This window comes from Bacillus sp. MAG717A (genome assembly GCF_036884855.1).
In the GTDB taxonomy this organism is placed as follows: domain Bacteria; phylum Bacillota; class Bacilli; order Bacillales; family Bacillaceae; genus Bacillus; species Bacillus safensis.
This window is the reverse complement of sequence record NZ_CP145733.1, coordinates 3,045,183-3,099,136: the sequence shown is the minus strand read 5'-3', so window position 1 is coordinate 3,099,136 and position 53,954 is coordinate 3,045,183. Positions and strand designations below refer to the sequence as shown.

61 protein-coding genes and 1 pseudogene (1 of these 62 only partly in view) are annotated in these 53,954 nt (G+C 41.4%); 5 read left to right on the top strand and 57 right to left on the bottom strand.

Features of this window, described 5'->3' with window-relative positions; genetic code table 11:
- Both V6Z54_RS16110 and V6Z54_RS16105 read right to left on the bottom strand, forming a co-directional pair.
- Positions 1-243, bottom strand: a 243-nt coding sequence (locus tag V6Z54_RS16110; protein ID WP_338527490.1) for a DUF1798 family protein, incomplete at its 3' end; no start/stop codon positions are given.
- A gap of 49 nt (positions 244-292) precedes the next feature.
- Complete coding sequence (locus tag V6Z54_RS16105) at positions 293-526, bottom strand: DUF5446 family protein (RefSeq protein WP_338527489.1); 234 nt, start codon at positions 524-526, stop codon at positions 293-295.
- A 197-nt stretch (positions 527-723) separates the two neighbouring features.
- Between V6Z54_RS16105 and sspM the strand changes: the two genes are divergently transcribed.
- Entirely contained in the window at positions 724-828 is a 105-nt protein-coding gene (gene sspM, locus V6Z54_RS16100; RefSeq protein ID WP_039179471.1) for an acid-soluble spore protein SspM, read from the top strand.
- Between the two features lie 23 nt (positions 829-851).
- Here the strand turns inward: sspM and V6Z54_RS16095 are convergent, their stop codons facing one another.
- Entirely contained in the window at positions 852-1,808 is a 957-nt protein-coding gene (locus V6Z54_RS16095) for a DUF2515 domain-containing protein (RefSeq protein WP_269103365.1), read from the bottom strand.
- Between the two features lie 46 nt (positions 1,809-1,854).
- Here V6Z54_RS16095 and recU point away from each other — a divergent pair, with 46 nt between their 5' ends.
- Positions 1,855-2,490 (top strand): Holliday junction resolvase RecU, encoded by a 636-nt coding sequence (gene recU, locus V6Z54_RS16090; protein ID WP_269103422.1) that lies wholly within the window; start codon positions 1,855-1,857, stop codon positions 2,488-2,490.
- Between the two features lie 19 nt (positions 2,491-2,509).
- Positions 2,510-5,224, top strand: a complete 2,715-nt coding sequence (locus V6Z54_RS16085) for a PBP1A family penicillin-binding protein (RefSeq protein WP_269103364.1) — start codon at positions 2,510-2,512, stop codon at positions 5,222-5,224.
- Positions 5,225-5,464: 240 nt separating this feature from the next.
- Here the strand turns inward: V6Z54_RS16085 and V6Z54_RS16080 are convergent, their stop codons facing one another.
- The 17 genes from V6Z54_RS16080 to V6Z54_RS16000 form a co-directional block, all read right to left on the bottom strand.
- Complete coding sequence (locus V6Z54_RS16080; protein WP_269103362.1) at positions 5,465-5,974, bottom strand: YpoC family protein; 510 nt, start codon at positions 5,972-5,974, stop codon at positions 5,465-5,467.
- On the bottom strand, positions 5,971-6,633 hold the full coding sequence (gene nth / locus V6Z54_RS16075; RefSeq protein ID WP_024422776.1) for an endonuclease III: 663 nt from the start codon (positions 6,631-6,633) through the stop codon (positions 5,971-5,973). The genes V6Z54_RS16080 and nth overlap by 4 nt, the downstream gene beginning before the upstream one ends.
- 17 nt (positions 6,634-6,650) lie before the next feature.
- Positions 6,651-7,355, bottom strand: a complete 705-nt coding sequence (locus V6Z54_RS16070; protein ID WP_041085852.1) for a DnaD domain-containing protein — start codon at positions 7,353-7,355, stop codon at positions 6,651-6,653.
- A gap of 99 nt (positions 7,356-7,454) precedes the next feature.
- Positions 7,455-8,747, bottom strand: coding sequence for an asparagine--tRNA ligase (gene asnS, locus V6Z54_RS16065; protein ID WP_338527488.1), 1,293 nt, complete (start codon positions 8,745-8,747; stop codon positions 7,455-7,457).
- Positions 8,748-8,862: 115 nt separating this feature from the next.
- On the bottom strand, positions 8,863-9,348 hold the full coding sequence (gene tseB, locus V6Z54_RS16060) for a cell wall elongation/penicillin-binding protein regulator TseB (RefSeq protein WP_041085855.1): 486 nt from the start codon (positions 9,346-9,348) through the stop codon (positions 8,863-8,865).
- A 12-nt stretch (positions 9,349-9,360) separates the two neighbouring features.
- Positions 9,361-9,531 (bottom strand): YpmA family protein, encoded by a 171-nt coding sequence (locus V6Z54_RS16055; RefSeq protein WP_065214698.1) that lies wholly within the window; start codon positions 9,529-9,531, stop codon positions 9,361-9,363.
- 132 nt (positions 9,532-9,663) lie between these two features.
- The gene (gene dinG, locus V6Z54_RS16050; RefSeq protein WP_338527487.1) at positions 9,664-12,456 is read right to left on the bottom strand and encodes an ATP-dependent DNA helicase DinG; all 2,793 of its coding nucleotides are present in this window, start codon (positions 12,454-12,456) and stop codon (positions 9,664-9,666) included.
- A 114-nt stretch (positions 12,457-12,570) separates the two neighbouring features.
- Positions 12,571-12,954, bottom strand: a complete 384-nt coding sequence (gene panD, locus V6Z54_RS16045) for an aspartate 1-decarboxylase (protein WP_024422780.1) — start codon at positions 12,952-12,954, stop codon at positions 12,571-12,573.
- Complete coding sequence (gene panC / locus V6Z54_RS16040; protein WP_041085858.1) at positions 12,947-13,813, bottom strand: pantoate--beta-alanine ligase; 867 nt, start codon at positions 13,811-13,813, stop codon at positions 12,947-12,949. The genes panD and panC overlap by 8 nt, the downstream gene beginning before the upstream one ends.
- Positions 13,810-14,649, bottom strand: a complete 840-nt coding sequence (panB, locus tag V6Z54_RS16035; RefSeq protein ID WP_338527486.1) for a 3-methyl-2-oxobutanoate hydroxymethyltransferase — start codon at positions 14,647-14,649, stop codon at positions 13,810-13,812. The genes panC and panB overlap by 4 nt, the downstream gene beginning before the upstream one ends.
- Before the next feature lie 197 nt (positions 14,650-14,846).
- Positions 14,847-15,830, bottom strand: coding sequence for a biotin--[acetyl-CoA-carboxylase] ligase (locus V6Z54_RS16030; protein WP_338527485.1), 984 nt, complete (start codon positions 15,828-15,830; stop codon positions 14,847-14,849).
- Positions 15,803-17,005, bottom strand: a complete 1,203-nt coding sequence (locus V6Z54_RS16025) for a CCA tRNA nucleotidyltransferase (protein WP_073979680.1) — start codon at positions 17,003-17,005, stop codon at positions 15,803-15,805. The genes V6Z54_RS16030 and V6Z54_RS16025 overlap by 28 nt, the downstream gene beginning before the upstream one ends.
- Positions 16,998-18,143: an N-acetyl-alpha-D-glucosaminyl L-malate synthase BshA gene (gene bshA, locus V6Z54_RS16020; protein ID WP_058837946.1), complete on the bottom strand. Its 1,146-nt coding sequence runs from the start codon at positions 18,141-18,143 to the stop codon at positions 16,998-17,000. Before bshA ends, V6Z54_RS16025 begins: the two co-directional genes overlap by 8 nt.
- Positions 18,140-18,850 (bottom strand): bacillithiol biosynthesis deacetylase BshB1, encoded by a 711-nt coding sequence (gene bshB1 / locus V6Z54_RS16015; protein WP_041085865.1) that lies wholly within the window; start codon positions 18,848-18,850, stop codon positions 18,140-18,142. The genes bshA and bshB1 overlap by 4 nt, the downstream gene beginning before the upstream one ends.
- Positions 18,837-19,256 carry a methylglyoxal synthase gene (gene mgsA, locus V6Z54_RS16010; RefSeq protein WP_034280445.1) on the bottom strand — a complete coding sequence of 140 codons (420 nt, stop codon included), beginning with the start codon at positions 19,254-19,256 and terminating at the stop codon, positions 18,837-18,839. The genes bshB1 and mgsA overlap by 14 nt, the downstream gene beginning before the upstream one ends.
- A 17-nt stretch (positions 19,257-19,273) precedes the next feature.
- Complete coding sequence (dapB, locus tag V6Z54_RS16005) at positions 19,274-20,077, bottom strand: 4-hydroxy-tetrahydrodipicolinate reductase (RefSeq protein WP_338527484.1); 804 nt, start codon at positions 20,075-20,077, stop codon at positions 19,274-19,276.
- Positions 20,078-20,082: 5 nt separating this feature from the next.
- Positions 20,083-20,418 carry a nucleotide pyrophosphohydrolase gene (locus V6Z54_RS16000; RefSeq protein ID WP_024422788.1) on the bottom strand — a complete coding sequence of 112 codons (336 nt, stop codon included), beginning with the start codon at positions 20,416-20,418 and terminating at the stop codon, positions 20,083-20,085.
- Between the two features lie 137 nt (positions 20,419-20,555).
- On the opposite strand from V6Z54_RS16000, the gene V6Z54_RS15995 reads away from it, so the two are divergent.
- Entirely contained in the window at positions 20,556-21,428 is an 873-nt protein-coding gene (locus tag V6Z54_RS15995) for a YitT family protein (RefSeq protein ID WP_024422789.1), read from the top strand.
- Between the two features lie 29 nt (positions 21,429-21,457).
- Here V6Z54_RS15995 and ypjB read toward each other — a convergent pair whose 3' ends face one another.
- The 36 genes and pseudogenes from ypjB to V6Z54_RS15815 form a co-directional block, all read right to left on the bottom strand.
- Positions 21,458-22,261 carry a sporulation protein YpjB gene (ypjB, locus tag V6Z54_RS15990; protein WP_034280441.1) on the bottom strand — a complete coding sequence of 268 codons (804 nt, stop codon included), beginning with the start codon at positions 22,259-22,261 and terminating at the stop codon, positions 21,458-21,460.
- A 65-nt stretch (positions 22,262-22,326) separates the two neighbouring features.
- The gene (locus V6Z54_RS15985) at positions 22,327-22,920 is read right to left on the bottom strand and encodes a DUF1405 domain-containing protein (protein ID WP_041085871.1); all 594 of its coding nucleotides are present in this window, start codon (positions 22,918-22,920) and stop codon (positions 22,327-22,329) included.
- 100 nt (positions 22,921-23,020) lie between these two features.
- On the bottom strand, positions 23,021-23,788 hold the full coding sequence (locus V6Z54_RS15980) for a menaquinol-cytochrome c reductase cytochrome b/c subunit (protein WP_039179522.1): 768 nt from the start codon (positions 23,786-23,788) through the stop codon (positions 23,021-23,023).
- 41 nt (positions 23,789-23,829) lie between these two features.
- Positions 23,830-24,504, bottom strand: a complete 675-nt coding sequence (gene qcrB / locus V6Z54_RS15975) for a menaquinol-cytochrome c reductase cytochrome b subunit (RefSeq protein ID WP_003215804.1) — start codon at positions 24,502-24,504, stop codon at positions 23,830-23,832.
- Positions 24,505-24,506: 2 nt separating this feature from the next.
- Complete coding sequence (locus V6Z54_RS15970) at positions 24,507-25,013, bottom strand: ubiquinol-cytochrome c reductase iron-sulfur subunit (RefSeq protein WP_007500911.1); 507 nt, start codon at positions 25,011-25,013, stop codon at positions 24,507-24,509.
- 144 nt (positions 25,014-25,157) lie between these two features.
- A complete protein-coding gene (locus V6Z54_RS15965; protein WP_041085875.1) occupies positions 25,158-25,604 on the bottom strand; it encodes a YpiF family protein in 447 nt (148 codons plus the stop codon).
- Positions 25,605-25,665: 61 nt separating this feature from the next.
- The gene (locus V6Z54_RS15960) at positions 25,666-26,205 is read right to left on the bottom strand and encodes a ReoY family proteolytic degradation factor (RefSeq protein ID WP_008344562.1); all 540 of its coding nucleotides are present in this window, start codon (positions 26,203-26,205) and stop codon (positions 25,666-25,668) included.
- 75 nt (positions 26,206-26,280) lie between these two features.
- Positions 26,281-27,552, bottom strand: coding sequence for a tetratricopeptide repeat protein (locus V6Z54_RS15955; protein WP_041085878.1), 1,272 nt, complete (start codon positions 27,550-27,552; stop codon positions 26,281-26,283).
- Positions 27,553-27,832: 280 nt separating this feature from the next.
- Positions 27,833-29,119 (bottom strand): 3-phosphoshikimate 1-carboxyvinyltransferase, encoded by a 1,287-nt coding sequence (aroA, locus tag V6Z54_RS15950; protein ID WP_338527483.1) that lies wholly within the window; start codon positions 29,117-29,119, stop codon positions 27,833-27,835.
- Between the two features lie 10 nt (positions 29,120-29,129).
- Entirely contained in the window at positions 29,130-30,245 is a 1,116-nt protein-coding gene (locus V6Z54_RS15945) for a prephenate dehydrogenase (RefSeq protein ID WP_041085882.1), read from the bottom strand.
- Between the two features lie 115 nt (positions 30,246-30,360).
- Positions 30,361-31,458 (bottom strand): histidinol-phosphate transaminase, encoded by a 1,098-nt coding sequence (hisC, locus tag V6Z54_RS15940; protein ID WP_338527482.1) that lies wholly within the window; start codon positions 31,456-31,458, stop codon positions 30,361-30,363.
- A gap of 11 nt (positions 31,459-31,469) precedes the next feature.
- The gene (trpA, locus tag V6Z54_RS15935; RefSeq protein ID WP_075611565.1) at positions 31,470-32,273 is read right to left on the bottom strand and encodes a tryptophan synthase subunit alpha; all 804 of its coding nucleotides are present in this window, start codon (positions 32,271-32,273) and stop codon (positions 31,470-31,472) included.
- Positions 32,266-33,468 carry a tryptophan synthase subunit beta gene (gene trpB, locus V6Z54_RS15930; protein WP_269103351.1) on the bottom strand — a complete coding sequence of 401 codons (1,203 nt, stop codon included), beginning with the start codon at positions 33,466-33,468 and terminating at the stop codon, positions 32,266-32,268. Before trpB ends, trpA begins: the two co-directional genes overlap by 8 nt.
- Positions 33,449-34,117: a phosphoribosylanthranilate isomerase gene (locus V6Z54_RS15925; RefSeq protein WP_075611567.1), complete on the bottom strand. Its 669-nt coding sequence runs from the start codon at positions 34,115-34,117 to the stop codon at positions 33,449-33,451. The genes trpB and V6Z54_RS15925 overlap by 20 nt, the downstream gene beginning before the upstream one ends.
- Complete coding sequence (gene trpC, locus V6Z54_RS15920; RefSeq protein WP_269103349.1) at positions 34,114-34,866, bottom strand: indole-3-glycerol phosphate synthase TrpC; 753 nt, start codon at positions 34,864-34,866, stop codon at positions 34,114-34,116. The genes V6Z54_RS15925 and trpC overlap by 4 nt, the downstream gene beginning before the upstream one ends.
- Complete coding sequence (gene trpD / locus V6Z54_RS15915) at positions 34,859-35,881, bottom strand: anthranilate phosphoribosyltransferase (protein ID WP_059377969.1); 1,023 nt, start codon at positions 35,879-35,881, stop codon at positions 34,859-34,861. Before trpD ends, trpC begins: the two co-directional genes overlap by 8 nt.
- A pseudogene (gene trpE / locus V6Z54_RS15910) lies at positions 35,853-37,399 on the bottom strand (anthranilate synthase component I). The gene trpD and the pseudogene trpE overlap by 29 nt, the downstream one beginning before the upstream one ends.
- Positions 37,400-37,630: 231 nt before the next feature.
- Positions 37,631-38,014: a chorismate mutase gene (aroH, locus tag V6Z54_RS15905; RefSeq protein ID WP_024422804.1), complete on the bottom strand. Its 384-nt coding sequence runs from the start codon at positions 38,012-38,014 to the stop codon at positions 37,631-37,633.
- Positions 38,011-39,102 (bottom strand): 3-dehydroquinate synthase, encoded by a 1,092-nt coding sequence (gene aroB, locus V6Z54_RS15900; RefSeq protein WP_269103348.1) that lies wholly within the window; start codon positions 39,100-39,102, stop codon positions 38,011-38,013. Before aroB ends, aroH begins: the two co-directional genes overlap by 4 nt.
- Positions 39,102-40,274, bottom strand: a complete 1,173-nt coding sequence (aroC, locus tag V6Z54_RS15895; protein WP_269103347.1) for a chorismate synthase — start codon at positions 40,272-40,274, stop codon at positions 39,102-39,104. The genes aroB and aroC overlap by 1 nt, the downstream gene beginning before the upstream one ends.
- Before the next feature lie 73 nt (positions 40,275-40,347).
- Positions 40,348-41,127 (bottom strand): protein-glutamate O-methyltransferase CheR, encoded by a 780-nt coding sequence (locus V6Z54_RS15890; protein ID WP_041085901.1) that lies wholly within the window; start codon positions 41,125-41,127, stop codon positions 40,348-40,350.
- A 145-nt stretch (positions 41,128-41,272) separates the two neighbouring features.
- Positions 41,273-41,719, bottom strand: a complete 447-nt coding sequence (gene ndk / locus V6Z54_RS15885) for a nucleoside-diphosphate kinase (protein WP_024422808.1) — start codon at positions 41,717-41,719, stop codon at positions 41,273-41,275.
- A 129-nt stretch (positions 41,720-41,848) separates the two neighbouring features.
- The gene (gene hepT, locus V6Z54_RS15880) at positions 41,849-42,811 is read right to left on the bottom strand and encodes a heptaprenyl diphosphate synthase component II (protein ID WP_041085904.1); all 963 of its coding nucleotides are present in this window, start codon (positions 42,809-42,811) and stop codon (positions 41,849-41,851) included.
- Positions 42,812-42,835: 24 nt separating this feature from the next.
- Positions 42,836-43,540 carry a demethylmenaquinone methyltransferase gene (locus V6Z54_RS15875; RefSeq protein ID WP_041085906.1) on the bottom strand — a complete coding sequence of 235 codons (705 nt, stop codon included), beginning with the start codon at positions 43,538-43,540 and terminating at the stop codon, positions 42,836-42,838.
- A gap of 3 nt (positions 43,541-43,543) precedes the next feature.
- On the bottom strand, positions 43,544-44,311 hold the full coding sequence (locus V6Z54_RS15870; RefSeq protein ID WP_269103344.1) for a heptaprenyl diphosphate synthase component 1: 768 nt from the start codon (positions 44,309-44,311) through the stop codon (positions 43,544-43,546).
- 115 nt (positions 44,312-44,426) lie between these two features.
- A complete protein-coding gene (gene mtrB, locus V6Z54_RS15865) occupies positions 44,427-44,657 on the bottom strand; it encodes a trp RNA-binding attenuation protein MtrB (protein ID WP_008344541.1) in 231 nt (76 codons plus the stop codon).
- A gap of 24 nt (positions 44,658-44,681) precedes the next feature.
- A complete protein-coding gene (gene folE / locus V6Z54_RS15860) occupies positions 44,682-45,251 on the bottom strand; it encodes a GTP cyclohydrolase I FolE (protein WP_003215789.1) in 570 nt (189 codons plus the stop codon).
- Between the two features lie 190 nt (positions 45,252-45,441).
- Positions 45,442-45,720 (bottom strand): non-specific DNA-binding protein Hbs, encoded by a 279-nt coding sequence (hbs, locus tag V6Z54_RS15855; protein ID WP_003215863.1) that lies wholly within the window; start codon positions 45,718-45,720, stop codon positions 45,442-45,444.
- Positions 45,721-46,096: 376 nt separating this feature from the next.
- Positions 46,097-47,575 carry a stage IV sporulation protein A gene (gene spoIVA / locus V6Z54_RS15850; protein ID WP_008344534.1) on the bottom strand — a complete coding sequence of 493 codons (1,479 nt, stop codon included), beginning with the start codon at positions 47,573-47,575 and terminating at the stop codon, positions 46,097-46,099.
- A 204-nt stretch (positions 47,576-47,779) separates the two neighbouring features.
- Positions 47,780-48,505 carry a hypothetical protein gene (locus V6Z54_RS15845; protein ID WP_338527481.1) on the bottom strand — a complete coding sequence of 242 codons (726 nt, stop codon included), beginning with the start codon at positions 48,503-48,505 and terminating at the stop codon, positions 47,780-47,782.
- A gap of 18 nt (positions 48,506-48,523) precedes the next feature.
- On the bottom strand, positions 48,524-48,727 hold the full coding sequence (locus V6Z54_RS15840) for a DUF2768 domain-containing protein (protein ID WP_041085913.1): 204 nt from the start codon (positions 48,725-48,727) through the stop codon (positions 48,524-48,526).
- A gap of 266 nt (positions 48,728-48,993) precedes the next feature.
- Positions 48,994-50,031, bottom strand: coding sequence for an NAD(P)H-dependent glycerol-3-phosphate dehydrogenase (locus V6Z54_RS15835; RefSeq protein ID WP_041085916.1), 1,038 nt, complete (start codon positions 50,029-50,031; stop codon positions 48,994-48,996).
- Between the two features lie 14 nt (positions 50,032-50,045).
- Positions 50,046-51,356: a ribosome biogenesis GTPase Der gene (der, locus tag V6Z54_RS15830; protein ID WP_041085918.1), complete on the bottom strand. Its 1,311-nt coding sequence runs from the start codon at positions 51,354-51,356 to the stop codon at positions 50,046-50,048.
- 159 nt (positions 51,357-51,515) lie between these two features.
- The gene (locus V6Z54_RS15825; protein WP_008344527.1) at positions 51,516-51,710 is read right to left on the bottom strand and encodes a hypothetical protein; all 195 of its coding nucleotides are present in this window, start codon (positions 51,708-51,710) and stop codon (positions 51,516-51,518) included.
- A gap of 6 nt (positions 51,711-51,716) precedes the next feature.
- Positions 51,717-52,601, bottom strand: coding sequence for a YIEGIA family protein (locus tag V6Z54_RS15820; protein ID WP_073979669.1), 885 nt, complete (start codon positions 52,599-52,601; stop codon positions 51,717-51,719).
- A complete protein-coding gene (locus V6Z54_RS15815) occupies positions 52,598-53,140 on the bottom strand; it encodes a hypothetical protein (protein ID WP_041085921.1) in 543 nt (180 codons plus the stop codon). The genes V6Z54_RS15820 and V6Z54_RS15815 overlap by 4 nt, the downstream gene beginning before the upstream one ends.
- Positions 53,141-53,319: 179 nt before the next feature.
- Between V6Z54_RS15815 and V6Z54_RS15810 the strand changes: the two genes are divergently transcribed.
- Positions 53,320-53,451, top strand: a complete 132-nt coding sequence (locus tag V6Z54_RS15810) for a YpzI family protein (protein ID WP_064497540.1) — start codon at positions 53,320-53,322, stop codon at positions 53,449-53,451.
- A gap of 16 nt (positions 53,452-53,467) precedes the next feature.
- On the opposite strand, the gene fni is transcribed toward V6Z54_RS15810, so the two are convergent.
- On the bottom strand, positions 53,468-53,954 hold the final stretch of the coding sequence (gene fni / locus V6Z54_RS15805; protein WP_269103340.1) for a type 2 isopentenyl-diphosphate Delta-isomerase. It continues 569 nt past the right edge of the window; only the last 487 of its 1,056 coding nucleotides appear in the window; the start codon falls outside the window, past its right edge; the stop codon is at positions 53,468-53,470.

Sequence of the window (53,954 nt, the reverse complement as noted above, 5' to 3'; positions counted from 1 at the left end):
TTCAAGCTGTTCTTGGTGTAAATATCTAGGTTTGACCTGTTGAACAAAGGAGATAGCTGCGGTGAGCCACTCTTCCATTTTCTGATCAAATGTATCGACGGCTGGCTGAATATCCGTATAAAAATCATACGATGGGTACTCCTCTTCAGCCTTTCCCTTTTGGTACTGCTCATACGCTTTTTCGATCCATATTCTCAAGTTTTGTGTATGTTCAAGTAATGTTTGATTATCCAAAGTGTTCACCTCTATGAACCATCCTATCAAACGTTTACCTATTGCTCAAATAGAAAAGCTATCCGGCGTGATATGCCGGTCTTGCCGCCAGTTTATACTCGGCTGCATGAAGCTTCACTTCACAGTCCTTTACTTCTGATTCAAGCCGGTCAATTATTTGTTCTTGCTCTTCTATTGCTGCACGTTTTGTCTGATTCACAGCAAGAGACAGCTCTGCTTCCACCGCATCAATTTTTCGCTCGATTTCCTCTAACAACTGCAAAATGGATTCTTTTGATACAAATTCGCTCATCATCAGATTCCTCCTTTATCGTCTCTCGTTACATTCTCTTTTCTTTCTCACCCTCCTTCACACATGACAAAACTAGAAGCAAATCGCCAATCTAAGTGTAGATAAGCGCTATTTCTTCCTTTTCGACAGATGCTTGTCCTTCTTTGTATGATTGCGTCCGATTGTGTAAATTCTAAGGACAAAAGGAGGTAGATTTCATGAAAAAGAAGCCAGCACCAAAAGAGCAAAATCCAAAAGGGAAAGAAAACAGTACAGATCAACTTGATAAAAAGCTCGGCGGTCCTAATCGTCCATCTACGTAAAAAAAGCAGGCACCCCCTGCTTTTTATTTATGCAAAAAATAGTGCTCTAATGAGAAAAGAAAACGAAGCTGTCTTTTTTTATGAAAATACCAGTCAGTCAGTTCAATCTGCTTTGGCAGCGCCTCTGCCTCAAATAAAGATGGACTCAATTTCTTTTGAAACCAATCTTCCCTTTGATCGTCTAATGAATGTGTCATCACCGGATAAACCGTTCGAAGAAAAGGTGTTGACCTTCTAGCGATCCCTAAAAACGGCTCAAAATCAAACCGAGACCCAGTATGTGGAACCGCATGCAAAAAATGATAAAAATCCGAAAACAAATCGGCTCGAAATAGTAGTTTCGCTAGTTTTTTACCTAATGTAATGCGTTCCTTTACATTGGAAAACTTCCGTATGGTTAAGCCGTACAAATGCCCGTCCACCGTTGGAAAAACAACGGTTTGGAAATGTCCCCACTCGCTGAAAAGATATTGAATCGAGTGAAAAACATTCTTTTTCAGAAGAGGATTTTGTATAATAGGAGATTGTATAGTATATTGTTCATTTATGATGAGTGCATAAAGCAGACGCTCTGTGTCACGCTTTAGCCAAAAATGTTCCCACTCAGCGCTCATAAACCGAGACACGGAGAAATAAGGCAGCAGATGAAACAAAGGTTGACTGCATCTCTTAGACCATTCATACAAAAGAAGCTGAGGATAAGCATCCGAAAAGATCAGCCAATTCGCTCTTTCATATGCTGTGAAAAAAAGGTGCCCCTGCTGATCCGTTAAACCTGGATGGAAGAGTTCGCCCTTTAAATCTGTCATGGACCACCCTGCATTTCTTGAGACAAAGGAAGCGAGCAGCGACCATTTCATCTCTGGATGCCGGTCATAAAACCGCTTGTAAGCATTTGTCCTCGTCAGGTTGTCTTTATTTTTTGCTTTCGTTTCACGCAAAATTTGCTGAGTGATGATGTGCTCTTCTTGGGACAACATGGTGATCTCTCCAATACAAAATGCATTAAAAGGAGGCTGAAACTTGATGATTCGGTATCCAAACGGAAAATCGTATCAGCCCATTCAACAAATTGGGACAAAAAAAAGAATCAGCGGCGAATCCTCTTATAGTAACCGCGGGATGACGCTTGAGGCTGATTTAAATGAAACGAACCAATACTATTTGGTCAACGGGATCGCAGTCATTCATAAAAAGCCTACCCCAGTTCAAATTGTGAATGTGGATTATCCAAAAAGAAGTGCTGCTGTCATTAAAGAAGCCTATTTTAAACAATCCTCCACAACGGACTATAACGGGGTGTACAAAGGCCGCTATATCGATTTTGAAGCAAAGGAAACCAAAAGCTCTACTTCGTTTCCGCTCAAAAATTTCCACGACCATCAAATTGAGCATATGAAACAGGTTGAAAAGCAAGGCGGCATTTGTTTCGTTATTATATCCGCATTTGGCTCCGTTTATTATTTGCCCGCTTCAGATCTCTTTTTCTTCTGGGAGCGGCAGAAGCAAAACGGCCGAAAATCCATTAGCAAAGAAGAATTAATGGAAGCTGGCCACATAATGACACTTGGATATTCGCCAAGAATTGATTATATTAAAGTAGTGGAAACACTTCATTTTTCGGATGAAAGCAAGCAGCAATTACGTTCGAAAAAGGTTTAACACGAAAGGTTGAGATGTGATGTCTGATCAATTTACAAGTCGTGAGCAGCGACGTAAAGCAAGTCAAGAAAACAATAAGAAGCAAAAGAACAAAAAAGGCAAAAAGAAAGCAGGTCTATTTAAAAAAATATTTTTATCTTTACTCGTGATCGGTCTACTTTGTTTAGTTGCCGGAATCACAACTTTTGCCGTTTTTGCATCAAGCGCTCCTTCTATTGATGATAGTAAGCTTAAAACACCATACTCTTCAAAACTTTATGATAAAGACAAGAAAGTGTTTGCAGAAGTTGGTGCAGAAAAAAGAACGTATGTCTCGATAAAAGATATACCCGATGTGGTAAAAGACGCATTTATTGCGACTGAAGATGCACGTTTTTATAAGCACCACGGGATTGACCCAATCCGTATTGGCGGTGCCCTTGTCGCAAACGTTGAGGACGGCTTTGGCGCTGAAGGCGGAAGTACAATTACACAGCAGGTTGTGAAAAACTCCCTCCTGAGCAATCAAAAGACGTTAAAACGGAAAGTACAGGAAGTATGGCTCTCGATTCAGCTTGAGCAAAAATACTCTAAAGATGAAATTTTGGAAATGTATTTAAACCGTATTTTCTTCTCTCCTTATGCTTATGGTGTGGGGAAAGCAGCTGAACAATTTTTCGGAGTCACAGATTTAAATAAACTAACCGTTGCACAGGCTGCCACTCTTGCAGGTATGCCGCAGAGTCCTTCTGCCTATAACCCAGTGAAACACCCAGAGGCAGCGGAAAAACGCCGTAATATCGTTTTAAGCCTTATGAAAAAACAAGGCTATATTTCTGAAAAAGATTATGACGTTGCAAAAGCAACCCCTGTCAACAAGACAGTTGTTTCAGCTAGTAAATATAAGAGCCAAAACTCTAGTAAGTACTCTGCCTACATTGAAGAAGTGATGGAAGAAGTACAGAAAAAAGCTAAAGTGGATGCATCAACTGATGGATTAAAAATCTATACATCACTTGATCGAAAAGCACAGGATCACCTAGATGATATCATCAATGGAGATTCAGTTGGATTTACGAAAGGTATGCAGGCGGGTGTCACCCTGCTTGATACGAAAAATGGTGAAATACGCGCCATTGGCGGTGGACGTGATGTACCAGCCGGCGGCTTTAACTATGCGACAGATGCAAAACGCCAGCCAGGGTCCACAATAAAACCGATCTTAGATTACGGCCCAGTCATTGAAAACAAAAAATGGTCAACATATCAGCAAATCGATGATGCACCATATACGTACTCAGATGGGACACCAATTAACAACTTTGATAGAAGACACTTAGGGAAAATGTCGATGAGAAGTGCTTTGGCACAATCACGTAACATCCCTGCACTCAAAGCATTCCAAGAAGCTGGTTCAGCGAATGCCGCGCAATTTGCGAATAATTTAGGCATGGACTTACCTTCTGATATTCCAGAATCTTATTCAATTGGTGGATTTGAAGATGGTGTGTCTTCATTGAAAATGGCAGGTGCATTTAGTGCGTTCGGCAATAACGGATACTATAATGAACCGCACGCTGTCACATCTGTTGAATTTAATGACGGGACAAAGCTTGACCTTACGCCGGATTCAAAAGCAGCGATGAGTGATTACACAGCATTTATGATCACAGATATGCTGAAAACTGCTGTTCAATCTGGAACTGGTACACTTGCACAAGTACCGAACGTTCAAGTAGCTGGTAAAACCGGTACAACGAACTTCACACAAGATGATATTAATAAACACAATATCCCTTCTGGCGGTGCGAAAGATTCGTGGTTTGTCGGTTATACGCCGCAATATACAGCAGCCGTTTGGACTGGAATCGGTAACTCAAAAGATGCAGACGGTAAGATGTGGCTTACTGATTACGAGCAGCGTGTTGCCAAAATCGTCTTCCAGCGATTAATTTCTCAAATTGATGATGGAAGCGGCTCATTTGAAAAACCAGACAGTGTCGTCGAAGCTACGGTTGAAAAAGGTTCAGATCCAGCAAAATTAGCCGGACCGAATACTCCAAGTGATAAAAAGACAACAGAATACTTTGTTAAAGGAACAGTTCCAACAAAAGTGTCTGACACTTATGAGAAAAAAGAAGCCGATAAGCCTTCTGACTTAAAAGCGGTGTATGATGAAGAGAAAAAATCCATTACACTGACTTGGGGCTATTCTGACGACGCTGATGCTACATTTAATGTCAAGCAAGCGGTTGATAATGGCGGCTATAAAGAGATTCAAAACAGCTCTGCTAAAGAAGCGGTCATCTCTGATGTGAAGCCTGGCTCCACATATAAATTCCAAGTGACTGCCACTGTAGAGGATGTCACAAGTAAAGCAGCTTCTACCTTCCTCACCATTAAGGATGACGATGATGAAGAAGAAAAAGCGGATGATGAGAATAAAGAAGAAGAAGAACCGCAGCAGCCTGACGACGAGCAAACAGACCAAACAGACGATAACAAAAATCAGCCCCCTGGCACTGATGAGCAAAAGCCTGATGACAAAAAAGATCAAGATAAGGATAAGGATCAGGACCAAGGCGGAAATACCGAAAACGGAAATAATGGTTCTTCAGATGATGGATCAGACAGTACAAATGGGAACAGCAACTCACAAACTGATCATAAAGATAAAAAGAAAGATGATGCGAAAGCCAACTCTCAAAGTTCCAATTCGCAATCAAATTCTACTTCTCGTAAAGAAGATGAATAATGAAAAAGCACTTGCCTCTTTGGCAAGTGCTTTAAGATTGTTGACAAAGGGCTAAAATGATCTTGATTTTAGCCCTTTGTCTTCTTTTCAGCGTGATAGAAAACCTTTGCAGTCTAGGAAGGACGAGCACTGGAGCGGAGCGAATTTGACATTCGTGAGCACCGGAGCGCAGACCTGACAAAGAATGCGAGGGTTTGTCTACACGCTTGAAAGCACTTGCCTCCTTGGCAAGTGCTTTTTTTAACGCTGCTGTCTGATTTTCTTAAGTGCTTCATATTTTCCATACTGCTTTTTTAATTCCGTGTATAGCTCGTCCAATTGTATAAAGCAGTGATATTGAGTAGGTTTTAACAAAATGAACTCTAAACGTTCCGTCCAATTAATCGGAGCAACAGGAAATGTCTCTTGCTTGATAAGTTCCCATTCAAGCGTTTGGACACTCTCCCCCTTGATCCAGTAAAACATCGCGATCATACCGATGATTCCTTGCAGCATATCATCTTCTTCACAGCGGGATTTCCTTGTTTGGAAACGTGGGAGCATTTTTTCTTTTAATTCGTTCCACAGTTCGAACATGACAGGAACAAATTCTTCTGTTTCCTGCCATGGAAGCTCGTCTGTTAAAGGTTCCGAAGATAGATCATATGCGAGCGGGTTGGCTCTCAGTATGTCTACTCGATCACCTTTAATCTCGACCTTTTTCTCTTTTAGCTTTTCGACATATGAGGTGAAAACAGCTGCCCCGCTCATGCCAGCTTCACCAATCCTTTTTTCAGCCTCTTCTGCCCTTCCCTGCACATATCAAGAAGCGGACACGATTCGCACTGCGGCCGCTGCGCCTTACAATGATATCTCCCAAAAAAGATCAGGCGGTGATGCGTCACAGACCAATCTTCTTTTGGCACCTTTTTCATCAAGGTTTGCTCTACTTCAAGCACAGAATCCTTCCAGCGGCAGATGCCTAGACGCTTGCTGACTCGTTCTACATGTGTATCTACTGCAATTGCCGGTACCCCAAAAGCGACCGAAACGACGACATTTGCTGTTTTCCGGCCAACCCCAGGAAGCTTGACAAGCTCATCCCGGTCCTTTGGTACTTCACCGCCATATTCTTCAATCAGCATTTTGCTCAACTTTTGAATGTTTTTAGCCTTATTTCGATAAAGACCAATCGAGCGAATATCTTGCTGCAGTTCTTCAAGCGGTACACTTAAATAGTCTTCTGGTGTTTTATATTTTTGAAATAACGTTTTGGTGACTTTGTTTACAAGCACGTCTGTACACTGAGCGGAGAGCGCAACAGCAATCACAAGCTCAAATGGATTGGCATGAACAAGCTCACACTCCGCCTCTGGAAACATATCTCCTATAATATCTAAACACTCATTGATTTGTTTTTTTGATAACATGCCTTCTCCTTTATTGGTTATTGTTCCAGCCAATTATAAAAAGGAACTTGTCGTTTATAAGTACCCGTCTCTTCTTTTGAAGGTGGCGTTTTCTGCTGAGAACGGAAATGCTGGCTATGCTCTTTTGCTTCTTCCGCTGTTTTCAGCCCTTTCTTTTTCCACTCAAATAAAATTCGATCAATATAACGGAAATTTAATTTCCCTGATAAAACAGCTTCTCTTAGCGCTAGCCGAATCATCTCAGCATCATGATGGTCTTGATCCATCCAGATCGAAAGGGTTTCTCCTTCAAGAGGAGACAGCGGTCTTCCGAATTCATCTTCAAATAAAGCATATAAAGATTTTTCTGCCTGCACATGTTGTTTTTGAGCTTCTTTCGCCTGTTTTGTTTCTAAAAAGTCATACAGTACGCCCCATAAAGGTTCTACTGAGTAACGGTCATGCTGAATACCAGACCTGTCCTCAAATGGCTGAATTGAGATAAATCCTTTTTGAATCAGATGCTGTACCATATACGCGCACTCTTCCGCTGATATGGTCATTCCATGAGAAAGCTCTTCAAATGTTTGAAAGAAAACACCTTGTTCTTCATTCATTTTAATCTTGAGCATGACCATCATCTGTGATTCATTCAGTCCTAACTGCTCATAATGAGCAATCAGCAAATTAGGCAAACTTGTCGCCCCCATTTGCTGCATATTAATAAATTGCTGCCTATTCATCGGATACACCTCTTCATTTTAAGTATATCACGTTTTATTTCACGTGCCTCCCTAAAAAGACGTTTGAAAAAGCCTCCATTTATTGGAGGCTTTCACGTCTTAAGGGTATAAACGGTTTAATAATCTTGGGAAAGGAATGGTTTCACGCACATGCGGCGCTCCACTAATCCAAGCAACTGTACGTTCAAGTCCAAGACCAAAACCTGAATGCGGTACAGAACCGTATTGTCTTAATTCTGTATACCATTTGTAAGTTTCCTGATCAAGCCCATGTTCTTTCAATCTTGCTTCAAGAAGCTCTAAATCATGAACACGCTCAGAACCGCCAATAATCTCTCCGTAGCCTTCTGGTGCAATCAAGTCTGCACAAAGGACAACATCTTCACGATCCGGTGCTGGCTGCATATAGAACGGTTTTAATGATGTTGGGTAATGAGTGATAAACACTGGTTTATCATAGCTTTCGGCAATCGCTGTTTCGTGAGGCGCTCCGAAATCATCTCCCCATTCGATATCATCAAAGCCTTTTTCCTGCAAGAATTTAATCGCTTCATCGTAAGTGATGCGCGGGAATGGTGCTTTGATGTTTTCTAATTTCTCTGTATCACGACCTAGTGTATGCAGCTCCACTTTACAGTTTTCAAGTACACTTTGAACAACATGAGACACATAATTTTCTTGATACTCAAGGTTTTCATTGAATTCGACAAAAGCCATCTCAGGCTCGATCATCCAAAACTCAATTAAATGACGTTTTGTTTTAGATTTTTCAGCTCTAAATGTTGGGCCAAATGAGAATACTTTTCCGAGTGCCATTGCTGCAGCTTCCATGTAAAGCTGACCACTTTGAGAAAGGTACGCATCTTCATCAAAATATTTCGTAGCAAACAGTTCCGTTGTGCCCTCAGGTGCACTTCCAGTTAAAATTGGCGGATCTACTTTCACGAAACCTTCTTGATGGAAATATTCATATGTAGCACGAATAATTTCGTTACGGATTTTCATAATGGCATGCTGTTTTTTAGAACGAAGCCATAAATGACGGTGATCCATTAAGAATTCTGTTCCATGCTCTTTCGGTGTAATTGGGTAATCTGTCGCTTCATGAATCACTTCAATGGATTTCACTTGTAATTCAAAACCTAGTGGTGAACGCTCATCTTTTGTCACTTGACCTGTCACATAGACAGATGTTTCTTGTGTGACTGATTTCGCAAGCTTAAAGACTTCCTCTTCCACTTCTGCTTTTACTACGACTCCTTGAATAAAGCCTGTCCCGTCACGCAGCTGCAAAAATGCAATTTTTCCGCTTGAACGTTTATTGGCAATCCATGCGCCGATGGTTACTTCTTGATCGACGTGTTTGAACACTTGATTAATTGTTGTTTTCAACATAATTCCCTCCAAAGCCAGAAAGAAACTCACCTATTTGGCAGGTGTGAATCTTTTTTCATACATTTTATTATAACCGTTCTAAATCAGCATGGTCAACGCAAGACAGGAGAAACTACGGTGTTAAATTTTTTTCCACGCGTCCTGTCGAAAAGTCGACATAGCTGAAGCTATATTGATTGTTCTCATTTAAGTACGTCACTTCCCAAAGGAGTACGTCACCTTCTCTCGCTAATTTGACTTCTTTTAGCTTAGAGACCGTGTTCTCCTTTTGAACGGCTTGTACTGCTTGATTCGAGGTAATGCCATCTTTTGCTTTTTTTGCGATCACTTTTTCTTTTTTGCTTGCAGGAACCCAAACGTAGGTCGTTTCATTCTGTTTGTTTTTCCCTTCAACAATAAATTGCTTTTCTTTCCCGACAAAGGTTTCCACTTGCTCCACTTGTACGATGTTTGCTTGTTCTTTTGCTCGTTCGATCGCTGCTTCATGCCCTTGTTCTCTTTGTCCCATAGCAATTTGATAAATCCACGTAAAGCTGATGATGCCAATGAGCAGAACGAGAGCCACTACAGATGAAATAATCCAGACTATTTTTTTCATGTCAAGCTTCCCCTATGTGCGATATATCGTAAATACCGCTTGATTTTGGTCTTCTTGATCTAATGCTAATCCAAACATGAGATCTTCTCTTTTAAGCGTTCTGTTCAATAAATCAACGATTTTGTATAGGTCTTCTGAATGCTTAATTTGAACAGTTGAAAGTACCTCTATTTTACTTTCCACTTCTAATTCCTCCTCGGTACGTAAATATTGTTAGTCATACTTTTCTGCACGGAAACCGATACTATTTTTACAACGGAACACAAAAAGCCGTTACGATAAATTAACTCCAAACCCACACCAGCTAAAGGCCGCTTATGACAGCGGCTTTTCGTTGTTAAGGTTTTCTATATACGCCTCAAGTGACTCTTTTGACATCTCGTGAACTGGCGCATGAGGGAGTGATTCTAAAAATAGTTTTCCATATGAAGCGGTTTTCACTCGGCGGTCTAAAATTAGCAATGTGCCTATGTCTTTTTCAGAACGCAGCAAGCGTCCAGCTCCTTGCTTAAAGGTTAACACAGCTTCTGGTAAAGCGACGGCTTTAAATGGATTCTTCCCTTGTTTTTTAGCTGCATCACATTTTGCTTCAATGAGCGGAGAATCAGGCGGCCGGAACGGAAGACGTGCCATGATGACTGTTGTCAGCTCTGAGCCTGGAAAATCAACACCTTCCCAAAAGCTACCCGTACCAAGTAAAATGGCTTGTTTTGCCAATTTGAACATTTTCGTTAATTTCACGGGGCTTCCGCCTGTCAAACCTTGAGCAAAAAGGGCGGACTGCATCCCTTCTGTTTTTAGCTCTTCATAGACTGCTTTTAACATCTCATGTGAATTAAACAAAGCCAATATTTTTGCATGCTGCTGTTTTTCCATGACCTTAATATATTGCGCAGCTTGCTTTACATAATCTCGTTCATCACGGTTCGTAATCGGCGGCATATCTGCCGGAACAATGACCTTGAGCTGTTTTTCAAGTTCGAAAGGTGAATCAATTTGTACAAGATGAGGGTAAAAATCTTGCAGGCCAAACCGTTCCAAGCAATAATCAAAGCGGTGATTGATGGTGAGCGTCCCTGATGTGAGGACGACACTCTTTTTGTTCATAAAGAAACGATCAGCCAAAAGCTCTCCAGTATCTAACGGCTGTGCATGCATAAAGACTGCGTTTTTGGCACCCTTTGCATCAATTTCAATCCAAACCGTTTCACCGTTTTTCGGTTCAAAGATAAACCGGTAAAGCGTACTGCAAAAAGTATGCATAAACGACATGACCTGGTCGTATTCCTCTGCTTCAAAGGCAAAGTGTTCTGTCAGCTGATCACTTTTTTGAAGAAGCTCGTTTTTTTGCTGCTCATACAACTTCTCACAAGCAATTAACAAAGAACACAGCTTACTTGCCGTTTCTTTAATCCGTTTCCACTGAGCATGCTTTGAATGATGACGGACTCTATGTATGAGACGATTGATGTCGGCTTTTGGTTTTGTCCTTTTCACAAATGAATGAACGCTGCTAAAGAAAGCATCACTTTCCATTTGAAGCTGATTGAGATACTCATCCATTTCGATAAAAGTGTCCGTCTGTAACCCTGCATGATGAAATCTTTTTTTCAGTTTCTTTAACAGTCCGCCTTGCAAGGAGCCAAGCTGCGTTAATTTCGCATGAAGCTGGATATAAGACGCACTATCCCCTAGTGTTTCATTGGCTGTTTTCTCAAATTGATGGGCTTCGTCTATCACATATACGTCAGCATGCTGAAAGATAGACGATGCCTCTGTTTGTGATAAGAGCAGACGATGATTCGTTAAAATTAAATCAGCTGTTTTTGCCCTTTTTTTGGCGCGCTCATAAAAGCAATACTCTTTAAAACGGCGCTTTTTTGATGTAAACGGCATATGTACACAGGAAATTCGGTCTTTTATATTGGCAGCTCCTGACGGTAAATTCAGTTCAGATAAATCACCTGTTTCTGTAACAAGGAGCCACATTAAAATTTGCGCCTTCGTTAAGACCACATCATAGTTATCATCTTCCTCATGAAGCACATGCTCAAACTTATCTAAACAAATATAATGCGCCCGGCCTTTAAAGACACAGGCAGCAGGCTCAAACGGGAGCAGTTGATTCAACATCGGCACATCGCGCTGAAGCATTTGCTGCTGCAACAGGATGGAATAAGTACTAATAATGACAGGTTTTCCTGATTTCCTCGCTTCTAGAGCGGCTGGGATGAGGTAAGCGAGCGTTTTCCCAATACCCGGTGCCGCTTCAATTAATGCATAGGCTCGTTCATGAAACACGTCTCTGACTTTATTCATCATCGTAAGCTGGCCTTCTCTTACCTCATAGCCTTCTACCGTTTGCGGAAGCTTCTTTTTGATCTCCTCAAACAGTTTTTCATCATCTTCACCTACTAAATGTGTCGCCCTACTGATAGGATTGGTGACATCTTTTACAGCAAAAGAGCCGACTTCCACCAAAGAATCTTCCAGGCTAGCATGGCTCGTTTCAAGCTGCTTAATTAAGAGTCCTATATCACTTAGGAGATAAGAAGATAATCTGCGCAGCTGCTTCAGCACATTTTGTGGTGTATGTTTTAATTGATGTAATAAAGTTAAAAATAACATGGCAGTAACTTCCGCATCACTATCCGCCCTATGCGGGTGGTCATGTGGAAGCATGAGCTCTTCACTTAATTCAGTGAGCTTATAACCTTCAAGCTCAGGATAAAGAATTCTAGAAATCTCAACTGTATCAATTGCTAGCACATCCAGCTCATTTTTCCCGCATGCTTTTAGTTCATCATTTAAAAAATTCAAATCAAAATGAACATTGTGCGCAACAAAATAAGCACCCTGTATGAGATCATACACCTCTTGGGCAATGTCCTCAAAAAACACCGCATCGTCAACCATGTGCTGCTGAATGCCTGTCAGCTGTTCAATAAATCCAGGGATTGTTTTTCCCGGGTTCACATATTTTGAATACCGTTCGACAATTTGTCCATTTTCAATGACCACCGCAGCTATTTGAATGATTTTATCACCCTTTTTAGGTGAATTCCCGGTGGTTTCAATATCAACGACAACAAACCTTTGATCGGTCATAAAATGGACACCTCAATTCCTCGTTTCACCCTGAAGCGAAACACACTCTGGACAAAATAGATGAAACAGAACAGCTTCTCTTCCTGAAACTGTTCTGTTTCTACGGAGCTTGCGTTATAAAATCGTTCTCGCAGGCTCTTGCCCAATCATTTGTTCAATTTGATTTTGTTTATTTAACACGACCACTTTTGGTGTATGAGTCTTTGCTTCTTCTTCTGACAGCATCCCATAAGCAATAATAATGACTTCATCCCCTGGCTGAACCAATCTCGCCGCCGCACCATTTAGACAAATGACACCGCTCTTTCTTTCGCCAGGAATAATATATGTTTCAAGTCTTGCGCCATTATGATTATTGACAATTTGTACTTTCTCATTTGCCATCATACCTGCCGCATCAAGTAAATCTTCGTCAATTGTAATACTTCCCACATAATGTAAGTTTGCTTCTGTTACCGTCGCTTTATGAAGCTTAGATGTCATAAAGGTTCTATACATGTTTTTCACCGCTTTCAGGAACATGGAAAATCACATTATCAATCAGTCTTGCCCGTGAAAATTTCACCGCAATCGCCATAATGACTTGACCTGCCAACTGCTCAAGTGGCTCAAGTTCTGGATATGAGTAGATCTCAATATAATCAATTTCTCCGCTCGTCTGAACAAGTTCCTCTTCAATCAGCTGATACACACGACTGACATCACGCTCACCTTTTTCAACAGCTAACCGTCCTTTTTTTAATGCGCGGTATAAAGCGGGTGCTTCTTGTCTTTCTTTTTCTGACAAGTACACATTCCTTGAACTTTTCGCTAAACCATCTTCTTCTCTTACTGTTGGTACAGATACAAGGTGAAGATCAAAGAAGAAATCCTTGATCATCGCATCGATCACAGCGACTTGCTGTGCATCCTTTAGACCAAAATAGACATTTGTTGGTGACACAAGATGAAACAGCTTTGTAAGCACAGTGACAACGCCGTCAAAATGTCCTGGACGTTTTTTTCCGCATAAGACATCCGTCCGCTTTTGAACCGTCATCGTAATAGATGGATCATTTTGGTACATTTCTTTCACATCAGGTGTAAATAAAATGTCCACTCCTGCTGCTTCTGCAAGACGCTGGTCTCTTTCCATATCCCTTGGATAGGATTCAAAGTCTTCATTTGGTCCAAATTGCAAAGGATTGACAAAAATACTCATCACGACAATATCATTTTGACCTCTTGCCTCTTTCGCAAGCGTCAGATGTCCTTCATGAAGAAAGCCCATCGTCGGAACAAAGCCGATTGTATGCTGCTTTTTTTGATGCTGCTTGATTAATTCTTTTAGCTCGTGAATATGGGTGACAACGTTCATTTTTTGATTCCCCCATATAAACCATCAAGGACTTCTTCTTTGATATGAAACGTGTGCATGTCCTCTGGAAATGTGCGTGCTTTTACTTCTTTCGTATATTGAATGAGCGCTTCTTTTAAAACAGTATCAATTTGCGCGTATTGTTTCACAAACTTAGGTGTTCTAGACACCCCGTATCCTACCACATCATGGTAAACAAGAACTTGTCCGTCTGCCTCAGCTCCTGCACCAATTCCGATCACAGGAATCTTCAGCATGTCGGTAATTCGTTTTGTCAGTTCGCCAGGTACGCATTCCAGCACAAGTGCGATTGCACCAGCTTCCTCACATTTCAAGCTGTCTTCAATCAATTTTTGAGCACTTTCGTGGTCTTTTCCTTGCACCTTATACCCGCCAAGTACACCAACAGATTGAGGTGTGAGGCCTAAATGACTGACGACAGGAATGCCGCCTCTTGTTAGAGCTTGAATGGATTCAAATACTCCATCTCCGCCTTCTAGCTTTAAGGCATCGGCACCGCTTTCTTGCATGATGCGTGCTGCATTTTTCATTGTTTCTTCTAACGAATAATGGTAAGACATAAATGGCATATCAGTCACAACAAATGTGTCTTTTGCGCCTCTTTTCACTGCTTTTGTGTGATGGATCATATCATCCATCGTGACTTGAACTGTGGAATCTAGTCCAAGTACAACCATCCCAAGTGAATCACCAACTAAGATCATGTCGACTTCCGCTTTTTCCGCTTGCTTTGCAGCTGGATAGTCGTATGCGGTCAGCATCACAATAGGTTCATTTTGTTCTTTCATTTTGAAAAAATCTAGCTTTGTCTTCATTTGTTCCTCCTCATTCTGGAGAGGAGATGGCTTGCCTCACATCACATGCTTTGATTTCTCATGTGCGGCGAATCATCCCTCTGTCCAAGTCCCTTAGGATCAAGGCAGAAATTTATCAAATTTTTCTTCCTAACAGGTACAGTTCTTTGCAGATACTGCCCACACGAAGTATATCAAAAATGTGCCGGGTGTTCCACTCATGTTGACTTGATCTCAATGTCTGCGGAGTAGATTTTTTGGATACCGTCCTCCGTTTCAAGCAATAAAACACCTTCTTCATTGATTCCAAGCGCCTTCCCCGAATATTGCCCATTGACGGTGCGGGCAACAATACGTTGACCGATCGTCATCGCAAACGATTCCCATAGTTGTTTAATCGGCGCAAATCCTTGCTGCATATAATCATCATACCTTTTTTCAAAGGTGGACATGATCTGTTGTATGAGTGCAGCCCGATCCACTTTTTCGTTCAGTTCCATTCGCAGACTTGTGGCGACGTCCTTTAGTTCATCTGGGAAGTCATCAGCTGTTTGGTTCACATTTATGCCCGGTCCAATAATGACCGCATGAACCTGGTCAGCTTCTGCTTTTAATTCAGTCAGAATACCAACGACCTTTTTTCCATTCAACAAAATATCGTTTGGCCATTTAATAGATGGAGCGAGTCCTGTTTGCCGCTCAATCGCTTCTGTGATGGCTACTGATGCCAAAAGCGTCATTTGCGGCGCTTTATAGAGCGGGATCTCAGGCCGGAGAATGAGACTCATCCAAATGCCTGTCCCATTTGGTGAATGCCACGTTCTTTGAAGACGCCCTTTTCCGTCTGTCTGGTGATCGCTGACAACGATCGTGCCGTGGGGCGCACCTTCATTTACAAGATCATGGGCAATCAGCTGAGTTGAAGCGACTTCTTTCTGAAAGTAAATATGCCTGCCAAAGCTCTCTGTTTCAAGACCAAACAGAATTTCGTCCTCACTAATTTTGTCCGGTTTACGAAGCAGACGGTATCCTTTTCTTCTGACCGCTTCTACCTCATACCCCTCTTTTCGCAAATCCTCCATATGCTTCCATACAGCCGTTCGGGAGCAGCCAAGCTCATCACAAATTTGCTGACTTGAGACAAAATCCTGGCTGGATGCTGTAAATAGTTCAATTAATCGTTTTCTAATTGCGGATCGCATGCTTTAAGCCACTCCTCTATGGCTTCTTTTCGGTTTTCTAAACGGTTTTGCAAAACAGCTTTTTTCACAAAATGAAGCTCTTCTGCAATCCATTTCCCAGACGTCTTTTGCCGAAAGGCCATTAAATCTTTTCCTGAAACAGCGAGGTCTTGGAGCTTTTTAATCGGCAGTGCATCATAAGAACGCTTCGCTGCCTCCAGCTCATCAAAGAAAATGCGGCGTTCATGTTTTAGCTGCGTGATCTTCAAACTAGATAAGAGCACGTGTTCACCAGCTTCAAACATGTTTTCCGCATCCCAGTCACAATCAACGTATTTACTAATAGCTATTGCGCCTTTCAAAAGCTTCGTTGACAGCTTCCATTCTTTTAAGAAGACCGCAGCCTCCGCTTCATCTAGGCCAAGCAAATGGATACAAGCCCCCCATACCTCTTCTAGTCCATCCAGCAAGTAATATGGAAAGGTTTGAAAGGATTCGTGAAGACGATCCTCTTTGAGACCTGGTAATTCTTCATATAACCTAGTTGAGATGAGCACTTGAATGGCCTGCTCACAATGACGGCCTTTTAAAAGCTTCTCCATTTCAATCTTTTTGCGCTCAACCGATATGTTGGCAAGCAGATGCTTATCTTTTTTCATAGCTTCAGCCGTCTCATCAGCGAGCTCAAAGCCAAGCTGGCTTAAAAAACGGACAGCTCTCATCATGCGAAGCGCATCTTCTTGAAAGCGGCACGCAGGATCTCCTACGGTTTGAATTCGTTTCCGCTTAATATCCTGTTTACCACCTACATAATCAATGATTTCCCCGTTTATATCCATGGCCATCGCATTAATCGTTAAATCTCTTCTTAAAAGATCTTCCTTAAGCGACTTGATAAACGCCACTTCTTTCGGTCTGCGAAAATCTTCATATTCTGATTCCGTTCGAAATGTCGTGACCTCATAGCTAACACCCTCATGTAAAACAATGACAGTGCCATGCTCCTTACCGACATCTACTGTTTTTTCAAATAAGGACTCAACCTTATCAGGTGTTGCATCTGTCGCAATATCGATATCGCCGATTTCCCGTCCTAATAGAACATCTCTCACCGCTCCGCCGACAAAGTAAGCCTGATGCCCATGTTCGTGCAGTGTATGTAATATAGGGATCGCATGTGTGAATGGTTCATTCATCTTCAACATCACCTTCGATCAATTCTAGGTAAAGCTTTTCATATTCACTCACAATCTTTTCAGAGGAGAATTGAGCCTGAACACTAGACTGAGCTGCCGCTGACACTTTTTCATGAAGCGCTTCGTCTTTTAGCAGAGACACTGCGTGCTTTGCTGCTCCGTCTATATCGCCGAGCGGGACAAGAAACCCTGTTTCTCCATGTGTAATGACCTCTGGAATACCTCCGACATCCGTTCCGATACAAGGGACACCGCATGCCATTGCTTCAAGAAGCACAAGCCCAAAGCTCTCCTTCTCTGAAAGAAGCAGCTTCAGATCACTTATTGAATAAAGCTCCTCAACCTTCTCTTGCTTGCCTAAAAACAACACGCGGTCTGTCAATCCCAATTTTTTCACAAGTTCGCATACGACCGATTTTTCAGGACCATCACCAATGAGCAGCAGCTTTGCCTGCACCTGTTCAGAAATCTTTTGAAACACATGAATCACATCATGCACCCGTTTCACTTTTCGAAAGTTTGATACATGGATGATGACCTTTTCGTTCGGTAAAAGACCATAATGTGTCTTTAACAAATCGTGATCTTCACGCAAATACACCCGTTCATCAACAAAATTATGAATCGTATCAATCTTTTTATCTGGTTTGATGAGATCGTACGTCTGCGCAGCTAATGAATGCGACACCGCCGTCACACGATCCGATGATTCGATGGCGAACCGAATGACTTCCTTTAATGATGGATCATAGCCTAAAACCGTAATATCCGTTCCGTGAAGCGTCGTAACGACTTTCACAGAGTGTCCAGTCATTTGTTTGGCTAAAAACGCACAGACAGCGTGCGGGACCGCATAATGCGCGTGAATAATATCAAGCTTTTCTCGTTTTGCAACTTCTGCCAATTTACTTGCCAGCGCAAGGTCATAAGGCGGATATTGAAAAACAGCATATTGATTCACATCCACCTCATGAAAATAAATATTCGGATATACTTTATTAAGCCTAAACGGAATGCTAGAGGTAATGAAATGAACATCGTGCCCTTTTTCAGCTAAACGTTTTCCAAGCTCCGTGGCTATAATGCCCGATCCGCCGACACTTGGATAACATGTAATTCCGACCTTCAGTTTTTTCATAATTCCCCCCCAAGTAAGTCATCGTCCATCAAAAGTGGTTTCTTTGTGATAAACCCTTCTGCATAAGCTTTGTTGACTTCTCTTCCATACATAGACTCTCTCATTTTGACAAAATCAATATAACCGTTCACAAGAGGTGTCTCTACTGAATTTGCCGATTTAACAAATTGACTTTTATACGCATGCAAGCTATCAATTTTTTGGTGCATTTCCTCAGAAATATCGATCACAAAATCTGGACGATGGTGCCCATTAATCATGTAATAATACATTTGGCTTATTTTATGCGCTGGCTGCTTGTATGAATCTTCAAATTTATGTATACCTGCAGAAAAAGCGGCCTCTTCTACAAGTGAGCCCGCATGGCCATGATCTGGATGCCGATCTTGGTGGTGCGGAGCGAAAATCAGTTTCGGTTTGTATGTTCGAATCACGCCCGCAATTTCCTTCATCGCTTCGTCATTTAGATACAGCCCTCTATCTGGCAGTGTAAGCTGAATTCTCGCTCTGACACCTAAAATAGCGGCGGCGGCTTTTGCTTCTTCTTTGCGGCTCTCTACTGTTCCATTTGAAGATAATTCGGCCTGGGTCAAGTCGCAAATCCCGACGCGCGCCCCTTTTTTTACGTATTTTGCAATCGTTCCGCCCATTCCGATCTCTACATCATCGCTATGGGCACCGAATGCAAGGATATCAAGTCGTTTCATTTGTTCCTCCGTTTTTTGCTACATCTCGAAAATCAAACGTACCTTTATTTAAATTTCTGACTAAAATTTCAGCAGTTCCCATATTGGTGGCTAATGGAATGGTATACACATCGCAAAGCCGGATGAGTGCAGATACATCCGGTTCATGCGGCTGCGCAGTTAGCGGGTCTCTAAAAAAGAGCACAAGATCCATTGCATTATCAGCAATTAAAGCACCGATCTGCTGATCTCCCCCAAGTGGTCCTGACTGGAAACGATGAATGGGAAGCCCCGTCGCTTCTTTCACTCTCAAACCTGTTGTCCCTGTTGCGTAAAGTGTATGATCTGCCAAAATATCACGGTACGCGGTGGCAAACTGTATCATGTCACTTTTTTTCTTATCGTGAGCGATTAAAGCAATGTTCATCAGGAATCCACTCCTTATTAGTCGATGATATTTTCTAAACCATAAACGAGCTGATCAATGTGCATGACCTGCTCTACTGAAAGCTTCACGCCTGACATAAAGGATGCACGGTTATAAGAATCATGACGAATGGTGAGCGTCTGTCCGTCCATTCCAAACAGCACTTCTTGATGTGCAATCATGCCAGGAAGTCTCACGCTGTGCAGACGGATACCATCATAATCTGCTCCTCGTGCACCTTCGATCAATTCTTTCTCTTCTGGATGTCCCTGTTTTTTGCTTTCTCTTACTTCTGAAATCATTTCAGCCGTTTTTAAGCCCGTACCGCTTGGGGCATCTAGTTTTTTATCATGGTGAAGCTCAATGATTTCAACGTCAGGAAAATAATTCGCTGCCATTTTGGCAAATTTCATCATTAAGACCGCACCGACAGCAAAGTTTGGTGCAATAATACAGCCTATGCCCTTTTCTTCTGTTAATTGCTGAAGCTCTTTTAGGTCATCTTCTGAAAATCCAGTTGTGCCTACGACTGGACGCACGCCATGTTCAAGTGCTTTTTTTGTATGTACTTTCCCGATTTCTGGTGTTGTTAAATCAATTAATACATCTGGTGCTGTTTCTGAAAGACACACATCAATATCCGTATAAATTGGCGCATGAGATGTCGTATGAATCACATCAGATAATTTTTTTCCTTCATGCGCGTGATCAAGTGCTGCCACCAGCTCAAAATGGCCTGTTTCTTCCGCCAGCTTCACAGCCTCTATCCCCATTCTTCCTCTTGCTCCAGCGATTACTACTTTGATGGTTTCGTTCGTCATCGTCTCTACTTCCCTTCTTTTTTCGTCCAGCGGTCTTTATCTCTTGTGTTGAATTTATGCATCACACGATCATGTGCTTCTTCTAGTGAAATATCAAGTGAATTAGCGAGGCATGTTAACACAAACAAAACATCACCAATTTCTTCTTCCATGCTTTTTTCTGTTTCCGTTGTTTTTTTCGGCTTTTCTCCATAGTAATGGTTAACCTCTCTTGCCAGCTCCCCTAATTCTTCTGTCAGACGGGCCATCATGGCAAGCGGGCTGAAATAGCCTTCTTTAAATTGTCCTATGTAATCATCTACTTCTTGCTGCACGTGACGCAGCGTTTTTTCTTTCGTCATGAAGCTCATCCTCCTATCCATCTCTTACATGTTAGCGAAATCATAAATATTTGACAAATGTTTAAGACTCAGTTTGCTTGTTTCTCTCCCATACCATATAATATTATCGCTGTCTAAGCAAAAAAAGGAGTGATCTCTTGCTAAAAGAAATTCGTCTTAAAAATATCGTATTTATTTTAATAGGATCTGCGATTTTTTCTTTCGGTCTTGTTCATTTTAATATGCAGAACAATTTGGCGGAAGGCGGATTTACAGGTATTACACTGCTTTTATATTTTCTATTTCACATTGACCCATCTATTTCAAACCTTGTCTTAAACATTCCGATCTTTTTTATTGGCTGGAAAATGCTCGGCAGAACGATGTTTACTTATACAATTGTAGGCACAGTCAGTCTTTCTGTCTTTCTTGCCATCTTCCAGCGCTTTCAAATACATATGCCTCTCCAGCACGATTTAGCCTTAGCCGCCCTCTTTGCAGGTGTGTTTATCGGAACAGGCCTCGGGATCATCTTTAAATTCGGCGGTACAACAGGCGGTGTGGACATCATTGCAAGACTGATCAACAAGCATTATCAGGTGGCCATGGGACGAACAATGTTCATCTTCGACGCATGCGTCATTACCATTTCTCTTACCTACTTAAATTATAAAGAAGCGATGTATACACTTGTCGCAGTATTTGTAGCTGCGAAGGTCATTGACTTCATGCAAGAAGGCGCTTACGCTGCCAAAGGCGCCATGATTATCTCTGAAAAAGATGACATCATTCAAAAGAAAATCACGGATGAAATGGAGCGCGGTGTCACCATCTTAAAAGGGGTCGGTTCCTATACGAAGCAGGAGCGCAACGTCCTTTATTGCGTCGTTCCAAAAAACGAGCTTGTCCACCTCAAAAGCGTCGTGACCTCAGTCGATCCTCATGCGTTCGTATCAGTCAGTGACGTGCATGATGTACTCGGTGAAGGCTTTACATTAGATGAACACAAAAAGCCGCTCAACCCGCATTAAAAAAGAAGCACCAGTTTTGGGCTTCTTTTTTATGATTTAGGATAATCCGCCTGACGTTTTTGCTTCTTTTCTTTTTCAGCACGATATTTCCGAAATCCAACATACGTTAACGTTAGTAAAATGATACTCCCGGTTGTTAAGATGACCCATAAAAGCGATGGATCAGCTTCATCTTCATCGACGTGAGCAAACACACTCGATAAATCCTCTTCCAGCTTCGTGAGACGTTCAAGCTTTGTCCCACTTGATGCTTTTAAAAATTCACCTTGCTCAATCACTTCCATGTGCTGCTTAATCGTCTGGAGCTTTTCAGGCGAAATATCAATGGTTAAACTCGGATAGATCATATCGTATAAAGAAACCAGCTCATTCCAAGTTTCATAAAATGTCGTTGATTCTGGATCTTTCACTTCTTTTTTCAAAGTAGGAAAAGACCCCATAATGGGCTTCTCGAGCGAACCCCAAAGAGGCTCAGAATCCGACTGAATCGCATCAAGCAGCATTCTAAATTGAGAAGCATAACGAAGCTTTTCGCGCTCATTCAATTCTTCCTGCGGCAGCCCTTTTATCATATCTTGATAGCCAAGTGTAATTTGCCGAATCTGCGTATTCGTCAAAGTTCCACGCCAATTCTCAGCTTTAAATGTCTTTTCAACATACAATGCGACTTGTAATGCCTCATCATATTTAGCTTGTCTCGTTAATTGAAAGATGGAATCTGATAGTTCCGTTAATTCTTGCAGCGTGTTAGCAGCTGTTTCCTCACCTTTGGCAACAGCCGGATGTAATACGAGAAAAAATAATAGAATCATCGCGATTGGCTTTCGTTTCATGCAAGTCCCTCCTAGCCCTTCTCCATACAGCGTATGAAGAAAAGGACAAGGTTAGACCAACATTGTTAAGGGAGTTCCAGCTTGACCGATTTTTTCGATAGAACGAGATAATACGAAACAAGAAGAACCGCGATACTTAACCAAAACGTCGCATAGCCGATCTCGTTTGAATAGGCAGACAGCATAGAATAACGCGGCATCATACCAAATACATAATCAATCACATCGTTATGTAAAATCCAAATTCCCGCTACCACGAGGTGACGCATTTGAAAACGATAATACGGCGCAAACAATACAGCCTGAACCGCCATCGCAAAGTGAGACCCAATCAGCATGTAGCCTTCCCACGGAAAATCATCAACAGATAAAAGCACAAAGATATTCATTCCTACCGCCCATAGCCCATATTTAATCAAGGTCACAAGAGCAAGTGCTTCAAAATAAGGAGCATTTCGTTTCATCAAAAACGCAAGTAATACAAATAAAAAGAAAAAGCTGGCCGTTGGACTGTCTGGTACAAAAGCTAAAAAGACAGCCGGCGTCTCTACGAGCTGCGGAATATACCAATAGTATCCATAAACAGTGCCAAGGAAATTGATCATAAGCACCAGCACAAGTATGTAGCGCGTCGCTAGCAAATATTGAATCCATCTCATATGTCTCTTCACTCACGATCTGTTAAAATCAGAAAAAAGCTGACAGCGCCAGCTTTTTCTCTTTTGAGTATATCCTTGTACTTGCATTTAAACAACTGAATTATTTTGATTTGACCTCAGATAAATATTTAGAGAGCTTCTCGAGTTCTTCATCACTGCCTTTAAAGACACCCTTAGGCATGTTGCCTTTTCCTTCTACAGCGATTTTAGCAATCTCCTCAGGCGATAGACCGTTGTCAACGAGTGACGGTCCGGCTGCTCCGCCCTGCATGTTATCCCCGTGGCAGGAGATACATGTCTGCTCTTGATAAATTTTATACTCTTCAGCTGAAGTATCAATCTCTGCTTCTTTCTTAATCTCACCTTGTTTTGCGGCTGCTTCCCAATCATGGGTTGCAACAGACTCCCACGTTAAATATGTTGCTGCGCCGACTGCAAGGATCATCATCCCGACTGCAATTGGTCTTCTATACGGTCTGCGTTCTGGACCTGAATCAAGAAATGGCGCGAGCAAAAGTGCACCAAACGCGATTCCAGGCATAATCATCGCGCCAACGACAGTGAAGCTACCTGCAGCAAATTCATATTTTAATAACTGGTACAAAAATAGGAAATACCAGTCTGGCAGCGGAATATAGCCAGTATCTGTCGGATCAGCCATCCGCTCAAGCGGAGGCGCATGAACAACAGTTAGGACAAGAAATCCAATTAAAAAAACGGCACCTACAAGCCATTCCTTTAAAAGAAAGTTCGGCCAAAAGGCTTCTGTTTTTCCCGGATATTCGGAATAGTCTTTAGGTATGTTAGGTTTTCTTTCTGCCGGTATCCTGGAATCTCCGACAAACTTCATCCCTTTTCCCCTATGCAAAGTCATCCCCTCCTCATTGAACATTCATCAAACGCAACATTTTATAGCGGTCCAGAAATTCCTTGCTTACGAATCATAATAAAGTGGGCAGCCATCAGCCCAAATAATGCCGCTGGCAAGAAAAAGACGTGGATAGCGAAGAATCTCGTCAGCGTTTGTGCCCCTACAATGTCAGGATGACCTGCAAGCAGCGTTTTGATCTCTTTACCAATGAAAGGTGTTGCTTCTGCTATTTGAAGACCAACCTTCGTCGCAAACAGCGCCTTCATATCCCAAGGTAAAAGATAACCTGTAAAACCAAGTCCAAGCATCACAAAGAAAATGAGCACTCCAACAATCCAGTTCAGCTCTCTAGGCTTTTTATACGCCCCTTGGAAAAAGACCCTTAGCGTATGTAAAAACATCATCACAATGACTAAACTCGCACCCCAGTGGTGCATCCCTCTGACAATCTGGCCAAATGCCACTTCATTTTGCAAATAATAGACAGATTCCCAGGCATTTTTAATATCCGGCACGTAATACATCGTTAAAAACATGCCCGACAGGACTTGAATGACTGTCACAAAAAATGTTAAACCGCCAAAACAATACACAAAAGCGGAGAAATGATGTGCTGGATTGACGTGCTCTGGCACCTCGTGATCCGCAATATCTCTCCATATCGGTGTAATGTCGAGCCGCTCATCTACCCAATCGTAAATCTTGTTAAGCATCGTTACCCTTCCCCTTTCGGCACAGCTTTTCCAAGATAGAGGTATCCGTCCTTCACTTGCTGCTTATAATGGTCAAGCGGTGCAAGCGGTGGAGTTCCGGGTACGTTTGTACCATCCTTGTCGTACAGCCCATAATGGCACGGGCAGAAAAATTTGTTTGGATTTTTCGGATCACTGTTCCAGTTCACTGTACATCCTAAATGTTTACAGATTGGCGATAAAGCGACAATTTCATCCCCTTCTTTGTACACCCATGCTGACCTAGATTCCTTTGACTCATACCATGCATCTACTTGATCAATTTTAAAGTCAAAGCGCTTCGGTTCCTTTGTCAGTTCATCTACACTGACAACTTGAACCATATCCTGATCCTCTGTTCCTTTAAGCACAGGGTCAAGCGCAAAGCGAACCATAGGCATGAGCATTCCAGCGGCCATAAATCCCCCCACGCCGGTCAACGTGTAATTCAAAAATTGACGCCTGGACACTCCATGTCTCTTCTCGCTCATTTTTTTCTCCCCCCCTCAGGTCGTCAGCTACTTTATAACTGAATTAGAAAAAATTTCATAAAACTAGGACACCCTCATAATATATCAATCTATTCACAAGGTCAACATCCTAAAAAGCTATGTACAATGCAAATGTAAGGGTTTTTATGAAGGGTTCCATTTTTGTAACAAAAAGTTCAAAATTTGTTCTACACTGTCTTGAATGACTTTTTGCTTTAATTCAACCTTCAAATGCTCCAGCGGAACCGGCTTGAGCAAAAATAGCGATTCGCTAATCTCAGCATGCTCTTTCCACTGGTGATCAGATGTGATCAGTGCGACATGCTGAAAATGATCTTTGAGCGACTGCTTCATTGTGAGTATGTCTTCTTGTTTCCGGTCACTCACTTCTAAATATGTATGTGGTGGAAAAAGAAAAACCCGCCCTTTTAATTGTCTTTCAAGTTCCTCTGCTACAAGAATAGTAAACTCTCCTAAAGACACGGTTTGTTTCATTTGATCTGCGTTAACCCCAACTAATGGAATGATAGCGGTATCAATGTAAGCTTTAGATTGCAAAAAGCGATCCGCGTCCTCTGCTTGAAACTTCATCAATTTCCCCTCTTTCATGACATAAGCCCTGCCTGTATAGGGCAAGGCTTATTCGTTCAGTTTATGACAATAGGCTTAATTCTTTTGCCAGCTTATTAAATGTTTCTTGATCATGGCGGTCAAGTGCTTCATCTATCTCTTTCATGAGCCGTTCTTTTTGGAAAGTTGCGATTGAGTGCTCAAGCACTTTCTCAGCAAGATCCTTATCTTTTTCGTTCTCATAAAGATCCTTCGGAATATGGGGATTTGTTTCAAGAACAGCTGCATATTCCGGCGAACGATAAGCAGAACGGAAATTCAATTGAATAAACAAATCCTGCTGTTTATTCAAACGAATATCATGAAATGACTTTTCAGCATCTGTCGTCATGATGTTTTCTTTATAAAATCTAAAGGGAACTTCATCCACACAGTGTGTTGACATGATGATTCCCCTTGGGCAAAATTCTGCTTGCTCTACAAAATGAACCTTTTCCATCAAAGAGTCGTGACTCATTAAATAATTTAATATCCAAACACACTCTCTTCGCTTTAGCTGATAATGGTTTAAGAACCACCGGATAAATTCCTTTTTTTCATTGACAGAAACAGGGGTCTGCATGTTATTCCCTCCTCTATCGTAAATTAAATTGCTATACATGAATTATTCAACAAACCAGTTCTTCATTCCTGCAAACTATAAGGAAATTTCGTCTTCAATTCTTAAAATTGTTTCTTCAATTTCTTCATTCGTGCCATCTTTCTCTAGAACTTTGCGTAATAACGGTAATGCTTCTTTTTGTCTGCCCTCTTCTAAAAGGAACGAAGCGTATTCATATAAAAAGTCACGTTCCTCATCAAAATCAGGCAGGGCAAGCTTGAAATACTCGGCAGCTTCTTTGTATTCTTCTCGCCCGACAGAAGCAGACGCAGCATACCAATTCCATTTTGGATCATCTTCCCCAAAGCTTTTAACCTCTTTAATAACATCTAGAATTTCATCAAACAGCTCTTCATTTAAATAGATCGCCAGCAATGTTTGAACTGCTTCAATATAACCCGGATCGAGAGCAAGTGCTTCTTGAAGCAGTTTTTTCGCATCTGCTGAATCCCCATTTTTCAAATCAATCTTGGCACCATATAAATATAATTCTTTGTTATACTCATCAACTTTAATACCCTCTTTTACTACCTCTAAAGCCTCGTGATATAGTCCTTCTTCCTCATAACTTTTCGCTAAAGGCATATAAAGTGACGAATAGGACGGATCAATATCTTTCAGTTCTGTAAGCTGCTGAATGGCTGTTTTTGTTCTGCCAGCCCTCATCGCTGTAAATCCGTAGCCAAAAAGAGTGTTCGGGTCTGCTTGATCTTTTACTGCCTTTTCGTACCATTCAAGTGCATCCTCAAATTCTCCAGCTGTACTGAGTGATTCAGCAAGCCGCTGATACACATTGACACCGCCAACCTCATGCTGTTGATCTGCCACTTTGTAGAAAAAATCAGCCGCTTTCTTTGAAAGACCTTGAGAAAAATACAACTCACCTAATGCAAAATCGATGATGGCTTCATTCGGAAGTAGTTCTTTCGCTTTTAAAAGCTTTTGTTCACTGACTTCAAATAGTCCTTGCATCTGATACAAATCTGCCATTAACAATAAACTCTCTGGGTACGCATCATCATCTTCAGGAATCGTTTCTAATACTGCAATCGCCTTCTCTTCTTCATCAGAGTCAATCAGCAGCTCTGCATAAAAACACGTTAAACCTGTTTCCTCTGGATATAAATCATGTAAATCACTGATGAGATTCCGTGCTTTATCGATATCTCCCCAATCATAATATAATTGAGCCGCTTGCGCCTTTTCTTCATCATGCAAATGCTTTTCTGCTTGAGCAAGTGTTTGGAGTCCTTTTTCAGTCTCACCCGCCTCAACTAATTTTATGGCTTCTTGTAATGAACTATTCAAATCAAACCGTTCCTTTCTGTTTCCAAAAACCTAAACTATTGTTACTTCATATCATAATCGACAGGTGCACATCCAGCAAATATGTTGCTCTTTTAAAATGAACCCATTTTTATGTTTTAAAGACTGTTTTTCATTTCATCCTATACGAAACTGATGATTTGTAAACTGCAGACACTATTTTTATCGGACAAAATGTTTTTTTTCAAGGTTTCACCTTGAGACAAGCTATGCTATATTTCTGACAAATATGCAGAAGGAAAGAAAAAGCCTGAGGACATCCTCAGACTGTTTTCGTTAAATATTCAATGTGTTCAAAGAAATTCGGGTATGAGACACGAACAGCTTCTGTATCTTCAATCTCAATTGCTTGCTTTGTCACACATGCGGCAATTCCCAGCATCATACCGATACGGTGATCTCCGTAGCTTGAGACGACTGCGCCGCCTTGAAGCGTAGTTTTACCATGAATCTTCATACCATCATCTGTCGCTTCAATATCAGCACCGAGTTTTTTAAGTTCTGATACGACTGTATCAATTCGATTGGTTTCTTTTACTTTTAACTCAGCAGCATCTTTAATGATTGTTGTTCCTTCTGCTTGGGTCGCAAGAAGCGCAATTATCGGAATTTCATCGATGAGTCTTGAAATCATGTCACCAGAAATTTCAATCCCTTTTAATGATGAAGTAGAAATGGTTAAATCACCGTACGGTTCTCCGCCTTTGGCATCTACTTCATTGATTTCAAGATTTGCCCCCATAAGTTTCAGTACATCAATAATACCTGTTCTTGTTTTGTTTAGCCCGACATTTTTTAAGACAATACGGCTATTAGGAACGATTGATCCAGCTACAAGGAAAAATGCAGCTGAAGAGATGTCCCCAGGAACAAATATATCTGTTGCTGTTAATGTTTGGCCGCCTTCAAAGGAAACACTTTGTTCATCTTCATCTAGCTTTACACCAAACATAGAGAGCATTCTTTCTGTATGATCTCTTGATTTATGTGGTTCAATTAATGTCGTTGTGCCCTCTGCTTGCAGCCCAGCTAAAAGGACAGCCGACTTAATTTGTGCACTTGCCACCGGAGACTCATAAGTTATGCCTTTTAAATGACCGCCACGAATAGACAGGGGTGTATACTCGCCATTTGCTCTGCCGTCTATTTTGGCTCCTAGTTGTTTAAGCGGAACCGTCACACGTTTCATTGGTCTTTTGGCAATACTCTCATCACCGATTAGTGTACTGTGAAACTCACAACCAGCTAATATCCCCATCATTAATCGGATGGTTGTACCAGAATTGCCAACATCGAGAATGTCAGACGGCTCCTTGAGCTCTTTCAGCCCCTTACCATGAATGACAACATCTGTCCCTTTTTGTTCAATTTCAACGCCCATCTTTCTAAAGCAATCAATCGTACTTAAACAATCAGCTCCAGGAAGAAAGTTTTTTACTACTGTGGTCCCATCAGCAATTGCACCAAACATCACTGATCTATGTGAAATAGATTTATCACCTGGGATATGAATTTCTCCATTCATAGGAGCATTTTTATGAATTTTCATGTTTGTCACCTCAGTCAGCATAAAATGTATCGTAATTCGCTCTATTTTTTATACAGATTTCTGCACGCTTGCGGTCGTCATCTGTTTGAAAACTAATGCGTAAAATCCCATTAATGTCTTCCCGCGTCTCAATAATACGGATATTTGTAATACTAATGTTTTCACTTGCAAGATGCCCTGTAATCTCCGAAATGACCCCAGGGTGATCCGGAACATCGACATACAGATCATAAAAAGCAGGAATAGCTCCTTTTTTCCTTAGAGGAAGTCCATCGCGATATTCCTTTGCATCTTGAAAATAAGAGAACAATCCTTCAGCATCTTCATGCTGTACGAAGGTCTCAATGCGGTTAATCTCTTTTTTCCATTCATGAAAACGGTCTAAAATCTTGTGTTTATTGTGCAACAGGATATCCCGCCACATTGCAGGATTGCTTGAAGCAATTCGTGTGATATCACGAAAGCCTCCAGCAGCAAACCGTTTAACAAGTGGGAATTGTTCTTCAAAATGATGCGCTTGATGCACAAGACTGGCTGCAACAATATGAGGAAAATGGCTAATGACACTTGTCACAGCATCATGTTCTTCTGGTGTCATCTCGATGAAATGAGCATTTGTCCCCTTTAACAAATCCATCAACCGATCAACAGCTTGACGGTTTGTTTCCTTTGCAGGCGTTAAAATGTAGAACGCATTTTCAAATAAAAAGTCTTTTGCTGCAATAACACCTGACTTATGAGAGCCTGCCATTGGATGGCCACCAATAAATTGGTAATGTTCAGGCAGCGCTTTTTCAGCAAAATGGACGACCTTTTGCTTTGTGCTGCCGACATCAGTGATTGTTAGCTCTCTTTCAATTCCAGAGTCTGCAATATCGCTAAGCATCTTTACTGTTTGCTGGACAGGTGTTGCCAAAATAATGGTCGAAGATTCTTCTAATCCAGCCAGAAACGAATCAGCTGTTGCATCAATAATTCCCAGCTTTGTTGCAGCAACCATTTGCTCTTTGGAAACATCAAATCCTACAATTTTTTTATGAGGATACTCTTTTTTAATCGAGAGTGCAATGGACCCACCGATTAAACCGAGTCCAGCGATTAATATTGTTTCGTTTGCATCATTCATATTCATCACCTGATTTTTCGCGAAAATTAAACAACCTATTTCAACAGCTTATATGTATAGGAGGTTGGTACAATGAAAGCCATATCCTGCATTAGGATATGACTTTATGGTTATGCTACGCACGAATGCCTTGCAGTAAATCGGCAAGTGTACTTAGAATTTCTTCATTTTGCTCTTTTGTTCCGACGGTAATACGTAAAGAAGTCGGAAAACCAAGTGCTTTACCGGAACGAACAATGTAACCTTTTTTCAATAATGCATTGAACAATTCATCTGCATCTCGTTTAAAATCAATCAGCACAAAGTTTGTTTGAGATGGATAGATATATAGTCCAAAACGGTCAGCGAAATCTTGGTATTGCTTGAGACCTGCTTCATTTTTTTGTCTGCATGATTGAATAAAGTCTTGATCTTTTATCGCTGCACGCGCAGCTGCCTGAGCGATACGGCTAGTATTAAACGGTTCTCTCGCTGGTTCAATGGCAGTAATCAGCTCTTCTGACGCAATCCCGTAGCCTACTCGAAGTGCTGCAAGTCCGTACGCTTTAGAAAACGTTCGAAGTACAATGACGTTTTGATAGGATTGTAATAAAGATAAACTGTCTGGAAAATCTTCCGCACGAACGTATTCAACATACGCTTCATCTAGTACAACAAGCACGTGAGCCGGCACTTCGTCTAAAAACGCCACAAGCTCAGATTCTGACAAATGATTTCCTGTCGGGTTATTTGGATTACATACCCAGACAACCTTCGTGTTTTCATCGATCGCATCCAGCATGCCCTTCAGATCGTGAGCTCCTCCATCTAAAAGAGGCACTTCTCGAATTTCAGCATGTTCAATCACTGCATTGTGACGGTATTGCGGAAAAGATGGAGATGGGATGACGGTATTTGTATGTTGATCAAGGAATGCTCTTGCAATAATTTGCACAAGTTCATCTGAGCCATTCCCGAAAATTAATTGTTTTTCACTTACTTGAAGAAATTCAGCCAGCTCCGTTCTTAAACTTGCGCTGTATCCATCTGGATAAATCGCTAAATGTTCGAGCTCGGCCTGTATCGCCTCTCTTGCATGTACGGAACATCCAAAAGGGTTTTCATTTGAAGCCAATTTCACAATTTTGTCTAATTGATATTCTTTTTTGACCTCTTCAATTGGTTTTCCAGGTTGATACGGTTTAAGCTGTTTTAATTGATCTTTGATTTGCAAAATGTTTCACCTCATTTGAATGAATAGAGGGGACTAAATGTTTTTGCATATGTTTCAAATTCTCTTAAAGCCTCTTGACGTGTATCACTTGCCAGCAATTGTTCTTGAAGCTCTTCAATTCTTTTCACAAGTGCACTGCCGACAACGACGCCGTCACTCAGTTTATTCATTGAGTCTACCTGCTCTCTTGTTGAGATGCCAAAACCGACCGCAACCGGTATGTGACTCAGCTGTTTCACTTGTTGAATAAAATCTGTAATTGACGCGTCAAAGGATTGTCTGACACCTGTTACACCAAGAGATGAAACACAATACACAAAACCTTCTGCCTGCTCTACAATGTTTACTAATCGTTCCTTGCTTGTTGGTGCAACGAGTGAAATATATGAAATGTCATGGGTTTGACAGTTCTTTTGCAGCTCGCTGCTCTCTTCAAACGGCAAGTCGGGTGTTAAGAGTCCCGAAATATGATTTTTGCGCAGTAAAGCGAAAAAGTATTCTGTGTCTAATTGTAACACAGGATTATAATACGTAAATAGAATTACAGGAATTTTTACACCGTTTTTTTTCATCTTCCCTGCTAATTCTATCGCTTTTACGATATTCATGCCATGATTTAGAGCTCTTTTGGAGGCTCTTTGAATGACAGGACCGTCCGCTAGTGGATCGGAATAAGGAACTCCGAGTTCAATCGCATGTGCACCGGCTGCTTGAAGGGAGATAGCTAAATCAATCGTGATGTCTTCTGACGGATCTCCTGCTGTGATAAATGGGATGAATAATTTTTCGCCTTGCTCTAATTGAAATCTAATCATTTTGTTTTCCCTCACTTTCAAGCACGTTCATTAATGTATGCACATCCTTATCGCCTCTTCCTGACAGGCAGACAAGAACGATTTCATCTTCATTCATCGTCTTGCTTACCTCAAACGCCTTGGCGAGCGCATGTGCAGATTCAATTGCTGGAAGTATACCTTCTTTTTCAGTCAGCAGTTTTAGGGCATCTAGTGCTTCTTGATCTGTCGCACTCACATATTGAACCCGTCCACTCGCATGTAAATAGGCGTGCTCTGGTCCAATTCCCGGATAATCTAAACCAGCGGAAATCGAATATGGCTCAATAATCTGGCCAAATTCGTCTTGGATTAAATAGGTCAAAGACCCATGGATCACACCTTCGGTTCCTTTCGTGATGGTTGCAGCATGGAGCGGCGTATCGATTCCTTTTCCAGCTGCCTCTACCCCAATGATATCTACCTCTTCATCTAAAAATGCCCGGTACATTCCAATGGCATTACTTCCGCCTCCAACACAAGCAATGACTTTATGTGGAAGTCTTCCCTCTTTTTCAAGCAGCTGCTCTTTTGCTTCATCACCAATCATGCGCTGGAATTCGCTGACGATTTGAGGATACGGATGAGGGCCTACGACAGAGCCGATCATATAAAAATGATCACTGCAGTGCTGAACCCAATAGCGGATGGCTTCGTTCGTAGCATCTTTTAATGTGCCATTTCCGCTTGTGACAGGTATGACTTCAGCGCCAAGCAGTTTCATTCGGAAGACATTGAGTGATTGTCTTTCGACATCTTCTTTTCCCATAAATACCGTGCAGGATAACCCGAACTTTGCGGCTACCGTTGCAGCAGCTACTCCGTGCTGGCCTGCGCCTGTTTCCGCGATGATGTTTGATTTCCCCATTTTTTTCGCAAGTAAAGCCTGCCCAAGCGCATTGTTAATTTTATGAGCACCTGTGTGGTTTAAATCTTCTCTTTTTAAATAGATCTTTGCGCCGCCGAGATATGCTGATATTTGGTCAGCATATGTAAGCGCAGTTGGTCTGCCTGAATAGTTTCGAAGTAGTGATACATATTCTGCTTGAAAAGCAGGATCTTCTTTTAATTCACGAAATGCCTGTTCGATTTCTGCAAGTGGCTGCATGAGCGTTTCCGGGACAAATTTCCCTCCGAATTCTCCGTATCTGCCAATCTCATTTGGATATGCGTACATCATTTAACATCCTTTCTTCGAGCGCTTCGATCTTAGCGCTGCTTTTCTTTCCGTTTACTTCTATTCCGCTTGAAAGATCGATCGCTTCTGGACCATAGGCGAGCAGACCTGCTATCGTTTCTGGTGTGATGCCGCCTGCAATTATGCAAGTTTTCTCCAGCCGCTTTGCATGCTTAACGTATAGAGGCACTGCCTCCCAAGCAAAAGCTGTTCCAGAGCCGCCCCTCATCCCTATTACTTTCGCATCAATGAGGAAGCCATCGACAACAGGTGCAAATGCCGTCATTTTTTCAAGCGTGCTTGTGACATCGGGCTCGTGGTGGAACACTTTCCAAACGACAGCCCCTGTTTGTTGTTTGATTTCTTTTGCGTCATCCTGCGTTTCATCTCCATGAAGCTGCACAATATCTAAAGGTACATGTTTTGTGATCTCGCACATTTTTTGGATCTTTTCATTTACAAATACACCAGCAATCTTTTTCTTACACTTTGTTTGGATGAGCCACTGTTTCACTTGATCTGGCTGGACTTGTCTTTTACTTGGAGCAAAAATAAATCCGATGGCATCTGCGTGAGATTTCGCAATACATTCCACATCTTCTTGTGATACTGCTCCGCAATATTTTACATAAGGCTTCATCCTGTTCATTCTCCAAACAATGTCTGAACGGCTTTTTCTTGTGATTGTTCTCTCATTAATGATTCTCCTACAAGGACTGCACCCGCTCCATGTTTCTTCACAAAGGTTAGATCATCAAATGTTTGAATACCGCTCTCACTCACTAGTAAAACCTCTTTTGGGACGAGGGGGGCAATCTCTTTTGTTTGTTCAACTGTTGTTGTAAATGTATTTAAATTCCGGTTGTTTACTCCAATGATCTCAGGAGTGAACAACTTCAAAATATTTTCCAGTGTATCTGCTGCATGTACTTCGACAAGGACATCAAGGCCTTTCTCCTTTGCTTCAGCATAGAGCTCGTGCAGCTTTTGCGGCTCAAGTACTTCTCCAATTAATAAAATGGCATCTGCCCCTATACGTCTTGACTCTTCTACCTGTATGGAGTCAATGATGAAATCTTTTCTTAAAATTGGCCGATCTATGTGTTTTTTAATGAGGGATAAGTATTCGTTTTTTCCTTGAAAGAATGGTTCATCCGTTAAAACAGATAAGCAATCAGCGTTGGATTTTTCGTAAGCTTTTGCTGTTTGTAAAGGATCAAAATTTGGTTGAATGATTCCTTTGGAAGGAGACGCCTTTTTCACCTCAGCAATTAGACCAATTGAGCGATGAGGATTCATGAGTGCTTCTTTAAATGATCGTCTTTCAAAGTGCTCATCTACTGGTAACTGCAATGTTTGGATATGTTCTTTTTTGCGGGCAATGATTTGATTAAGCATAGATCTCTTCCTCTCTCGTTTTTTGTTTTAAACGAGCCAATTGCTCTTTGGCTGCGCCGTTTTTGATCGTTTCAATCGCTTTTAATGTTCCTGCCATGAGGTTTTCTGATTTCCCTGCGACATATAAAGCCGCTCCAGCATTCAGGGCTGTAATATGAAGCGGCGCCCCTACTGTTTGATGATTCAATATATTCTGAATCAATTTAGCACTCTCTTCCGGTGATTGGACCTGAATATCTGATAAATATCCTTTTTGCAGCCCAAAGTCTTCTGGATTGAGTGTATATTCTGTCATGACATCTTTTTTGAGTTCAATCACATATGAATTTGCTGTAATCGTTAATTCATCCAGCCCATCTTCTCCGCAAACAAACAGCACATGTTCTGGCTCTAATGGCGCAAGGGCTTTTGCCATTAATTTTGCCTTTTCCTTTGAGTAGACGCCGATGATTTGCTTTTTGGCTTGCATTGGATGGCAAAGCGGGCCTAATAGATTAAATACCGTCCGGAAGCCGAGCTGTTTGCGGACTGTGGCTACTTGTTTCATAGATGAATGATACAATGGTGCAAATAAAAAGCCCATGTTTTTCTCTTGTATTTGTCTTCTTGTTTCTTCTGGTGTGGATTGAATGTGAATTCCAAGACACTCTAGTACATCGGCACTCCCGCTTTTAGAAGAAACTGATCGATTTCCGTGTTTGGCGATTTTGGCTCCAGCAGCGGAAGCGACAATCGCAGCGGCAGTTGATATATTAAAGGTGGAGAGTCCATCGCCTCCTGTGCCGCAAGTATCAACAACATCAAGCGATCGTTCCATTGGTGCTGCATTTTGCCGCATGGCTTTCACAAAACCCGTCATTTCTTCAGCGGTTTCTCCTCTATGCGCTAAAATCGAGAGACTAGCAGCGACTTCAGCATCTGTTAAAAAGCCGCTCATCATATCATGCATGAGTTTATTTGCTTCATTTTCTGATAGAAATCCTCCATTAACAAGAGCTGATAGTCGGTGATTCATCCTGCACACTCTCCTTTTCTGAGAAAATATGTTCTGCAAGCTGAATGGCTTTCAGAAGTGCTCCTGCCTTGTTACAAGTCTCTTCCCATTCATTTTCTGGGACAGAATCAGCCACAATGCCGGCGCCTGCTTGTATAGAAGCGGTCTTATTTTGACGCTCATCGTACGAATGGTAATACAGGAGTCGATATTGCCGTCGAATCCAATATAGGCAATACAGCCGCCATACGTTTCCCTTGGCTCAGGCTCCATTTCATTTAATAATTGCATCGCTCTTATTTTCGGGGCACCTGTTAATGTGCCTGCTGGGAATGCGGACATGAGCGCATCAACTGGATGTGTATCCCGCTTTAGCTTTCCTGTCACAATGGAGATGATGTGCATGACATGTGAAAAATTCACTACTTTTGTAAAGGTCGGTACGGATACACTGCCGTATTCTGCCACACGGCCTACATCATTTCTTGCAAGGTCCACTAACATGTAATGCTCCGCTTTTTCCTTTTCATCTTCAAGCAGCTCTCTTGCAAGCTCAGCATCCTCTTCTCTTGTTGTTCCTCGTTTTCTTGTGCCTGCAATAGGATGAATTTCTAGATGCCCGTTTTTGGCATGGATTAATCGTTCTGGCGAGCTGCCGACTAAATCACGATCTTTTAATTTCATAAAATACATATAAGGAGATGGATTCACAATCCGAAGCACTCGGTATAACTCAAATGAACTCACTGATACAGGGATATCAAATCGCTGCGAGAGTACGCCTTGGAAAATGTCACCCGCTCGAATGTATTCTTTGATTTTTTCTACGTCTTTTAAGAATTGCGCTTTTTCATAGGTTGACGTCACATGTTCAAAGGATGGCGGCTCATTTATATTCCCTGATAAAATCAGTTCTTTCATATCAATTTTTGTATGGAGCTTGTGAATCATCTGTTCAAGCTGTTTTTGTTTTTCTTTGTAAGCACGTATTTTTTCGTCTTCTGTTTCATTACCGGCAAGCTGGGTGTACTGGATAAAATGAACATGATTTGTTTCATGATCAAAGGCGATCATCGTTTGGCAGACAAATAATGTGCAATTTTCTGCCAGCGATGCGCTGCGGTGAGGCCTGACAGAAGGTTCAATGTTTGGGATCAGATCGTAGCTTAAGTACCCAACAGCCCCGCCTGTAAATGGGATGTCAATATCTGGCGTTTTGATTTGATATTGCTCTTTCATCCAATCCAGCAGTTCTTTCAGCTCTTGCTTTTGCATGACTTCCTGCCCCGCAGCGTCACGTGCAACGTATTTGTTTTGGTCATCATGTAAGGTTAAAAACGGGTGCAATCCAATGAAGGAATATCTAGACCAGCTGGAAGACTCATCTTTGCTTTCTAGCAAATACACAATATCTTGTTTGAGTTTTTCAACAATTTGAATCGGTGAAAGCGTATCGACTGTAATGGTTTCAACAATTGGAATCGTTTTGTAGGACTCACTGTCCTTTAAAAATTGGGTCAAGTTTGATTGGGAATTCATAAGCACACTCCTTAAATGGGATTAAGGAGAATGAGGGGACATATAGAGGGTTTGTATGAGTATACGAAATAAGCCTAAAAGAGGGTTGCTCTTTTAGGCAGTATGATTAAATAGAAGTATCGTATCTCTGCTCAACTCTACTCATCTCAACTACCCTAGTCTCATTCTCATCTTCTCTAAGCTTGCAATGCCGTTTACACCTGTGTGTAAACTTCGGCTGTTCATATCGTATTATAATTCCTTGTTTTTTGTCAACTGTAAATCAGGGCGAAGCGTCACAGCTTCTTCCAAGTACACATGCTGTATGTCTTCCTGCTTTGTATCTGTCTGGACAGTCATTAAGACTCGAATACATTGCTTTAAACCGCCATCAATGTCCAGTTCTTGCATGCAAGTAACCGGTACATATGTCCATCCTTCAAACTGACGAAGTGCTTTTGCCGGAAAAACGGAGTGAATATCTTGTGTAGCTGAAATCAAGATCTGCACGACACGTTCTGGATCTACTTGGTTTCTTGAAATAATCGCTTCTAACAGCTGTTTCGTTTTGTTTAACACTTCAGTTTCTGTATCTTCTATCACAGTTGTAGCCCCACGTATCCCGCGAAACATCATAGACATCCCTCCTCCCGTTTCCATTCTTCGAGCCAGTAGTGCAGCTCATCTTTTGTGAAAGACTGCAAGGTGACGTCTCCAACCTGTTTTAATAAAACAAATTGAACACTGCCGCCTCTTGCTTTCTTATCACCAATCATCCGGTCAACAAATGTTTTCGTTGAAATCTCTTGTGTGACTTGTACAGGGAATCCAAGTTCTTTCATCCACTCTTTTAGTTCCAAACGATTAAGGCTGAGCCCCAGTTCCTTTTCGCTCACATACAGCGCAAACTGCATGCCTATTGCAATGGCATCTCCATGCGTGATGGCGCCGTATCCATACTCTGCTTCAATGGCATGCCCCAATGTATGGCCTAAATTCAAAAATGCACGCACGCCTTGTTCTTTTTCATCTTCTTGAACAATTGACGCTTTGACTTGAATGCCTTGATACAGCATATGTGCCAGCTCGCTCTTTGACAAATCCGTCAAAGAACGAATGGACATTAGTTCTGATAAAAAGTCTTCACTTGAAATCAGTGCATGTTTGATGACTTCTGCAAAGCCTGATCTTCGTTCAATTTGCGATAGGGTCTCAAGCATACTAGTATCATAGATCACAGCTTTCGGCTGATGAAACGCACCGATTAAATTTTTACCGAGCGGATGGTTGATCCCTGTTTTCCCGCCAACTGCACTATCATGTGCCAGCAGCGTCGTTGGAATTTGGATAAAGTCAATACCTCTCATATAAGTGGCAGCAGCAAATCCAGCCAAATCTCCAATCACGCCGCCTCCCAGCGCAATGATACAGGAGGAACGATCAAGCTGAAATTGAATGGCTTTTGTATGAATATGTTCAAATTCGGCAAAGGATTTTGACTGCTCTCCGCTTGGCACAACCACTTTGTTCACAGGCCACTTCTCTTGAAGTAAACGAACCATCTCATCACCATAAATGGCATCAACAGCTGTATCTGTGACGATTAAGAGCTTCGTATAGGAATGCCCTGTGGAAGTTATCAAGTCGACGATATTGCGTTTAATCCCATCACCGATAAATACAGGATAAGTGGCTGAAGACGTCTTAACTTCCAGTGTTTTCATTAAAATTCCCTCTGAAGCTGGCGCATTTTTTCAACATTTTCTTTAATGCGGTCGATTTGGTCAAGACCAAACTGCTCCACAACTGCATTGGCAATTTCCCATGCCACAACTGCTTCTGCAACAACACTTGCGGCAGGAACGGCGCAGCTGTCAGAACGTTCAATACTTGCAGAGAAAGGTTCTTTTGTTTCAATGTCAACGCTTTGAAGCGGCTTATAAAGCGTTGGAATTGGTTTCATAACCCCTCTTACAACAATTGGCATACCAGTTGACATTCCGCCTTCAAGACCGCCTAGGCGGTTTGTTTTTCTCGTATAGCCCTTTTCTTCATCCCAGATGATTTCATCATGGACCTCACTGCCATTTTTAGAGGCTGCCTCGAAGCCAATACCGAATTCAACCCCTTTAAAAGCGTTGATACTAAGTACAGCGCCTGCAAGCTTGCTGTCCAATTTACGGTCGTAATGAACATAGCTGCCAACCCCAACCGGCATCCCTTCAACAATAACTTCAACAATTCCGCCAATTGAATCGCCGTTTTTCTTCGCTTCATCAATTGCATCCATCATTTTCTGACCTGCTTCACTGTCATAGCAGCGAACAGGTGATTCTTCTGTTACCTTTTGCAAATCTTCAATAGACTCGTATGCTGTATGAGCTGCTTTCACTCCGCCAATTTCAAGAACGTGGCCAGCTACTTTAATCCCTAGATGCGCCAAGATTTGTTTGGCAACTGCGCCTGCTGCTACGCGAACAGTTGTCTCGCGGGCTGATGAGCGCTCTAATACGTTTCTCATATCACGGTGTCCATATTTAATCGCACCATTTAAATCCGCATGTCCTGGTCTTGGACGAGAGATTTGACGCTTCATTTCACTTTCTTCTTCTTCCGTGATTGGCTCTGCCCCCATCACCTTTGTCCAATGCTTCCAGTCGTTATTTTCAACAACAAGTGCGATTGGAGAACCTAATGTTCTCCCGTGGCGAACGCCACTTAACACTTTTGCCTGGTCTGTTTCAATCTGCATTCTTCTTCCGCGGCCATGACCTTTCTGTCTTCTAGCCAATTCATAATTGATGTCATCCTGCTCTATGTAAAGTCCCGCTGGAACTCCTTCAATAATTGTGGTCAATTGTGGACCATGTGACTCACCTGCTGTTAAGTACCTCATAACTCAATCTCCCTTCATCGCATTAACGCTTTTAAGTAAAAATATAATAACACACTTGCTACTAAAAAGTCAGCTACATACCCTTCTTTTGATAAAAGAAAGTATCAGCAGATGTCAGTCCAAACTTTTCTGGGTGAAAAATTTGCTCTGTAGAACCAACAAATAATACGCCATTTTCTTTTAAACTACTGCTCATTTTCAAGTAAATTTCTTCTTTCGCCTCTTCAGTAAAATAAATCAGTACATTTCGGCAAACGATAAGGTCAAGCTGTTTTTCATATGGATCTGCTAAAAGGTTGTGCTTCTTAAATTGAATATGCTTTCGAACCTCATCCTTCACAGTGTAAAATGAGGAATCTTCTTTTGTGAAATATTTTTGCTTGATATGATCTGGAACCTCTTGCAGAGAGCGTTCATGATATCTGCCTTTTTGAGCTGACTGCAGAACTTTATCATCAATGTCAGTTGCAATAATTTGAAAGTCTTTCACAAGAGGATGGCTTGACAGCAGCATGGAGAGTGTATATGGCTCCTCTCCTGTCGAACATGCTGCACTCCAAATCTTTAAGGTGCCGCCATTTTTCGAGAGCAGCGGCAGGATTTTTTGATCAAGTACTTCCCAGCGCTGATAGTTTCGGTAAAATTCTGACACATTAATCGTCATGCGGTCCATCGTCTCATCTAATAGTGCTCTGTCCTTTTCAAGCGCGGCCGCGAATGCTTCGAAATCTTTAAATCCTTTTTTATCATAAAGTGATGTTAATCTTCGTTTCATTTGTGCTTCTTTATATAAATTCAGATCAACCCCGGTTAGTTTTTTCCATTTTCCAACAAATACTTGATATGAATCCATCAATGTCCTCTCCTGTCTCATCTATCTTTGTCCTAGTATAGCTGTTTTTATCGAAAATTTGTATCTTCTCATACGAAATTTCGTGTAGAAAGTTCAATATAAAAAAAGCCAAAGTGCTCATTGAATGAACACCTTGGCTTGAACCTTAATAAATCCAGCTTGAGATGGTTTGATCCCAGCTTGTGAGTTCTTCTTGTTTGAAGAATAAGTTAATTTCTCTTTCAGCACTTTCTGGTGAGTCTGACCCATGAATAATGTTTTTCCCAACAGTCAATCCATAGTCTCCTCTTATTGTTCCTGGAAGCGCTTCCTTTGGATTTGTTTTGCCGATAATTTGTCTTGTTACGTCTACTACCTGTTCACCTTGCCATACCATTGCAAATACAGGTCCTGACGTAATAAAGTCAACCAATTCCCCGAAAAATGGTTTTTCTTTATGCTCTCCGTAATGTGTTTCTGCTACTTCCTTTGGTATACTCATTAGTTTTGCACCAACAAGCTGAAGCCCCTTTTTTTCGAATCTTGACACAATGTCACCGATTAATTGTCTTTCCACACCATCAGGTTTGACCATAAGAAATGTTTTGTCCATATACGTTTTCCACCCCGTCGTTATGTATGTATAGGCTTACATTGTTACAAAGTGATCGTATCATTTTTTTTTATAATAATCAATTTTTGACAAAAAATTTCACAAAAAAACCAATCAACGTAACGTTGATTAGAATTTTCGTTTCCCAATATATTTTGCAATGGAGGCGAGTGACGTTCTCGCTCGTCCTCGAGGAAGTTTGTCGAGCTGTTCAAAAGCTTTTTTCAAATACATTTCACTCACTCGAATCGAGCGGTCGATCGCATCTGTTTGTTTGAGGCTTTCAATGACAGGCTTCAGCTGCTTCTCCGTCGTTTCACTATTGATCAGCTTCAATTGACCTTCTAGTGTCGGATTTTTCAGTGCATATAAAACTGGGAGTGTGACATTTCCTTGTAAAAGGTCTCCTCCAACAGGCTTGCCCAGCTCTTCTTCTGTTGATGTGAAATCAAGGACATCATCAATGATCTGATAAGACATGCCGACATAGTATCCAAACCAATAGAGGGCTTTATGTGTTTTTTCATCTGTACCTGCTGCAATAGCGCCTAATTGACAGCTGCCAGCAATAAGCAAGGCTGTTTTTCGTTTGATTCTTCTTAAATATGTACGCAGGTTCTGTTCCATATTATATTTATCTTTCACTTGCTCTATTTCACCAAGACAGAGCTCAACGACCATTTTTGACAAAATTTCATGTGCCATTGGGTGATTGATTTTTGTCATGTATTCAAGTGATCTCGCAAACATATAATCCCCTGTGTACATGGCAATTCTGTTATCCCATTTTGCCTTTATCGTTGGTTTGCCTCTTCTCAGCTCTGCATCATCAATGACATCATCGTGAACAAGTGATGCCATATGAATTAGCTCGAGGGCAACGGCAACATATTTTATTTTATTAATGTCATAGTCACCAAACATGCCTGAAAGGAGAACAAAAACGGGGCGGATTCGTTTTCCGCCCGCTTGCAGCAAATGAAGACCTGCTTCACTTAATAATGCATAATCAGAGCGAACTGTTTGTTCAAGCTCTTTTTCAATTATATCGATATCATGATTTAAAAAAGAGATCATTGCTTTTAGTTTCATTATCTTCACCCAAATATCGTTTATTCAAAGCTTCTTTCCGATATGTGTTGCTGCTACACCGCCTGTAAATGGATGATACGAGACATCAGACAACCCGGCCTCTTCGAACAGAGTCGCCAGCTCTTTCATGCCAGGGAATGTTTTGGCCGATTCTTGAAGCCATGAATACTCCTGATAACTTTTGGCAAACAGTTTACCAAAGAGCGGCATAATGTATTTGAAATAGATGTAGTAGCCTTGCTTAAAGCCGATCATCTCAGGCTGTGATGTCTCAAGACAGACAACCATTCCGCCAGGCTTCACTACTCTTGTCATTTCCTTTAGCACCGTTAAATAATCAGGGACGTTTCGAAGTCCAAAACCGATGGTGACATAATCAAATGAGTTGTCTTCAAAAGGGAGCTCCATCGCATTGCCGTGAAGCAATTCAATCTGTTTGTAGCCCCCAGTCTTCACCTTCGTTTCTCCAACACTCAGCATGTTTTTACTGAAATCAAGACCTTTGACCTCGCCTTTTTCTCCAACAGCATCTGCAAGCGCAATTGTCCAATCGGCTGTCCCGCAGCATACATCTAATGCTTTAGAGCCTTTTTGCACATTCATGAGCTTCATTGTTTTATCACGCCATTTTTTATGCTGTTTAAAGCTGATGACAGAGTTCATTTGATCATAGTTTTTATAAATTTTTTCAAATACACCGTGTACTCGCTGTTCTTTTGATTGCTGCATGACTTACCCTTCTTCCACTTTCTGATGGTACGCAGGCTCATTTTTCATATGATCCAAGCGATTTAATAGCTCTTTTTGAACGACCGGAGATGAAACAAGATGCTCCTTGATCGGCCGTTTGGCCTGCTCATAGCCTTCATTCTCAAAGTTGTCAAAACATGAATAGGCGTCCGTATAACTATCGTTCAAAAAAAGTTTTAAATGTTTGTCATTTTCTGCTTGTTTCATGAAACGTTTATAAACAAGAAAACGACTTGCAATCTCATTCCAATGCGTTAATTGAAAATGCTCAGAAATCCTTTGGAAAAGCGCAGATTCAACTGTAGCTACACTTTTGTAAAAGTGCGCTGCATCTTGAATGGACCGGTCATACAGTCTAATTTTATGTTCATTGATCTCTTTGATCGCCGTAGCAAGCGTGCGGATCATATATATGTCTTTCATGTCAGAGAGAAGAGAATAATAGAGACCGCTGAAATAGTCTCCTGCCAGGATGGTCAGCTGACGATTTTTGAATTCGTCTTGCTTGATGGCTGCAGCAGTTGTGACTTCGTCATGGGTATCAAGGGCAATTTGCACAAGCATCGCCGTTAAAATATAATTTTCTTTTTTCTCTGCATCAATTTGGGCTTCATCAAACATTGCATGAAAAAGAAGGAGCTTATCTTCATCGATGAGTGGTGCACGTAAATGCTTCGCCAAATAAGGATGAGAAAGCTTTTTATTTAATTTTATATTTAGATTAGATAAAATTCCGTAGATGTCTTGCAAAGATATCACCCTTGTCCCAAAAATTACAGTTTCATATGTAGACCTGCACATTGTATAGAGATTTATTATACCATATCAGCTCTCACTTTTATGCTATCAAGTGCATACAAGTTCTTTATTTCTTTGCTTCGCTTTGAATTTCGCCGAAGCTTGTTTGAATGACAGCATCGCCTCTTACTTTGATCGCTGACGTATGCTCAGTAAATTGCGCAATGATCACTTCACCTTTATCGAGCTTCTCGGAATGGTGAAATCTTGTATCAGAACCTCTTGTTAGGCCGATGACATTTACACCATTATCAATGGCTTTAATCACCACAAAATCAGATGCTTTATTTTCACTCATTTTGTTCACCGTCCATCTATTGAATTAGTCGTTTTTAATAAAGGAAAGCACTTCTGCTCTTGCTGCTGCATCATTTGCAAATGTGCCGCGGACTGCTGAGGTCACTGTTTTAGCGCCTGGCTTTTTCACTCCGCGCATCGTCATACACATATGCTCTGCTTCAACAACAATCATCACGCCATGCGGATTAAGTGTTTCCACCATACTATCTGCAATGGTTGATGTAATGCGTTCCTGAAGCTGCGGGCGTTTTGCCACGGCTTCGACTGCTCTTGCCAGCTTGCTAAGTCCCGTTACTTTTCCGCCGCGCGGAATATAAGCAACGTGGGCTTTCCCATAGAAAGGCACGAGGTGGTGTTCACACATTGAATGGAAAGCAATATCTTTTACAAGGACGAGTTCTTCGTGGTCTTCGCCAAAAATGGTTTTAAAATGTTCTTTTGGATCTTCATTTAATCCTGAAAACACTTCTTCATACATTTTTGCGACTCGTTTTGGGGTATCGAGAAGTCCTTCACGATCTGGATCTTCTCCGATTGCTTTTAATATATCGCGTACTGCGTGTTCGATTAATTCTTTATTTATTTCACTCATGTATTATATCCTCCAAAGGCGATTACATTTCATTCAGATTCTAGCACACTTCAGATCCTAAAAGCAAAGGAGAGCGTTCTAAACGAACCTTTTGATTCAAAAGGAAAAGCCCCTTATGAAAGGGGCTTTTCTAGACCAGTGTGAAACTGTATATGTATAACTCCTTCAACAGGATCATTACACATAACGATTATTTACCTGCCACCGCGTCTTTAAGTGCTTTACCTGGTTTGAAAGCAGGTACTTTGCTTGCAGGGATTTCGATCTCTGCACCAGTTTGTGGGTTACGTCCTTTACGAGCTGAACGCTCACGTACTTCAAAGTTACCAAAACCAATAAGTTGGATTTTGTCACCATTTTTAAGTGCATCTAAAATTGTATCAAAAACAGAATCAACTGCTTTTGTCGCGTCTTTTTTAGATAACTCGCTTGCTTCAGCAACCGCGTTAATAAGTTCTGTCTTGTTCATGCCTTTCACCTCCTCCCAAAAATATGAATTCAGTAGATTGTTATCATTTCTTCACAATTCATCTTCTTTCTATACCCTTTTTCAGAAAAAAAGAGCGTCCTAGAAAGCGTTATACATGGCTTTTCATTAGAAAACATCTCTTTGAAGGAATGTTTGTCCAACAAAGTGAAGATTTTCTGTAAGTAGATTAACACATATGAAATACCATATCAAGCATTTTAAAGGGAAGAATCCTTATTCGTCAAGGATTAAGGGCACTTTTGCGAACGAATATTCCTAATTTCAGCCTGAATCTGACTAATCTTTATACAATTGTCTTTTTATGACTCATTCCACACGCAAAAAAAAGACCCCTATCAATGAGAGGTCTCACTTGCTATAAAATAATCGCGATCAAACCGCCTGATCCTTCGTTGATGATTCTTTCAAGCGTTTCCTTCAGCTTATATCTTGCATTTTCCGGCATGAGAGAAAGCTTTGCTTGAATGCCTTCTCTGACAAGGGAGCTGAGGGAGCGGCCAAATATATCTGAATTCCAGATAGAAAGCGGATCATCTTCAAAGTCTTGCATTAAGTAGCGGACGAGCTCTTCACTTTGTTTTTCTGTTCCGATAATCGGTGCAAATTCACTCTCTACATCTACTTTGATCATGTGAATAGATGGAGCTACTGCTTTTAATCTCACGCCAAATCTAGATCCCTGCCTAATGATTTCTGGCTCATCTAAACTCATATCTGACAACGCTGGCGCTGCAATTCCGTAACCAGTCTGCTTCACCATTTTTAACGCGTCTGATACTTGATCATATTCTGTCTTAGCATGAGCAAAATCTTGCATGAGCTCTAGTAGATGGTCTTTCCCCCTAATTTCTACACCAACGACTTCTTTTAGTATATGATCATATAGATCATCTGGCGCATACAGATCAATCTCCGCAATCCCCTGACCCATTTCAATTCCTGCTAAACCCGCTCTTTCGATAAAATCAAATTCACTGAATTGACCAACGACACGGTCGACATCTCTTAATCTTTTAATATCCTTTACGGTTTCCTTCACTGAATCCTGATAGCTCTCTCTCAGCCAGTGATCTTCTTTCAGCACCATCACCCAGCTTGGCAGGTTCACATTCACCTCTAGAACTGGGAATTCATATAATGCTTCACGAAGTACACTGAGTACGTCTTGCTCTCTCATACTTTCTACGCTCATGGCGAGTACTGGAATATCATACTTTTGGCTAAGTTCCTGCCGGAGCGCTTCTGTTTCAGGATGATATGGCCTCACAGAGTTGATGACCATAATAAACGGCTTACCAACCTCTTTGAGTTCATCAATCACACGTTCTTCAGATTCAATATAATCATGTCTTGGGATTTCTCCAATAGATCCATCTGTTGTAATCACAACACCTATTGTTGAATGCTCTTGAATGACCTTGCGTGTACCAATTTCCGCTGCTTCATGAAACGGGATTGGCTCTTCATACCACGGCGTATTGATCATTCTTGGGCCATTTTCATCTTCATACCCGCGCGCACCAGGGACAGTGTATCCCACACAATCGACAAGCCTGATGTTGACATCAAGACCGTCACTCACGTGAATAGATGCTGCTTGATTCGGTACAAATTTTGGCTCTGTGGTCATAATGGTTTTTCCTGCTGCGCTTTGCGGCAATTCATCCTGTGCTCTTGCACGATCTGCCTCATTATTGATATTCGGGAGCACCACGAGCTCCATAAACTTTTTAATAAACGTAGATTTCCCTGTACGAACAGCGCCAACGACTCCTAAATATATATCGCCTCCTGTTCGTTCAGCGATATCCTTGAAAATATCGACTTTTTCCAAGTGATCCCCTCCCGGACTTGCTATCCTCGTTTTCAAATTAAATACTCTATACTTCAATCAAACTGTGCTTGAAAGGTGTCTGGACAATATATGTGTATGACGTTGTCCTATTTGAATATGACACCTTTTTGTTTTGAGAGTAAGTTTAGCCATAAAAAAACCTTTCTCCTCATTTATATGCAGAGGAAAAAGGTTCATTCTTGTTTATGACGTCTTTTTTTCTAAAAAGGCAGGCTCACCCTTTTTGTTGATGGTATATGGGACAGAAAACGCGGGTACAAACGGGGTTTCCTGCCAATATACATCTTGAATGTTTTCACCTGGTTTCAGCTTTTGCTTCGTATTCTTCAAAATATGAGCAAAATCACTGCGATAGTCCACATAGATGTCACCGTTTGATGAAATCAGTAATGGGAGGGAATTCCCTGTCACAGGACTCATGACCGCAGGCGGCGATTTTAATCCTAATTTTTTCTCATTTAACGTATATAAATTGTCTGATACGACTTTGCCGTATGGCGGATATGTATGTTCATCTTGATACATCTTGATCCTAAGACGTAATTCATTGATGGTCTGCGTCATTTTGACATCAAGCAGTTTCACAGTTGGTTTCTTTTCGACGTCTGTGAGGACATAAATATATTCGCCCCCGCCTTCATAAGATGTAGACGGTACATCGTGTAAATATCTTGGTGACAAGCGCTTAAAGTCGATGACATATTTCTGATAAACCGGCGTGTCTGCTTCTTTCGTTTCTATAGGCAAAAGACCATTTGTTGCTTTTTGAAATTCCTCAATCGCTGTCTGTACACTTTGCAGCTGCTCTTCGTATGGCACCCGGTTCTCAGTTTTGCGATTTTCTGGATACAGACATCCTGTTAATAACATAAATGCTAACAGCGTGACACTGACTTTTGCTTTGATCATCACATTCTTCCTTTTTCTTTATTCATTAACCGGCCCGCTAAAGACAACTAAAAACACAATGATACCCGATATAAGCATCAAGCTGTATGCGACGGTTGAGGCCATTATTTTAAGAAATTTGCTTTTCAGCTTAAACCTGCTGAAATAAATGGTTACTACGGCTAAAAACATGAGCCCCATTGAACCAAGCGCAAACCACATCTTGATTAAAGCAAAACTCATCGTGCCTGTCCCCCTTTAAAACGAACGAATTGTAAGCGTTTATATTTCATTCTAAACCAAAAATAAGGTAAATATCAATCATTTTTCCATTCATTTAGAAAAAAGCGCATAAAAAAACTGAAGCAAAGAGGGGGACTCTGCTTCAGTCATTGGATCGACTATTTTCCTCATTCTGTAGAGGCAAAGCTCTATTCAAACTTCATTGCTATGTTATGCAAGTCTTCCCCTTCTTGCATCCTCTACATGCCTAAGTTCAGTCTTTCCATTTATTTTGTTTGGTTTTCAAACATGTTCACAAGGTCTTCCATCTCATGTGTTTTCACACGTGCCATTAAAGATTCTACAGCATCGTCAACCTTTTTCCCTTCAAACAGGACACCGTAAAGAGCCTCTGTAATCGGCATGCTGACCTTGTATTCTTTGGAGAGCTGATAAGCGCCTTTTGTTGTGCGGACGCCTTCGACAACCATCCCCATTTTTTCAAGCACTTCTTCAAGCTTATATCCTTTACCAAGTAAATTCCCGCAGCGCCAGTTACGCGAATGAACACTTGTACATGTCACGATCAAATCGCCAACACCCGTTAATCCGGCAAATGTAAGGGGATTCCCTCCCATTTTTGTGCCAAGACGTGCGATTTCAGCAAGTCCTCTAGTGATAAGCGCCGCTTTTGCATTGTCACCATATCCAAGTCCGTCTGTGATACCAGCCGCAAGAGCAATGATATTTTTCAATGCGCCGCCAATTTCCACCCCAATCACATCAGGGTTTGTGTACACTCTAAAATGATTGTTCATGAACAAATCTTGAACAAATTGAGCTGCTTCAATATTTTCTGACGAGACAGTAACAGTTGTCGGATGACGCAGACCTACTTCTTCTGCATGACTTGGCCCTGATAGGACAACGACAGCTTCTCTTTTCTCAGATGGGACTTCTTGTTCAATCATTTGAGAAATTCTAAGAAGTGTATCTGGTTCGATTCCCTTACTGACATGGACAAACGGCACCTTCGATGAAATCAGCTCATTTGCCTGCTTCAATACCTCACGAATGGCCTTTGTTGGCACAGCGACAATAATCGCCTCTGTCCCTTCTAAAGCCTGCTTCATATCGGTTGTCGCCTGAATAGACGCTGGCAGTTCGACATTTGGCAAGTAATCATGATTTTCATGTTTCTCATTGATTTGATCAATGAGCTCTTGTCTATGTCCCCACATGTGTACATCATGATGATTATCAGCTAATACAAGCGCAAGAGCTGTTCCCCAGCTGCCTGCTCCAAGTACGGAAATTTTCTTCATCCTGCTCACCCTTTTTATTTTCTCGCTCTCGCAAATATTTTAATCGGTGTTCCTTCAAAACCAAATGCATCTCGAATGCGGTTTTCTAGGAAACGCTCATAAGAAAAGTGCATAAGCTCTGGATCGTTTACAAACACAACGAAGGACGGAGGCTTAATGGCCACCTGTGTTGCATAGTAAATTTTGAGGCGCTGTCCGTTATGGGTCGGCGTTGGATTCATCGCCACCGCATCCATAATGATATCATTTAAAATATTGGTTTGAACGCGCATTGCATGGTTTTCGCTCGCTGTGATTATGGACGGCATTAATGTATGAATTCTCTTTTTCGTAAGAGCAGACATAAACAAGACAGGTGCATAATCAAGGAATTGAAAGTGCTCACGGATGTTTTGCTCAAATTCCTTCATCGTACGCTCATCTTTTTCAACAGCATCCCATTTGTTCACAATGATGACAACAGCTTTACCAGCTTCGTGTGCATAGCCCGCAATTCGTTTATCCTGCTCAATAATGCCTTCCTCGCCATCAAGTACAACAGCGACAACATCAGAGCGATCAATGGCTTTTAATGCACGAAGCACACTGTATTTCTCTGTTGTTTCATATACTTTCCCTTTTTTCCTCATACCTGCTGTATCAACAATAACAAAGTCACGCTGATTGTACGTAAACATCGTATCGACAGCATCTCTTGTTGTACCAGCGATGTTGCTGACAATGACGCGGTCTTCTCCCAGCATAGCATTCACTAAAGAAGATTTCCCTACATTGGGGCGGCCAATTAAGCAGAACTGGACAACTTCTTCATCATATTGCGTATCCGGTAAATTCTTAAAATGTTCTGCAACTGCATCAAGCAGATCACCAAGACCTAATCCATGCGTTCCAGAAATCGGAAACGGCTCGCCAAATCCGAGCGCATAAAAGTCATACACGTCGCTTCTCATTTCAGGGTTGTCCAGTTTATTGACAGCAAGTACAACTGGCTTTTTCGTGCGATATAAAATTTTTGCGACTTCTTCATCCGCAGATGTCACGCCATCTCGGCCATTCACCATAAAGATAATGACATCTGCTTCGTCCATTGCGATTTCTGCCTGATGGCGAATTTGCGCCAAGAATGGCTCATCTCCAATATCAATTCCACCAGTATCTATTAAATTAAAGTCATAATTTAACCATTCAGCAGAGCTATAGATTCGATCTCTTGTTACACCAGGTGTGTCTTCTACAATCGATATTCTTTCGCCTGCGATTCGATTAAAAATTGTAGATTTTCCAACGTTGGGCCTTCCAACAATGGCTACGACAGGTTTACCCATAGTACCCTTCCTTTCAATCCAGCCGCGATTCAATATGTTCATCATCATGTTTCAACCGGGATTTAAAATTTTCATTCAGTTTTATGAAATAAACCCTTCAAACATGAAGGGTTCAACTTATATATTATATCAATTTTTAATCAGACCACAATGAATAACTTAAAAATGTTTGACAATCAAGTAAAGATCTTCTCCAATGCCGTGTGCAATTCCATCTAAAATGGCCTCTAAATTCATGGCATACATGTCGAGCTCTTCTTTATTTTCACAGAAAAAAACGGCTGTTCCGCCAATGACCCGCTCTTTATTTGTTGTTGCCACAGCCAATATAAATTGTTCAATGGTGTTCGCCATGCCCTATTACCTCACTTTCTTTTTAATGAAATCTGTTGGCATTCTAATGGCATTTTCTAAAATAGGCACCTCTTCTAATACACGGACAGCCAAATCTTCACGATACCATTGCGGTAAAATGAATACGCCAAGTGTACCGGTATTCAGATCACGTTTTGCGAGCGGACAGAGCGAGGGCTCACCAGAATCGCGGTATACGCCAAGCACGTTCGATAAATCAAATAAAATGGCTTGCCGCTGACCAAGGTTGGCAATCGTTGTAGCAGAGTTGAAATTTTTCGGTGTCAAAATAAAGCCCATCCCATGCTCTAAAATGAGTTTTTGCTTTTCAGGCAGCCCGATGTTCATAATGTATATATCATTTACATAAAGCCCTGCCCCATCAAAGCGAAGCTCCCCTTTTTGAATGCTGACGATATCCTTTAATTGACTGCCTGACATTAATAGCTTTGCCATGAAAAAACAAAGAATACCGACCACTGTTCCAATAACAAGCGAAAAGAAAATACAGGCTGTTGTTGTAATGAGTGCAGTGAGAATGGCAATATAATTTCGACTTTCAAAAGCAATGGCAATGCCTTCTATATATGTACTGCCTCTTGAGACAAGCTCATATGAATCCATTTGGGTTAACGTATTTCTTTCCATATTTCGGACATCCCTAAATTGCGTGGCTGCCAAAGTGAGAAAGGTTATCGCCGTAAATTCCTCCTGAATTAGTGCAGGCATAATGATTGCACCTAATCCTGAAGCAATAAAACCAAGCGCAATGTGAATCACTTGTCCATGAATATACGTAGGGTATTGCCGGTAATCAGTTCTTAGCATGTAAAGTCTGGCCGCCATCCCAAAGATGACACCAATAATCACAGGAAACGTATAGTCTGTCATGTTGATTTTGCAGCCCCTTTTACTGATTTTCTTGATGAACGGGCGTTCAAGAGCTTTTCAAGCTGATCGACACCTAATAGGAAGACCGCTCCTTGAACAACGAAGGAAAGAAAAGAGAGATCCCCTATGACAATTGATGATGTAAGGCGGTGAATCGTGAGCGCATAAAGGGCTTCGCCAAGACATACTGACATCATCCATAGGGTGATTTTTTGCGCTAACGAATGTCCATATGTCATACACATTAAGATCAGCAAGGTAAATACGACCCAATCCACCTTTATTATCGTGAACCAAACGGGGTCATATAATGCAAACATCATAAAAAAGGCATATGCGCTCACCATTGAGCCCAATTGCATAATTCTCATGATTCGATAACCAGGCCTGAATATGACGAAAGCGGCACATGCATATAAAAAAGTCATCAAGAACCCAGCATTGATGCTCATATCTAAAACGGATATCATGAAATGACTGAATATAATATGGACAAGTACACAGATGCCCAGCACGCTGCGCCACAAACTTTTTTCCATGATAAATGTCACCATAATCCAAACGAACCATATAGACCAATAATAGTACAAAGCCTCCAACGCCTGATCACCTCAATTACATTATGGGAAAATCTCCAATTTTTAAACATGAGGATCGTTACCGGCTCTGTATGAAATAAATAAGAGGTGACACCCTAATGATTGAGGAGGGGTGTATGATGGGAAAAGATAGACAGGAAAAGCGTTTAAAGGCATCAAAAAGAGTGGAATCTGACCGTGATCAATCCATTCATCATAAGGGTGCAACAGCATTAGAAGGTCCAGAAAGCGCTCGAAAAAGAAATCAATAAAAAAAGGCATGTGATATCACATGCCCCTCTTACTATAGTACGTTGTGTCAACGCCTCTTTCTTTGAGCCAATGACTTGTTTCCCCTGAGATCACAATTGGAGCTTGTCTCAGTTCTTCAATCGTCTTTACGCCAAGCGCTGTCATCATCATCTTGATATCTTCTTGAAGTTCCATGATATCTGCGATGAGGCCGCTTTCTCCTCCACTGGTCAATGATTTCAAGAAAAATCCAGCTAGACCAGCAGCAGATGCGCCAAGAGCCATTGATTTGGTTACATCAAGAGCATCTTGAATACCTCCGGAGGCTAAAATCGTTTGATTCTGAAAGGCTGTATGTACTTCAGCAAGACTCGCTGCAGTTGGAATCCCCCATTGATCAAAATAACGAAGTGCTTTTTGGCGGCGGAGATTTTCAATCTTAGAAAAGTTCGTCCCACCAAATCCGCCTACATCAACGGCTGCAACCCCAGCATGGAATAACTTTCTTGCCGTCTCCTTGCTC

Coding starts and splice junctions, on each gene's coding strand:
- V6Z54_RS16105 (WP_338527489.1), bottom strand. CDS start 526: ATGAGCGAATTTGTATCAAAAGAATCCATTTTGCAGTTGTTAGAGGAA.
- sspM (WP_039179471.1), top strand. CDS start 724: ATGAAAAAGAAGCCAGCACCAAAAGAGCAAAATCCAAAAGGGAAAGAA.
- V6Z54_RS16095 (WP_269103365.1), bottom strand. CDS start 1,808: ATGTTGTCCCAAGAAGAGCACATCATCACTCAGCAAATTTTGCGTGAA.
- recU (WP_269103422.1), top strand. CDS start 1,855: ATGATTCGGTATCCAAACGGAAAATCGTATCAGCCCATTCAACAAATT.
- V6Z54_RS16085 (WP_269103364.1), top strand. CDS start 2,510: ATGTCTGATCAATTTACAAGTCGTGAGCAGCGACGTAAAGCAAGTCAA.
- V6Z54_RS16080 (WP_269103362.1), bottom strand. CDS start 5,974: ATGAGCGGGGCAGCTGTTTTCACCTCATATGTCGAAAAGCTAAAAGAG.
- nth (WP_024422776.1), bottom strand. CDS start 6,633: ATGTTATCAAAAAAACAAATCAATGAGTGTTTAGATATTATAGGAGAT.
- V6Z54_RS16070 (WP_041085852.1), bottom strand. CDS start 7,355: ATGAATAGGCAGCAATTTATTAATATGCAGCAAATGGGGGCGACAAGT.
- tseB (WP_041085855.1), bottom strand. CDS start 9,348: ATGAAAAAAATAGTCTGGATTATTTCATCTGTAGTGGCTCTCGTTCTG.
- dinG (WP_338527487.1), bottom strand. CDS start 12,456: ATGACCGATCAAAGGTTTGTTGTCGTTGATATTGAAACCACCGGGAAT.
- panD (WP_024422780.1), bottom strand. CDS start 12,954: ATGTATAGAACCTTTATGACATCTAAGCTTCATAAAGCGACGGTAACA.
- panC (WP_041085858.1), bottom strand. CDS start 13,813: ATGAACGTTGTCACCCATATTCACGAGCTAAAAGAATTAATCAAGCAG.
- panB (WP_338527486.1), bottom strand. CDS start 14,649: ATGAAGACAAAGCTAGATTTTTTCAAAATGAAAGAACAAAATGAACCT.
- V6Z54_RS16030 (WP_338527485.1), bottom strand. CDS start 15,830: ATGCGATCCGCAATTAGAAAACGATTAATTGAACTATTTACAGCATCC.
- V6Z54_RS16025 (WP_073979680.1), bottom strand. CDS start 17,005: ATGAATGAACCATTCACACATGCGATCCCTATATTACATACACTGCAC.
- bshA (WP_058837946.1), bottom strand. CDS start 18,143: ATGAAAAAACTGAAGGTCGGAATTACATGTTATCCAAGTGTCGGCGGA.
- bshB1 (WP_041085865.1), bottom strand. CDS start 18,850: ATGAAACGACTTGATATCCTTGCATTCGGTGCCCATAGCGATGATGTA.
- mgsA (WP_034280445.1), bottom strand. CDS start 19,256: ATGAACATTGCTTTAATCGCTCACGATAAGAAAAAAAGTGACATGATA.
- dapB (WP_338527484.1), bottom strand. CDS start 20,077: ATGACGAACGAAACCATCAAAGTAGTAATCGCTGGAGCAAGAGGAAGA.
- V6Z54_RS16000 (WP_024422788.1), bottom strand. CDS start 20,418: ATGACGAAAGAAAAAACGCTGCGTCACGTGCAGCAAGAAGTAGATGAT.
- ypjB (WP_034280441.1), bottom strand. CDS start 22,261: ATGAAACGAAAGCCAATCGCGATGATTCTATTATTTTTTCTCGTATTA.
- V6Z54_RS15985 (WP_041085871.1), bottom strand. CDS start 22,920: ATGAGATGGATTCAATATTTGCTAGCGACGCGCTACATACTTGTGCTG.
- qcrB (WP_003215804.1), bottom strand. CDS start 24,504: ATGCTTAACAAGATTTACGATTGGGTAGATGAGCGGCTCGACATTACA.
- V6Z54_RS15970 (WP_007500911.1), bottom strand. CDS start 25,013: ATGAGCGAGAAGAGACATGGAGTGTCCAGGCGTCAATTTTTGAATTAC.
- V6Z54_RS15965 (WP_041085875.1), bottom strand. CDS start 25,604: ATGAAGTTTCAAGCAGAGGACGCGGATCGCTTTTTGCAATCTAAAGCT.
- V6Z54_RS15960 (WP_008344562.1), bottom strand. CDS start 26,205: ATGCAGACCCCTGTTTCTGTCAATGAAAAAAAGGAATTTATCCGGTGG.
- aroA (WP_338527483.1), bottom strand. CDS start 29,119: ATGAAAATTCATAAAAATGCTCCTATGAATGGAGAAATTCATATCCCA.
- V6Z54_RS15945 (WP_041085882.1), bottom strand. CDS start 30,245: ATGAATGATGCAAACGAAACAATATTAATCGCTGGACTCGGTTTAATC.
- trpA (WP_075611565.1), bottom strand. CDS start 32,273: ATGATTAGATTTCAATTAGAGCAAGGCGAAAAATTATTCATCCCATTT.
- trpB (WP_269103351.1), bottom strand. CDS start 33,468: ATGTACGCATATCCAAATGAGATTGGCAGATACGGAGAATTCGGAGGG.
- V6Z54_RS15925 (WP_075611567.1), bottom strand. CDS start 34,117: ATGAACAGGATGAAGCCTTATGTAAAATATTGCGGAGCAGTATCACAA.
- trpC (WP_269103349.1), bottom strand. CDS start 34,866: ATGCTTAATCAAATCATTGCCCGCAAAAAAGAACATATCCAAACATTG.
- trpD (WP_059377969.1), bottom strand. CDS start 35,881: ATGAATCACCGACTATCAGCTCTTGTTAATGGAGGATTTCTATCAGAA.
- aroH (WP_024422804.1), bottom strand. CDS start 38,014: ATGATGTTTCGCGGGATACGTGGGGCTACAACTGTGATAGAAGATACA.
- aroB (WP_269103348.1), bottom strand. CDS start 39,102: ATGAAAACACTGGAAGTTAAGACGTCTTCAGCCACTTATCCTGTATTT.
- aroC (WP_269103347.1), bottom strand. CDS start 40,274: ATGAGGTACTTAACAGCAGGTGAGTCACATGGTCCACAATTGACCACA.
- V6Z54_RS15890 (WP_041085901.1), bottom strand. CDS start 41,127: ATGGATTCATATCAAGTATTTGTTGGAAAATGGAAAAAACTAACCGGG.
- ndk (WP_024422808.1), bottom strand. CDS start 41,719: ATGGACAAAACATTTCTTATGGTCAAACCTGATGGTGTGGAAAGACAA.
- hepT (WP_041085904.1), bottom strand. CDS start 42,811: ATGAAACTAAAAGCAATGATCTCTTTTTTAAATCATGATATCGATATA.
- V6Z54_RS15875 (WP_041085906.1), bottom strand. CDS start 43,540: ATGCAGCAATCAAAAGAACAGCGAGTACACGGTGTATTTGAAAAAATT.
- mtrB (WP_008344541.1), bottom strand. CDS start 44,657: ATGAGTGAAAATAAAGCATCTGATTTTGTGGTGATTAAAGCCATTGAT.
- folE (WP_003215789.1), bottom strand. CDS start 45,251: ATGAGTGAAATAAATAAAGAATTAATCGAACACGCAGTACGCGATATA.
- hbs (WP_003215863.1), bottom strand. CDS start 45,720: ATGAACAAGACAGAACTTATTAACGCGGTTGCTGAAGCAAGCGAGTTA.
- V6Z54_RS15845 (WP_338527481.1), bottom strand. CDS start 48,505: ATGATCAAAGCAAAAGTCAGTGTCACGCTGTTAGCATTTATGTTATTA.
- V6Z54_RS15840 (WP_041085913.1), bottom strand. CDS start 48,727: ATGAGTTTTGCTTTAATCAAGATGTGGTTTGCGCTTGGTTCAATGGGG.
- V6Z54_RS15835 (WP_041085916.1), bottom strand. CDS start 50,031: ATGAAGAAAATTTCCGTACTTGGAGCAGGCAGCTGGGGAACAGCTCTT.
- der (WP_041085918.1), bottom strand. CDS start 51,356: ATGGGTAAACCTGTCGTAGCCATTGTTGGAAGGCCCAACGTTGGAAAA.
- V6Z54_RS15825 (WP_008344527.1), bottom strand. CDS start 51,710: ATGGCGAACACCATTGAACAATTTATATTGGCTGTGGCAACAACAAAT.
- V6Z54_RS15820 (WP_073979669.1), bottom strand. CDS start 52,601: ATGACAGACTATACGTTTCCTGTGATTATTGGTGTCATCTTTGGGATG.
- V6Z54_RS15815 (WP_041085921.1), bottom strand. CDS start 53,140: ATGGAAAAAAGTTTGTGGCGCAGCGTGCTGGGCATCTGTGTACTTGTC.
- V6Z54_RS15810 (WP_064497540.1), top strand. CDS start 53,320: ATGGGAAAAGATAGACAGGAAAAGCGTTTAAAGGCATCAAAAAGAGTG.